The sequence below is a fragment of the Lutibacter flavus genome, assembly GCF_900188355.1.
Lineage (GTDB): Bacteria > Bacteroidota > Bacteroidia > Flavobacteriales > Flavobacteriaceae > Lutibacter > Lutibacter flavus.
In genome coordinates this window covers 173015-230685 of sequence record NZ_FZNX01000006.1, presented here as the reverse complement: position 1 = coordinate 230685, position 57671 = coordinate 173015, and the positions used below count along the sequence as shown (strand labels likewise).

The 57671-nt window shown below is 30.2% G+C and carries 58 protein-coding genes; 31 read left to right on the top strand and 27 right to left on the bottom strand.

Features of this window, described 5'->3' with window-relative positions; translation table 11 throughout:
* Positions 1–30: 30 nt before the first annotated feature.
* From purE to CHB63_RS16150, 3 genes are read right to left on the bottom strand one after another with little or no spacing between them, the layout of a single operon-like run.
* Positions 31–522 (bottom strand): 5-(carboxyamino)imidazole ribonucleotide mutase, encoded by a 492-nt coding sequence (gene purE / locus CHB63_RS16160; protein ID WP_089379518.1) that lies wholly within the window; start codon positions 520–522, stop codon positions 31–33.
* 7 nt (positions 523–529) lie between these two features.
* Complete coding sequence (locus CHB63_RS16155; RefSeq protein WP_089379517.1) at positions 530–1675, bottom strand: 5-(carboxyamino)imidazole ribonucleotide synthase; 1146 nt, start codon at positions 1673–1675, stop codon at positions 530–532.
* A 47-nt stretch (positions 1676–1722) separates the two neighbouring features.
* Positions 1723–2142, bottom strand: coding sequence for a hypothetical protein (locus CHB63_RS16150; RefSeq protein WP_089379516.1), 420 nt, complete (start codon positions 2140–2142; stop codon positions 1723–1725).
* Between the two features lie 118 nt (positions 2143–2260).
* Between CHB63_RS16150 and greA the strand changes: the two genes are divergently transcribed.
* Both greA and CHB63_RS16140 read left to right on the top strand, forming a co-directional pair.
* Positions 2261–2737, top strand: coding sequence for a transcription elongation factor GreA (gene greA / locus CHB63_RS16145; protein ID WP_089379515.1), 477 nt, complete (start codon positions 2261–2263; stop codon positions 2735–2737).
* 165 nt (positions 2738–2902) lie between these two features.
* A complete protein-coding gene (locus tag CHB63_RS16140) occupies positions 2903–3292 on the top strand; it encodes an HIT family protein (RefSeq protein WP_089379514.1) in 390 nt (129 codons plus the stop codon).
* 1 nt (position 3293) lies between these two features.
* Here CHB63_RS16140 and CHB63_RS16135 read toward each other — a convergent pair whose 3' ends face one another.
* On the bottom strand, positions 3294–4442 hold the full coding sequence (locus CHB63_RS16135) for a sensor histidine kinase (protein WP_089379513.1): 1149 nt from the start codon (positions 4440–4442) through the stop codon (positions 3294–3296).
* A 227-nt stretch (positions 4443–4669) separates the two neighbouring features.
* On the opposite strand from CHB63_RS16135, the gene CHB63_RS16130 reads away from it, so the two are divergent.
* The 4 genes from CHB63_RS16130 to CHB63_RS16115 all read left to right on the top strand — a co-directional run bounded on the left by CHB63_RS16130 (position 4670) and on the right by CHB63_RS16115 (position 6376).
* Positions 4670–5041, top strand: coding sequence for a DUF3127 domain-containing protein (locus CHB63_RS16130; protein ID WP_089379512.1), 372 nt, complete (start codon positions 4670–4672; stop codon positions 5039–5041).
* A gap of 81 nt (positions 5042–5122) precedes the next feature.
* Complete coding sequence (gene aat / locus CHB63_RS16125) at positions 5123–5755, top strand: leucyl/phenylalanyl-tRNA--protein transferase (protein WP_089379511.1); 633 nt, start codon at positions 5123–5125, stop codon at positions 5753–5755.
* A 55-nt stretch (positions 5756–5810) separates the two neighbouring features.
* Positions 5811–6137, top strand: a complete 327-nt coding sequence (locus CHB63_RS16120; protein ID WP_089379510.1) for a nucleotide pyrophosphohydrolase — start codon at positions 5811–5813, stop codon at positions 6135–6137.
* Positions 6137–6376, top strand: coding sequence for a hypothetical protein (locus CHB63_RS16115; protein WP_089379509.1), 240 nt, complete (start codon positions 6137–6139; stop codon positions 6374–6376). Before CHB63_RS16120 ends, CHB63_RS16115 begins: the two co-directional genes overlap by 1 nt.
* A 78-nt stretch (positions 6377–6454) precedes the next feature.
* On the opposite strand, the gene CHB63_RS16110 is transcribed toward CHB63_RS16115, so the two are convergent.
* Positions 6455–9562: a WD40/YVTN/BNR-like repeat-containing protein gene (locus CHB63_RS16110; RefSeq protein ID WP_089379508.1), complete on the bottom strand. Its 3108-nt coding sequence runs from the start codon at positions 9560–9562 to the stop codon at positions 6455–6457.
* An 85-nt stretch (positions 9563–9647) separates the two neighbouring features.
* Between CHB63_RS16110 and CHB63_RS16105 the strand changes: the two genes are divergently transcribed.
* The 3 genes from CHB63_RS16105 to rlmN all read left to right on the top strand — a co-directional run bounded on the left by CHB63_RS16105 (position 9648) and on the right by rlmN (position 13112).
* Positions 9648–10862, top strand: coding sequence for a 3-phosphoshikimate 1-carboxyvinyltransferase (locus CHB63_RS16105; RefSeq protein WP_089379507.1), 1215 nt, complete (start codon positions 9648–9650; stop codon positions 10860–10862).
* Positions 10863–10950: 88 nt separating this feature from the next.
* Positions 10951–12000 carry a tRNA preQ1(34) S-adenosylmethionine ribosyltransferase-isomerase QueA gene (gene queA / locus CHB63_RS16100; RefSeq protein WP_089379506.1) on the top strand — a complete coding sequence of 350 codons (1050 nt, stop codon included), beginning with the start codon at positions 10951–10953 and terminating at the stop codon, positions 11998–12000.
* A 71-nt stretch (positions 12001–12071) separates the two neighbouring features.
* Complete coding sequence (rlmN, locus tag CHB63_RS16095; protein WP_089379505.1) at positions 12072–13112, top strand: 23S rRNA (adenine(2503)-C(2))-methyltransferase RlmN; 1041 nt, start codon at positions 12072–12074, stop codon at positions 13110–13112.
* A 58-nt stretch (positions 13113–13170) separates the two neighbouring features.
* On the opposite strand, the gene infB is transcribed toward rlmN, so the two are convergent.
* From infB to rimP, 3 genes are read right to left on the bottom strand one after another with little or no spacing between them, the layout of a single operon-like run.
* Positions 13171–16047 carry a translation initiation factor IF-2 gene (gene infB / locus CHB63_RS16090; RefSeq protein ID WP_089379504.1) on the bottom strand — a complete coding sequence of 959 codons (2877 nt, stop codon included), beginning with the start codon at positions 16045–16047 and terminating at the stop codon, positions 13171–13173.
* 45 nt (positions 16048–16092) lie between these two features.
* On the bottom strand, positions 16093–17352 hold the full coding sequence (gene nusA, locus CHB63_RS16085) for a transcription termination factor NusA (RefSeq protein WP_089379503.1): 1260 nt from the start codon (positions 17350–17352) through the stop codon (positions 16093–16095).
* A 12-nt stretch (positions 17353–17364) separates the two neighbouring features.
* Entirely contained in the window at positions 17365–17829 is a 465-nt protein-coding gene (gene rimP, locus CHB63_RS16080; RefSeq protein WP_089379502.1) for a ribosome assembly cofactor RimP, read from the bottom strand.
* A 165-nt stretch (positions 17830–17994) separates the two neighbouring features.
* Between rimP and CHB63_RS16075 the strand changes: the two genes are divergently transcribed.
* Positions 17995–18825, top strand: coding sequence for a universal stress protein (locus tag CHB63_RS16075; protein WP_089379501.1), 831 nt, complete (start codon positions 17995–17997; stop codon positions 18823–18825).
* 19 nt (positions 18826–18844) lie between these two features.
* On the opposite strand, the gene nadE is transcribed toward CHB63_RS16075, so the two are convergent.
* Positions 18845–19636, bottom strand: coding sequence for an NAD(+) synthase (gene nadE, locus CHB63_RS16070; protein WP_089379500.1), 792 nt, complete (start codon positions 19634–19636; stop codon positions 18845–18847).
* A 59-nt stretch (positions 19637–19695) separates the two neighbouring features.
* Between nadE and gldB the strand changes: the two genes are divergently transcribed.
* A complete protein-coding gene (gene gldB, locus CHB63_RS16065; protein WP_089379499.1) occupies positions 19696–20655 on the top strand; it encodes a gliding motility lipoprotein GldB in 960 nt (319 codons plus the stop codon).
* Positions 20655–20990, top strand: coding sequence for a gliding motility protein GldC (gene gldC, locus CHB63_RS16060; protein ID WP_089379498.1), 336 nt, complete (start codon positions 20655–20657; stop codon positions 20988–20990). The genes gldB and gldC overlap by 1 nt, the downstream gene beginning before the upstream one ends.
* Positions 20991–21027: 37 nt before the next feature.
* Here gldC and folK read toward each other — a convergent pair whose 3' ends face one another.
* Positions 21028–22152, bottom strand: a complete 1125-nt coding sequence (folK, locus tag CHB63_RS16055) for a 2-amino-4-hydroxy-6-hydroxymethyldihydropteridine diphosphokinase (protein WP_089379497.1) — start codon at positions 22150–22152, stop codon at positions 21028–21030.
* A gap of 95 nt (positions 22153–22247) precedes the next feature.
* On the opposite strand from folK, the gene sppA reads away from it, so the two are divergent.
* Complete coding sequence (sppA, locus tag CHB63_RS16050) at positions 22248–24002, top strand: signal peptide peptidase SppA (RefSeq protein WP_089379496.1); 1755 nt, start codon at positions 22248–22250, stop codon at positions 24000–24002.
* 333 nt (positions 24003–24335) lie between these two features.
* Here the strand turns inward: sppA and CHB63_RS16045 are convergent, their stop codons facing one another.
* Entirely contained in the window at positions 24336–25214 is an 879-nt protein-coding gene (locus CHB63_RS16045) for an AraC family transcriptional regulator (protein ID WP_089379495.1), read from the bottom strand.
* Between the two features lie 204 nt (positions 25215–25418).
* Between CHB63_RS16045 and CHB63_RS16040 the strand changes: the two genes are divergently transcribed.
* Both CHB63_RS16040 and CHB63_RS16035 read left to right on the top strand, forming a co-directional pair.
* A complete protein-coding gene (locus CHB63_RS16040) occupies positions 25419–25817 on the top strand; it encodes a hypothetical protein (RefSeq protein ID WP_089379494.1) in 399 nt (132 codons plus the stop codon).
* 325 nt (positions 25818–26142) lie between these two features.
* The gene (locus CHB63_RS16035; protein ID WP_089379493.1) at positions 26143–26733 is read left to right on the top strand and encodes a hypothetical protein; all 591 of its coding nucleotides are present in this window, start codon (positions 26143–26145) and stop codon (positions 26731–26733) included.
* Positions 26734–26791: 58 nt separating this feature from the next.
* On the opposite strand, the gene CHB63_RS16030 is transcribed toward CHB63_RS16035, so the two are convergent.
* From CHB63_RS16030 to CHB63_RS15995, 8 genes are all read right to left on the bottom strand, one after another.
* Positions 26792–27274 carry a dihydrofolate reductase gene (locus CHB63_RS16030; protein ID WP_089379492.1) on the bottom strand — a complete coding sequence of 161 codons (483 nt, stop codon included), beginning with the start codon at positions 27272–27274 and terminating at the stop codon, positions 26792–26794.
* On the bottom strand, positions 27271–27678 hold the full coding sequence (locus CHB63_RS16025; RefSeq protein ID WP_089379491.1) for a 2TM domain-containing protein: 408 nt from the start codon (positions 27676–27678) through the stop codon (positions 27271–27273). Before CHB63_RS16025 ends, CHB63_RS16030 begins: the two co-directional genes overlap by 4 nt.
* A 9-nt stretch (positions 27679–27687) precedes the next feature.
* Complete coding sequence (locus CHB63_RS16020) at positions 27688–27894, bottom strand: hypothetical protein (RefSeq protein ID WP_089379490.1); 207 nt, start codon at positions 27892–27894, stop codon at positions 27688–27690.
* A gap of 88 nt (positions 27895–27982) precedes the next feature.
* Positions 27983–28807, bottom strand: coding sequence for a thymidylate synthase (locus tag CHB63_RS16015; protein ID WP_089379489.1), 825 nt, complete (start codon positions 28805–28807; stop codon positions 27983–27985).
* A gap of 28 nt (positions 28808–28835) precedes the next feature.
* Positions 28836–30230: a NupC/NupG family nucleoside CNT transporter gene (locus CHB63_RS16010; protein ID WP_089379488.1), complete on the bottom strand. Its 1395-nt coding sequence runs from the start codon at positions 30228–30230 to the stop codon at positions 28836–28838.
* 14 nt (positions 30231–30244) lie between these two features.
* Complete coding sequence (locus tag CHB63_RS16005; RefSeq protein WP_089379487.1) at positions 30245–30856, bottom strand: bifunctional nuclease family protein; 612 nt, start codon at positions 30854–30856, stop codon at positions 30245–30247.
* A gap of 90 nt (positions 30857–30946) precedes the next feature.
* Positions 30947–31909: an electron transfer flavoprotein subunit alpha/FixB family protein gene (locus tag CHB63_RS16000; RefSeq protein WP_089379486.1), complete on the bottom strand. Its 963-nt coding sequence runs from the start codon at positions 31907–31909 to the stop codon at positions 30947–30949.
* 32 nt (positions 31910–31941) lie between these two features.
* Entirely contained in the window at positions 31942–32682 is a 741-nt protein-coding gene (locus CHB63_RS15995) for an electron transfer flavoprotein subunit beta/FixA family protein (protein ID WP_089379485.1), read from the bottom strand.
* Positions 32683–32857: 175 nt separating this feature from the next.
* Here CHB63_RS15995 and CHB63_RS15990 point away from each other — a divergent pair, with 175 nt between their 5' ends.
* From CHB63_RS15990 to CHB63_RS15975, 4 genes are all read left to right on the top strand, one after another.
* On the top strand, positions 32858–33838 hold the full coding sequence (locus CHB63_RS15990) for a pyruvate dehydrogenase complex E1 component subunit beta (RefSeq protein ID WP_089379484.1): 981 nt from the start codon (positions 32858–32860) through the stop codon (positions 33836–33838).
* Between the two features lie 59 nt (positions 33839–33897).
* On the top strand, positions 33898–36393 hold the full coding sequence (locus tag CHB63_RS15985; RefSeq protein ID WP_089379483.1) for a DUF5686 and carboxypeptidase-like regulatory domain-containing protein: 2496 nt from the start codon (positions 33898–33900) through the stop codon (positions 36391–36393).
* 68 nt (positions 36394–36461) lie between these two features.
* Positions 36462–36995, top strand: coding sequence for an inorganic diphosphatase (locus tag CHB63_RS15980; protein ID WP_089379482.1), 534 nt, complete (start codon positions 36462–36464; stop codon positions 36993–36995).
* A gap of 121 nt (positions 36996–37116) precedes the next feature.
* Positions 37117–39534, top strand: coding sequence for a sodium-translocating pyrophosphatase (locus CHB63_RS15975; RefSeq protein WP_089379481.1), 2418 nt, complete (start codon positions 37117–37119; stop codon positions 39532–39534).
* Positions 39535–39620: 86 nt separating this feature from the next.
* On the opposite strand, the gene CHB63_RS15970 is transcribed toward CHB63_RS15975, so the two are convergent.
* Entirely contained in the window at positions 39621–40025 is a 405-nt protein-coding gene (locus tag CHB63_RS15970) for a DUF6146 family protein (protein ID WP_089379480.1), read from the bottom strand.
* A 95-nt stretch (positions 40026–40120) separates the two neighbouring features.
* Here CHB63_RS15970 and CHB63_RS15965 point away from each other — a divergent pair, with 95 nt between their 5' ends.
* Positions 40121–40684, top strand: coding sequence for a DNA-3-methyladenine glycosylase I (locus tag CHB63_RS15965; protein WP_089379479.1), 564 nt, complete (start codon positions 40121–40123; stop codon positions 40682–40684).
* Positions 40685–40722: 38 nt separating this feature from the next.
* Here CHB63_RS15965 and CHB63_RS15960 read toward each other — a convergent pair whose 3' ends face one another.
* Positions 40723–41733, bottom strand: coding sequence for an SRPBCC family protein (locus tag CHB63_RS15960; protein ID WP_089379478.1), 1011 nt, complete (start codon positions 41731–41733; stop codon positions 40723–40725).
* A 287-nt stretch (positions 41734–42020) separates the two neighbouring features.
* On the opposite strand from CHB63_RS15960, the gene CHB63_RS15950 reads away from it, so the two are divergent.
* The 3 genes from CHB63_RS15950 (at position 42021) to CHB63_RS15940 (ending at position 45349) form a co-directional block, all read left to right on the top strand.
* Positions 42021–42737 carry an SDR family NAD(P)-dependent oxidoreductase gene (locus CHB63_RS15950; protein ID WP_089379476.1) on the top strand — a complete coding sequence of 239 codons (717 nt, stop codon included), beginning with the start codon at positions 42021–42023 and terminating at the stop codon, positions 42735–42737.
* A gap of 33 nt (positions 42738–42770) precedes the next feature.
* Positions 42771–43163 carry a pyrophosphohydrolase domain-containing protein gene (locus CHB63_RS15945; protein ID WP_089379475.1) on the top strand — a complete coding sequence of 131 codons (393 nt, stop codon included), beginning with the start codon at positions 42771–42773 and terminating at the stop codon, positions 43161–43163.
* Positions 43164–43252: 89 nt separating this feature from the next.
* Positions 43253–45349, top strand: coding sequence for a M13 family metallopeptidase (locus CHB63_RS15940; RefSeq protein WP_176420419.1), 2097 nt, complete (start codon positions 43253–43255; stop codon positions 45347–45349).
* Between the two features lie 66 nt (positions 45350–45415).
* On the opposite strand, the gene nadB is transcribed toward CHB63_RS15940, so the two are convergent.
* The 3 genes from nadB to CHB63_RS15925 all read right to left on the bottom strand — a co-directional run bounded on the left by nadB (position 45416) and on the right by CHB63_RS15925 (position 49179).
* Positions 45416–46999 (bottom strand): L-aspartate oxidase, encoded by a 1584-nt coding sequence (gene nadB / locus CHB63_RS15935; RefSeq protein WP_245857052.1) that lies wholly within the window; start codon positions 46997–46999, stop codon positions 45416–45418.
* Between the two features lie 10 nt (positions 47000–47009).
* Positions 47010–48005, bottom strand: coding sequence for a quinolinate synthase NadA (gene nadA, locus CHB63_RS15930; protein WP_176420417.1), 996 nt, complete (start codon positions 48003–48005; stop codon positions 47010–47012).
* A 121-nt stretch (positions 48006–48126) separates the two neighbouring features.
* The gene (locus tag CHB63_RS15925; RefSeq protein ID WP_089379474.1) at positions 48127–49179 is read right to left on the bottom strand and encodes a branched-chain amino acid aminotransferase; all 1053 of its coding nucleotides are present in this window, start codon (positions 49177–49179) and stop codon (positions 48127–48129) included.
* Positions 49180–49304: 125 nt separating this feature from the next.
* Between CHB63_RS15925 and CHB63_RS15920 the strand changes: the two genes are divergently transcribed.
* Genes CHB63_RS15920 through mnmD form a run of 3 tightly spaced genes read left to right on the top strand, consistent with a single transcriptional unit; the run spans position 49305 to position 50911 of the window.
* On the top strand, positions 49305–49811 hold the full coding sequence (locus CHB63_RS15920) for a DUF4920 domain-containing protein (RefSeq protein WP_089379473.1): 507 nt from the start codon (positions 49305–49307) through the stop codon (positions 49809–49811).
* Entirely contained in the window at positions 49811–50242 is a 432-nt protein-coding gene (locus CHB63_RS15915) for a hypothetical protein (protein ID WP_089379472.1), read from the top strand. The genes CHB63_RS15920 and CHB63_RS15915 overlap by 1 nt, the downstream gene beginning before the upstream one ends.
* 3 nt (positions 50243–50245) lie before the next feature.
* The gene (gene mnmD / locus CHB63_RS15910; protein WP_089379471.1) at positions 50246–50911 is read left to right on the top strand and encodes a tRNA (5-methylaminomethyl-2-thiouridine)(34)-methyltransferase MnmD; all 666 of its coding nucleotides are present in this window, start codon (positions 50246–50248) and stop codon (positions 50909–50911) included.
* Between the two features lie 345 nt (positions 50912–51256).
* Here mnmD and CHB63_RS15905 read toward each other — a convergent pair whose 3' ends face one another.
* Positions 51257–52381, bottom strand: coding sequence for a glycosyltransferase family 2 protein (locus CHB63_RS15905; RefSeq protein ID WP_089379470.1), 1125 nt, complete (start codon positions 52379–52381; stop codon positions 51257–51259).
* Entirely contained in the window at positions 52378–53277 is a 900-nt protein-coding gene (locus CHB63_RS15900) for a lysylphosphatidylglycerol synthase domain-containing protein (RefSeq protein ID WP_245857049.1), read from the bottom strand. Before CHB63_RS15900 ends, CHB63_RS15905 begins: the two co-directional genes overlap by 4 nt.
* Positions 53278–53340: 63 nt before the next feature.
* Here CHB63_RS15900 and ruvC point away from each other — a divergent pair, with 63 nt between their 5' ends.
* Positions 53341–53895, top strand: coding sequence for a crossover junction endodeoxyribonuclease RuvC (gene ruvC, locus CHB63_RS15895; RefSeq protein ID WP_089379468.1), 555 nt, complete (start codon positions 53341–53343; stop codon positions 53893–53895).
* A gap of 1 nt (position 53896) precedes the next feature.
* On the opposite strand, the gene CHB63_RS15890 is transcribed toward ruvC, so the two are convergent.
* A complete protein-coding gene (locus CHB63_RS15890; RefSeq protein WP_089379467.1) occupies positions 53897–54184 on the bottom strand; it encodes a putative quinol monooxygenase in 288 nt (95 codons plus the stop codon).
* 114 nt (positions 54185–54298) lie between these two features.
* On the opposite strand from CHB63_RS15890, the gene hemW reads away from it, so the two are divergent.
* The 4 genes from hemW to CHB63_RS15870 all read left to right on the top strand — a co-directional run bounded on the left by hemW (position 54299) and on the right by CHB63_RS15870 (position 57644).
* Positions 54299–55438 carry a radical SAM family heme chaperone HemW gene (gene hemW, locus CHB63_RS15885; protein ID WP_089379466.1) on the top strand — a complete coding sequence of 380 codons (1140 nt, stop codon included), beginning with the start codon at positions 54299–54301 and terminating at the stop codon, positions 55436–55438.
* A 34-nt stretch (positions 55439–55472) separates the two neighbouring features.
* Positions 55473–56084: a DUF4230 domain-containing protein gene (locus tag CHB63_RS15880; protein WP_089379465.1), complete on the top strand. Its 612-nt coding sequence runs from the start codon at positions 55473–55475 to the stop codon at positions 56082–56084.
* A 270-nt stretch (positions 56085–56354) separates the two neighbouring features.
* On the top strand, positions 56355–57158 hold the full coding sequence (locus CHB63_RS15875) for an aldo/keto reductase (protein WP_449560138.1): 804 nt from the start codon (positions 56355–56357) through the stop codon (positions 57156–57158).
* 123 nt (positions 57159–57281) lie between these two features.
* The gene (locus CHB63_RS15870) at positions 57282–57644 is read left to right on the top strand and encodes an MmcQ/YjbR family DNA-binding protein (RefSeq protein ID WP_089379463.1); all 363 of its coding nucleotides are present in this window, start codon (positions 57282–57284) and stop codon (positions 57642–57644) included.
* Positions 57645–57671 lie beyond the last annotated feature (27 nt).

Sequence of the window (57671 nt, the reverse complement as noted above, 5' to 3'; positions counted from 1 at the left end):
GAAATTATTGTTCCAAAAATTAGTGTTTTTTTATAATTGGTTTTTAAGCTTTTCTGCGGCTTTATTAACTTTAATTTTTAAACCTTCTTTGTATAGAATAATTTTGTCAAGAACACATTTGTCGGAGCTTCCAATAATTTGAGCAGCTAATATTCCAGCATTTTTCGCACCATCAAGAGCTACAGTTGCAACTGGTACACCGCCAGGCATTTGAAGAATAGATAAAACAGAATCCCAACCATCAATTGAATTTCTCGATTTTACTGGAACACCAATAACTGGTAGTGGACTCATAGAAGCCACCATTCCTGGTAAATGCGCTGCGCCTCCTGCACCAGCAATTATCACTGATAATCCGCGTAGATGTGCATTTTTAGCATAGTCGAACAATTTTTCAGGAGTTCTATGTGCTGATACAATGTCAACTTCAGTTTCAATATCAAAACTTTTTAAAATATCTATTGCTTGTTGCATAATTGGAAGATCAGAATCGCTTCCCATTATTATTCCTACTTTGCTCATAATTCTATTATTTACTTATTACTCTTATTGTGTTTTTTACTTTTTCAGCAATTTTTCTCGCTTCATCTAAATTGTTATTTACAACAGTAACGTGTCCCATTTTTCTAAAAGGATGCGTTTGTTTTTTACCGTAAATATGTGGTGTTACACCATCCATTTTTAAAATTTCTTCCATATTTTCATAAACAACATCGCCTGAAAAACCTTCTTCACCTACTAAATTTACCATAATTCCAGCAACTTTGCTAGCTGTATTTCCTAAAGGAAGGTTTAAAATGCTTCTTAAATGTTGTTCAAACTGACTTGTGTATGACGCTTCAATACTATAATGACCGCTATTATGTGTTCTTGGAGCAACTTCATTTACTAAAATATCATCGTTTTCAGTTTGAAATAGTTCAACAGCCAACAAGCCAATATGTTTAAAAGACTCAGCCACGTTTAAAGCTATATCCTTAGCTTTTTTTGCAACATCATCAGAGATTCTTGCCGGACAAATAACATACTCAACTTGATTAGCTTCTGGATGAAATTCCATTTCAACAACAGGATACGTTTTTATTTCTCCATTTTTATTACGAGCAACAATTACTGCCAATTCATTTTTAAAAGGGATTAATTCTTCAATAATACAATCTGTATTTGTTAAAGAATTCAAATCATTTTCATTTTTAACAATTTTCACTCCTGTGCCATCATATCCAAATTGGGCTGATTTCCAAACAAATGGGAATGATAATGCTTCTTTTTTTAATGCTGCTAACGAAGAAAAACGTTTATGTGGAGATGTTGGAATGCCATTTTTAACAAAAAAATCTTTTTGTCTTCCTTTATGCTGTATTATTTGTAAAACACTTGGTTGTGGGTAAATCTCTAGACCTTCTTTTTCTAATTTTAAAAGGGCTTCAATATTAACATGTTCAATTTCAATAGTAAGTACATCTACTTTTTTACCAAAATTATACACAGTATCAAAATCCATTAGACTTCCTTGGTGAAATTCATTACAAATTTGTGCGCAAGGAGCATCTTTAGCACCATCTAAAATACTTGTATAAATATCATATTTTTGAGTTTCGCTTAATAGCATTTTGCCTAATTGACCACCGCCTAAAACGCCTAACTTAAATTTTGAGGAGAAATAATTTATCACTTTTAAATCTTTCGCACAAAAATAGTAATCTGTTTTTAATTAAGAAGTTAAAAATTGGTAATATTTAAAGCTGAACTATTTATCTTAATAACTTTGTACTCTCTTGCAAAATGAGAATTGCCAGTTGTTTGTGGTGAACCATCATAAATACTGTATTCACTACTGTCACAAGTACATTTTAATTTTAAACTACCATCAAATGTCATAGGTGATGAGCAATCATAATTTGGACAAGCTCTTTCAAAAGCTTTATAAGGAGGGTTCCCAATACCAGTATTTTGAATAATAATCCCTTGAATTCCACCATTTGTATAAGACCAACCACTTGGTGTTTGTAAGTTAATATACTGTGGTAAATCTAAATTTATTGTAATGTTAAAATTAACATCAGGTAAAATATCATTTGTTTCATTTTTTTCACAAGAAAAAAAAGAAATTATAAGTGACAATAAAAGTATTTTACGCATAGTTATAATAGCAAGTTTATTGATTAACGGTTGCAATTTACAAATATTTTGTACATTTGTATAAATCTCATTCTGGTTTCAGCTGTGAGATTTTTTGTCTTTAATAAAATGGTAAGTTATGAGTAAAATTTCGTATTATTCTGAGGAAGGAATGAAAAAGCTAAAGGATGAATTAGATCGTTTAGAACATGTAGAGCGCCCAAGAGTTAGTAATGATATTGCGGAAGCTAGGGATAAAGGTGATTTAAGTGAAAATGCAGAATACCATGCTGCAAAGGAGGAGCAATCTATGCTAGAGTTAAAAATTGCAAAGCTTAAAGAAGTAGTTTCCAATGCTAGAATTATTGATGAATCATTATTAGATACATCAAAAATATTGATTCATTCTAAAGTGAAATTAAAAAATACGGCCAATAATATGGAGTTTGTATACACTTTAGTTGCAGATTCTGAAACAAATATTAAAGAAGGAAAATTAGCGGTTAATTCACCTATTGGAAAAGGATTGCTGGGTAAACAAGTTGGTGACATTGCTGAAATACAAGTTCCAAATGGGATTATGAAATTTGAAATTCTAGAAATTTCAAGAGCATAAAATTAAATATAACATTTTGAGAAGCCCTTTTTAGTTTGTTAATTGAAATGCAAGTAAATAAATTAATTTGGAAGTTTAAAATTCCTAAGCATTCCATTTGACCAATAATATAAAATAAGATTTCCAAATAAAAAGGGTTTCTTAATTTTGATTAAAATCTAAATTATGAGTTCTATATTTACTAAGATAATAAATGGTGAAATTCCATCTTATAAAGTAGCAGAAAATGATGAATTTTATGCCTTTTTAGACATTAACCCAAATGCAAAAGGACACACTTTAGTTGTTCCTAAAAAAGAGGTAAATAAATTATTTGATTTAGAGGAAGATGCTTATAATTCATTAATGAGTTATTCCCGAAAGATTGCAATTGCTTTGGAAGAGGCAGTACCATGCAAAAGAATTGGAATGGCAGTAATTGGTTTAGAAGTACCACATGTTCATGTTCATTTGATTCCATTACAAGAAATGGAAGATATTCAATTTAATAAAAAAGTTAAATTAGAGCCACAAGAATTTATTAAAATAGCAAAAGCAATTTCCAATAATTTATAGGTTATTTTCTTAAGGCTATTAAAAAAGTAGTTCCTTTTCCTAATTCAGATTTTGAAACCGAAATTTTACCATTATGGTAATCTTCAATTATACGTTTAGCTAAAGATAAACCTAATCCCCAGCCTCTTTTTTTTGTTGTAAAACCTGGAGAGAAGATTTTTTGTTGTATATTTTTTGGAATTCCCTTACCAGTATCAGAAATTTTAATTTTCACGTGTTTATCATCTTCAATAATAGATAGGGCAATTTTTCCTTTGCCTTCCATTGCATCTATAGCATTTTTAACTAAATTTTCAATTACCCAACTAAAAAGTTGAAGGTTAATGTTTGAATAAATTTCAGGGTTAGCTGTTTTAAAATTAAAGGCAACTTGTTTTGAGCTTCTTGATTTTAAATAATTGAATGAATTACTGGTTGCTTCAACAATGTTATGTTTTTTTAGAACTGGTATTGAACCTATTTTAGAAAACCGTTCTGCTATTGTATTTAAACGTTGTACATCATTTTCTATTTCCTGAACGGTAGTCTCATCAGTATTTTCGAGTCTTAAAATTTCAATCCACCCTAATAAAGAGGATAAAGGAGTTCCAATTTGATGTGCAGTTTCTCGGGCCATACCAGTCCAAAGTTTGTTTTGATCTGCTACTTTATTAGATTTAAAAAATAAATAAATTACACTTGCAAATAGAATTAAAATTAAAATTAAAGCAACTGGATAATACTTTAATTTTGTTAGTAAATCTGAGTCTCTATAATAAATAAATTGTTGAGTGTTTCCTCTAGTGTGGCTCACAATTAGTGGAGCATTTTGACTTTTCATAATAGTCAATTGCTTTGTTAAATAATCAGGTTTTATTGTTTTGAGTTCATCTAAATTTGCCCATTCTGTAATACTATCTTTTTCATTGGTTATAATCATTGGGATATTATTATTTTTCCCAATAATTTTATCTTCTAAAGAAAAATCGGCGTTTAAATCTAAGGTGCTAAAACGTTCATATGCACCTGCTAATATTTCCATTTTAGCTCTTTCCTCGCTTTTAAACTTTTGAAAAAAATCATAAGTATTCCACAAAATAAGCGCAACAATAAAAAATGATGCTATTATTACAGCCCAACGAATTATTTGTGAATTTTTATGTGAAGCCATTATTCAAATATAAAATATATGTTGCTATAACTAAAAATTTTAGAGTATATTATTTTTATGTGAAATAATAAAATAGAATAAGTAAATTGATGTTAATAAGTTTAAGAAATTAGATTAAGAATATGTTGGGTTTGATGTGCTAAAAAAATTACATTTGTGAAATCTAATCTAGAGAAAAACGAAATAATGAGTGCTATTTTAGGGCTATTAATGAAATAATTAGAAATATGGAAGTTACAGGGAAAATTAAAAAAATTGATGAAACTAAAACTTTTGGTGCAAGTGGTTTTAGAAAAAGAGAAATGGTTGTTACTACAAACGAACAATATCCACAAATGTTGATGATAGAGTTTGTTCAAGATAAATGTGATTTATTAGACAATTATAAAGAAGGGCAAGATGTGAAAGTTTCTATTAATTTAAGAGGTAGAGAATGGATTAATCCTGAAGGTAAAGCAGTTTATTTTAATTCTATACAAGGATGGAGAATTGAAGCTGGACAAGCAGAAGGTTCTGAAATTCCTCCAATGGCTCCACTAGACAATCTTGAAACTACTTCAAAGGTTGATGATAGTGAACCAGATGACTTGCCATTTTAAGTAAGTTTTTAAACAATATTAAAAGGAGAAAAGTGAAAACTTTTCTCCTTTTTGTTTATTTATATTTGTAAAAAAGAATCTATGTTTCTCCTTTCAAAAGAAATAGTTTTTCCACCAGTTCATTTAGCCAATAAAGATGGTTTGTTAGCTGTTGGCGGAGATTTGTCTGTAGAAAGATTATTTTTAGCTTACAAGAGTGGAATTTTTCCTTGGTACAATCAAGGTGAGCCAATTATTTGGTATAGTCCGGATCCTAGAATGGTTTTGTTTCCTGAAGATTTAAAAATTTCAAAAAGCATGAAACAGGTGATTCGAAAAAATGAATTTAATGTAACATTCAATCAGAATTTTGAGGAAGTAATTTCAAATTGTAAAACAATTGAAAGAGAGGGGCAAGGAGGTACTTGGATTACAAATGAAATGCAACAAGCTTATATTAAATTGCACAAAGCGGGTATTGCTAAATCTGTAGAAGTTTGGAAAAATAATAAATTAGTTGGAGGTTTATACGGAATAGATTTAGGAACTGTTTTTTGTGGTGAAAGTATGTTTAGTAAAGTTAGTAATACCTCAAAATTAGCATTTATTTATCTGGTTCAAAAATTGGAAAAAGAAAATTATAAGTTAATTGATTGTCAGGTTTATAACGAACATTTAGCTAGTTTGGGAGCTGATGAAATTTCTAGGGAAGAATTTCTAGGGTTTTTAAAATAGCATAAAACAATCATTAGAAGTTCATTATATTTGAGCTGAAATTAAAAATGAAAATATGGATTTGAAAAATAGTCAATTAGCGGTTGATAATTGGATAAAGGAACACGGAGTTCGTTATTTTAATGAATTAACTAATATGGCGCAATTAACGGAAGAAGTTGGGGAGGTAGCACGAATAATTGCAAGAAGATATGGTGAGCAAAGCGAAAAAGAAAGTGATAAAAACAAAGATTTAGGAGAAGAACTAGCTGATGTGGTTTTTGTGGTTTTATGTTTAGCAAACCAAACTGGAATTGATTTACAAGCGGCTTTTGATAAAAAAATGGATGTAAAAACCAAACGTGATCACGATCGCCATCACAATAATAAAAAGTTAAAATAATGAGTTCATATAAAGACCAATCATTTATAAAGTTAGCTCTACGTTTTGGTATTATTTTTTTAGTTGTTGTTTCAATTATAAAAATTGTAATGTCAATTTTTACTAACGGAGGGGTTTCTGGAATGCGAGATGAATATTTTTCTAAAGATACCTGGCAGCAATTTGCAAAAATTCAACTAATGATTTCTGCTATATACGGAGTTTTTATGGCAGGTTATTATAAGTTTATAAAAAAGTAACATCATTTCGAGGAACGAAGAAATCTTTCTAGAGAGAAACATACCCTCATTAATTTCGAAATGACGTTACTTATTCTATTAATTCAAATTAATCAAATCAATATTACTTTGCTTAACTTTTTTATTCAATAACTTAACATCATATTCAAAAATTGAATAAACCTTTTCCAATTCATTGTCAATAAGCTTTATTACTTCATTTTTAAATTCAATAGATTGATCTGTTGGTTTAAAATCTCCAATTGAACTCAATGAGTTTAAATGTGCTAATTTGTTGTTTAATTTAATTGGAAAATTCAAAGGATCCTGATTACTCTTACTTTTTGTTTGATACAATTCATTTTCATGTTTGGTTAAATCCTTTACAATTTTATCAGCCAAATCAATAATTTCCTTGTTTTTTTCTTTATCGGTTATAGATGATTTTAACTGTTTAACCTGATTCTTAATTTTTGTTATATTTTTAAGTGTTTTATGAGTTTCAGTCAATTTCTCTTGAATTTCAATAATAAAATCAAATTGAGATTTTAGTTCTTCTTCGGAAGCTGAACTTCTAGGATCTTTTAATAAAGTGAAAGTTTGTTCGGAATTTAAGATTCCATTAATACTTAATTTAACTGTGTAATCGCCAGGTAAGGCTTTTGGACCTCTTAACGATGCCCACCATAAAATCATACCTTTTACTTTTTCAGCATCTGGGTATTGCATGTTCCAGTTAAATTGATTGGCTCCTTTTTCAACAGTTAATTTTTCTTCTTTTTGATCGGCATCTGGTATTGATGAAAAAGTTTTAATGTGTTTTCCAGAGGTTTCATAAAACGACAGACTTATGGTATCGTTTTCTTCAACATTTTTAACAAAATAATTTATTAAGACCCCACCTGGATGATTTTGACCAGCAGTTTTAGATTTTCTACTACTAGCGCTCATTCTATAGCTATCCATTGGTTTGTAAATAAAATTATCCTTAGCAATTAAAGATTTATTTATTTGATGAAGCGGTGTTAAATCGTCAATTAGCCAAAATGATCTTCCTTGCGTTGCAGCAATTAAATTATCGTTTTTTATAGTTAAATCGGTAATTGGTACAATTGGTAAATTCAATTGAAAAGGATTCCAGTTAGAACCATCGTCAAAACTAATATACATTCCATTTTCTGTTCCTGCATATAACAATCCTGTTCTTTTTGGATCAGAACGTAGTGCTCTTGTAAAATGTTCTGGAGCAATTCCATTTGTGATTAATGTCCAAGATTTACCATAATCTTTTGTTTTGTAAATATATGGAGAGTAATCTCCAGATTTATATTTGGTTCCTACAATATATGCTCCTCCAGCTGTAAACGGATCAATTTCAATACAATTAATCATCATCCATTCAGGCATCTTTTTTGGAGTAACATTTGTCCAGTTTTCCCCACCATCTTTTGTTAGGTATACCAAACCATCATCTGATCCTGTCCAAATTAAATCCTCTTCAAAAGGAGATTCCACGGCTGCAAAAATAGTTCCGTAATATTCAACACCAGTATTATCTTTAGTAATTGGACCACCTGATGGGCCTAATGTTTTTGGATCATTCCTTGTTAAATCAGGGCTTATAACTTCAAAAGATTGACCTTCATTATAAGTTGCATGAAGATGATTTGAAGCAGTGTATAATTTCTTTTTATTGTGTGGAGAAAAGAAGATTGGATAATTCCACTGAAAACGATATTTCATATCTTCGGCACCGTGTCCCATTGGATCATCTGGCCAAACATTTATAGCTCTTCGCTCTCCTGTTTTATGATTTACACGAGTTAATAAACCACCATAACTACCTCCATAAACAATATCATTATTTAATGGATCTACAGCAATATGCGCACTTTCTCCACCAGCTGTGCTTTCCCAATCACTTTCGCTTATGGATCTTCCATTTGTACGATGAGAAATTCTAATCGTGGAATTATCTTGTTGCGCTCCATAAATTCTATATGGAAAATGATTATCGGTTACAACTCTATAAAATTGTGAAGTAGGCTGATTCATCATTGTACTCCAATTTTCACCTGCATCAAAACTTATTTGAGCCCCACCATCATCTGCAATTATCATGCGTTGATTGTCTTCCGGTGCAATCCATAAATCGTGATGATCACCATGAGGAGCATTAAAAGTTTTAAATGTTTTTCCACCATCTTTAGATTGATGGTATTGAACATTCATAACATACACCATATTTTCATCTTGTGTATCGGCATAAATACGAGTATAGTACCAGGCGCGTTGGCGTAATTTTCGTTCGCTATTAATTAGTTTCCAAGTTTTTCCTGCATCGGTTGATTTGTAAATACCTCCATCTTTGTTTTCGATTAGCGCATAAACAATATCGGAATTTACTGGTGAAACTGAAATACCACTAATTCCCCAAAGTCCTTTTGGTAAACCATCATTTGTTGAAATATTTGTCCAAGTTTCTCCTTCATCTGTACTTTTCCAAATTGCAGAACCTTCACCACCACTTGATAAACTGTATGGAGTTCTTCTTACATTCCAGGTTGAAGCATATAAAATACGTGAATTATTTGGGTCAATTATTAAATCAACAGCACCTGCATCAGCATTTGAAAATAACACTTTTTTCCATGAATTCCCTCCATCTTTAGATTTGTATACACCTCTTTCATCACTAGATTTGTACAAATCTCCTAAGACTGCAGCAAATACAATGTCAGGATTTTTAGGATGAATTCTTACTCTTGGAATATGGCGAGAATTTTTTAATCCTATATTTTGCCAGGTTTTACCACCATTTACAGATTTCCACATACCATCTCCAGATGAGACATTTCCTCTAACTGTAACTTCGCCATTACCAACATAAATTACATTATTATCGTATTCGCTCACTGCAACTGCACCAACGGAACCGCCAAAAAATCCATCGGAAATATTACTCCAAGTATTTCCTGCGTCTGTTGTTTTCCAAACACCACCACCAGTTGCTCCAAAATAATAAAGATTGGCTTTGTTTGGAACTCCAGTAACGGCAGCACTTCTACCACCTCTAAACGGACCAATATTTCTCCATTGTAAAGAGTTATAATATTGCTCGCTAAATTTGGATACTATTTTTTGTGCATTAACTTTGTGAGCTGAAATAAAAAAAAGACAGCTTACTAACAGTAAATATTTTTTCATGATTATTGGAAGAATTGAATTATAATAAATTGAATAGTAAAGCTATTAAAAATATTTTTGTTTAAAGCTATTAATAAAGCAAAGTATGGAGTCGTTGAAAATCAATAAAATTAATAAAACTGTAGGTGGAACTATTCAAATAACGGGTTCTAAAAGTGAGTCTAATAGATTATTGGTTTTACAACAATTTTACCCGAATTTAAAAATAGAAAATGTTTCAAATTCAGATGATTCAAAACTAATGCAAAAGGCTTTGGCTAGTTCTCTAAACGAAATTAATATAGGACATGCGGGTACCGCTATGCGATTTTTAACTTCCTATTTTTCGGTTAAGGAGAATTCTGTTATTGTATTAACAGGTTCGCACAGAATGAAAAACAGACCAATTAAAATTTTGGTTGATGCATTACGTGATTTGGGTTCAGAGATAGAATATTTGGAAAAAGAAGGGTACCCACCACTGAAAATAACAGGCAAAAAATTAGATAAAGATTTTGTTGAAATTGAAGGGAATGTAAGTTCTCAATATATATCATCATTGCTTTTAATTGCGCCAACTCTTTATAATGGATTGCGATTAAAGTTTAAAGGAGAAGTTACTTCGGTTCCTTATATAAAAATGACATTAACTTTATTAGCCGAATTAGGAGTTGAGCTTTCTTGGGATGATGATAGTATTTTAATTCAGCCAAAACCAATAATTAATAATAAAACTGTAGTTGTTGAATCGGATTGGAGCTCTGCTTCCTATTATTATAGTTTAGTTTCTTTAAGTCCAAATTCTGAAGTAAAGTTGTCTTCCTATAAACAAAACAGTTTACAAGGTGATTCTGTATTGGCGAAGATTTATGAAAATTTAGGCGTTGAAACTACCTTTGGAGTTAACTCAATAACATTGAAAAATACAGGGAATTTAAATCCTTCAAAACTGATGAATTTAAATTTAATTGGGGCTCCTGATATTGCCCAAACAGTTGTTGTTACTTGTTTTGGATTAGGAATCGAATGTTATTTAACAGGCCTTCATACCCTGAAAATAAAAGAAACAGATAGATTAGTAGCTCTAAAAAATGAAATTGAAAAATTGGGAGGCGTTGTATTAATTACCAACGAAACACTAAATTTAAAATCAACTACTAAAATTAATGAGAATATAAGTATTGCAACCTATGATGATCACAGAATGGCAATGGCCTTTGCACCACTAGCAATAAAGGTTTCTATATATATTGAAGAACCAAATGTGGTGTCAAAATCGTATCCTGATTTTTGGGAAGATTTCGAACAAATTACTAGTTAAAAATCTAAAAAACAAACTTTTATTGAAAATCACTTGACAACGCCTATGCCGATGTTGTATATTTGCGCTCATTCAATAAAATTACTACATGAAATTATCACATTTTAAATTTGAATTACCAGAAGAATTATATGCAGAATATCCTGCAGAACATAGAGATGAGTCTCGTTTAATGGTGTTAAATAGAAAGGAAAAAACAATTGAACATAAACAATTTAAAGACATAATTAATTATTTTGATGAAGGTGATTTAATGTTATTAAATAACACTAAAGTTTTTCCAGCTCGTATGTATGGCGAAAAAGAAAAAACTGGAGCTCGGATTGAAGTTTTTCTATTGAGAGAATTAAATGCAGAAAGTAGGCTTTGGGATGTTTTAGTAGATCCTGCAAGAAAAATTAGAATTGGGAATAAATTATTTTTTGGTGAAGATGAAAGCTTGGTTGCAGAAGTAATTGATAATACAACATCTAGAGGTAGAACTTTACGTTTTTTATACGATGGCTCTTATGAAGAATTTAGAGTAAAATTAGAGCAATTAGGAGAAACTCCTTTACCAAAATATATAAAAAGAGAGGTAGAAGAATCAGATGAGGAGCGTTATCAAACAATTTATGCAAAACATGAAGGTGCTGTAGCGGCCCCAACTGCTGGTTTGCATTTTTCTAAGCATTTAATGAAACGTTTAGAAATAAAAGGTGTTGATTTTGCTGAAGTAACTTTGCACGTTGGTTTAGGCACTTTTAGTCCTGTTGAAGTTGAAGATTTATCTAAGCATAAAATGGATTCGGAACAAGCTAAAATTAGTCAAGAAACTGCTGATAAAGTAAATAAAGCAATTGATTCTAAAAGAAGAGTTTGCGCAGTAGGAACAACTGCTATGAGAGCAATTGAAAGTGCTGTTTCTTCAAATAGCAGATTAAATTCATATGACGGTTGGACAAATAAATTTATTTTTCCACCATACGAATTTAGTATTGCAAATTGTATGATTACAAACTTTCATACGCCAAAATCTACTTTAATGATGATGGCTGCTGCTTTTGCAGGGTATGATTTTTTAATGGAAGCTTATGAAGTTGCTGTTAAAGAAAAATACAAGTTTTATTCTTACGGAGATGCAATGTTAATAATATAAATTATTCTATATATTTTATAGAATTGTGATTCCCGCTTTTGCGGGAATCTTTTTATAAACTAGTTTTTAAAATGGATAAGAAAAAAGACATTCGAGCATTAAGTAAAGATGAAATAAGAGATTTTTTCGTTGAAAATGGAGATCAATCATTTCGTGGAAATCAAGTTTATGAATGGCTTTGGAGTAAAAATGCTCATACTTTTGATGATATGACAAATATTTCAAAAGAAACTCGTAAAATGTTACAAGATAATTTTGTAATAAACCATATAGAAGTTGATAATATACAACGCAGTTCAGATGGAACTGTGAAAAATGCTGTTCGTTTACATGATGGATTAATAGTTGAGTCAGTTTTAATTCCAACAGAGTCTAGAACAACTGCTTGTGTTTCAAGTCAAGTAGGATGTAGTTTAGATTGTCAGTTTTGCGCGACAGCGCGTTTGAAGAAAATGCGAAATTTAAATCCTGATGAAATTTATGATCAGGTAGCCGCAATAAATAAGGAGAGTTTATTATACTACAATCATAAGTTATCTAACATTGTTTTTATGGGAATGGGTGAGCCACTTATGAACTATAACAATGTTCTAAAGGCAATTGAAAAAATCACTTCTGAAGAAGGCTTAGGAATGTCACCTAAAAGAATTACAGTTTCAACTTCAGGAATTCCCAAAATGATTAAAAAGTTAGCGGATGATGAGGTAAAGTTTAATTTAGCTGTATCCTTACATTCGGCAATTGATGAAGTTAGATCTCGAATAATGCCTTTCAGCAAAGCTTTTCCTTTGAAGGATTTAAAGGAGTCTTTAGAGTATTGGTATGCTAAAACAGGAAGTAGGGTTTCTTATGAATACGTTGTTTGGGAAGGAATTAATGATGATAGAGAGGCTATAAATGCGTTGGTGAAATTTTGTAAACATATTCCTTGTAAAGTAAACTTAATTGAATACAACCCAATTGATGATGGCGAATTTCAGCAAGCTAAATCACAGGCGATTGATGATTATATCAGTATTTTAGAAATGAATGATATTATTGTTAATGTTAGACGGAGCAGAGGAAAAGATATAGATGCTGCTTGTGGGCAGTTGGCAAATAAAAAAAGCTAGATTATTTAATCTAGCTTTTTTTTGTTTTATATTTTCCAATATAAATTAGAAAATTAAATTATCGTTTAAGTTTCTTTTTAACTTCAACTTCTTGGTAAGCTTCTATAACATCACCAATTTCAATATCGTTAAAGTTTTTAATTTGAATACCACAATCAAAACCTTTAGTAACTTCTTTAGCGTCGTCTTTAAAGCGTTTTAATGCTGTTAATTCTCCTGAATGGATTACAACACTATCTCTAATAATTCTAATTTTAGAAGATCTAAGTATTTTACCGCTTACTACCATACAACCTGCAATGTTTCCAACTTTAGAGATTTTATAAACCTCTCTAATTTCTACGTTACCAATAACTTCTTCTCTAATTTCAGCAGATAACATACCTTCCATGGCGTCACGCAAATCGTTAATGGCATCGTAAATAATAGAGTAAGTTCTTACATCAATTTCTTCATTGTCAGCTAATATCCTTGCATTTCCAGAAGGTCGTACATTGAATCCAACAATAATTGCATCGGAAGCAGAAGCTAATAACACATCAGACTCTGTAATTGCACCAACACCTTTGTGAATAATATTCACTTGAATTTCTTCAGTTGATAATTTTTGGAAAGAATCAGTTAATGCTTCAACTGAACCATCAACATCACCTTTTAAAATAATATTCAACTCTTTAAAGTCTCCTAATGCTATTCTACGTCCAATTTCATCGAGTGTGATATGACGTTGAGTTCTAACAGATTGCTCACGTTGTAATTGAGAACGCTTGGTAGCAATTTGTTTTGCTTCTTTTTCATCTTCAAAAACGTGGAATCTATCACCTGCTTGAGGTGCTCCATCTAAACCAAGAATTGAAACTGGTGTAGAAGGACCTGCTTTTTTCATTTTATTACCTCTTTCATCAAACATAGCTTTTACTTTACCACTATGTTTACCTGCTAACATATAATCTCCAATTTTTAAGGTTCCTTCCTGAACTAAAATTGTTGAAACATATCCACGTCCTTTATCTAATAATGCTTCTACAACAGTACCTACAGAATTTTTGTTTGGGTTTGCTTTTAAATCTAACATTTCAGCTTCAAGCAATACTTTTTCAAGTAATTCTTCTACACCTTCTCCAGTTTTTGCTGAAATATTGTGAGATTGAATTTTTCCACCCCAATCTTCAACTAATAAGTTCATTGCAGAAAGTTGTTCTTTAATTTTATCTGGATTAGCGTGTGGTTTATCTATTTTGTTTATTGCGAAAACAATTGGCACTCCTGCAGCTTGTGCGTGACTAATTGCTTCTTTAGTTTGCGGCATAACATCATCATCGGCAGCTACAACAATAATTACAATATCTGCAACTTGTCCACCACGTGCACGCATTGCTGTAAAAGCTTCGTGACCAGGAGTATCTAAAAATGCTATTTTTTGACCGCTTTTTAACTCTACACCATAAGCACCAATGTGTTGTGTAATTCCCCCAGACTCACCAGCAATTACATTTTCTTCACGAATATAATCTAATAACGAGGTTTTACCGTGATCTACATGTCCCATTACTGTAACAACAGGAGCTCTTAACTCTAACTCTTCCTCAGTATCTTTATGTTCTTCAATAGATTCTTCAACTTCAGCACCTATAAAATCTACTGTATAATCAAATTCTTCAGCAACTATGGTTAATGTCTCAGCATCTAAGCGTTGGTTCATTGTAACCATCATTCCTAAAGACATACAAGTTGAAATAATGTCAGTTACAGGAATATTCATCATTGTAGCAATTTCACTTACAGTTACAAACTCTGTAACTTTAAGTACTTTACTTTCAATTGCTTCTAATTCAGCATCAATATCTGTTTGTTGACGATGTTGATCTCTTTTATCTCTTCTGTATTTTGCTCCTTTACCTTTTTTAGACTTACCTTGAAGTTTTTCTAAAGTTTCTCTAACTTGTTTTTGAACATCAGCTTCAGATGGTTCTTCTTTTACAATAGGTTTTCTTCCTCCACGTTGAGGTCCTCTTTTTGCAGGTCCTCCTCTATGTTGAGCTGGTCTAACTACTCTTTTTTCTCCAGGAGTTGTAGCTTTTTTAATTCTACGACGTTTCTTTTTATTGGCCTCAGCAGCAGAATCTTTTTTAGCACCCGCAGCTGGTTCAACTTTTTTAGGTTTAGGCTTTTTCTCAAACTGTTTTAAGTCGATTGTTTTACCTGTAATTTTTGGACCAGATAATTTTTTATATTGTGTTTCAATTGTTTGTGGAACAGCAGTTTCGGTTGATTCAGTAGTTTGCTCAACTGGTTTCTCAACTTCTTTTTTAGGTGCTTCTTTTTTTACAATTGGTTTTTTAATTTTTTGTGGTTCAGCTGGTTTCGCTTCTTTTCCCGAAACTTTAGGTTCTTCTTTTTTAGCAATTGGCTTCTCAATTTTAGGAGTATCTTTAACTTTAATCTCTTCAACTACTTCAATTTTTGGCTCAACTTTTTTAACCTTTTCTTCTACCACAGGTTTTACTTCTTCTTTTTTAACCTCTTCTACAACTTCAATTGGTTTTGTTTCTTCGACCTTTGCAGGAGCAACAACCTCTTCCTTTTTAGGTTCAATTTCAATTTTACCAATTGTTTTAACTTCTAGTTTTTCGGCTTTGGCTTTAACAACAACTTGTTTGGCTTCTTCTTCTAAGCGCTGCTTTTCTTCAAGAGCAACTCTTAGAGCTTCTTTTTCTTTTCTTTTCTCTTCACCTACTTCTTTAGAAGCTGCTTTTTTACTTTTGTCCGTTTGAAAACCATCCAACAATACTTGGTACTCCTCATTAGATATTTTTGTAGTTGGTCTTGCCTCAATATCATGTCCGTGACTTGTTAAGTGCTCAACCGCCCTATCTAACGAGATATTTAATTCTCGTAATACTTTGTTTAATCTCAATGTTTTGTTGTCAGCCATATAATTTATTTTTAGCCCAATTGTTGTTGTTGAATAATTTAAAGATTAATCTTCAAACTCGTCTTTTAATATTTTTTGAACTTCTAAAATAGTTTCCTCTTCTAAATCAGTTCTTTTTACAAGTTCAGCTACATCTTTTTCAAGTACACTTCGTGCTGTATCTAAACCTATATTTTGAAATTCTTTTATAACCCAAGCTTCTATTTCGTCAGAAAACTCTGTTAATTCAACATCATCTTCAGCCTCAATTCCTTCACGCTGAACATCTAATTCGAAACCAGTTAATTGTGAAGCTAAACGAATGTTAACTCCATTTTTACCAATTGCTTTAGAAACTTCCTCAGGTAATAAAAAAACATCAACTCTACCTTTTTTACCATCTTCTCTTCCTTCTTCTTCATGAATTTTCATTGAAACCACTTTTGCAGGGCTCAATGCTCTGGCAATAAAAAGTTGTGTGTTTTTTGTGTAATTAATTACATCAATATTTTCGTTTCCTAATTCACGAACAATTCCGTGAATACGAGATCCTTTCATACCAACACAAGCACCAACTGGATCAATTCTATCATCATAAGAATCAACAGCAACTTTAGCTTTTTCTCCCGGTATTCTGGCAACACCTTCAATAGTAATTAAACCGTCAAATACTTCTGGAATTTCTTGTTCAAATAATTTTTCTAAGAATTGAGGTGATGTTCTTGAAAGAATTATAACTGGTTTGTTACCACGTAACTCCACGCTTTTTATGATACCACGAACCGATTCACCTTTTCTAAAATAGTCAGAACGAATTTGCTCACTTTTTGGTAAAACAATTTCATTTCCATCATCATCTAATAATATAATGGCATTATGACGAATATGATGAACTTCAGCACTGTAAATATCACCTTCTAATTCTTTAAAGTGTTTAAAAGTATTAGTGCTATCGTGTTCATGAATTTTTGAAATTAAATTTTGGCGTAATGCTAAAATTGCTCTTCTACCTAAATCGATTAATTTAACTTCTTCAGAAACATCTTCCCCAATTTCAAAATCAGGTTCGATTTTTCGAGCTTCAGAAAGTTCAATTTCTTCATTATCATCTTCTGACATTCCATCAGCAACAACAATTCTATTCCTCCAAATTTCTAAATCTCCTTTATCTGGATTTATAATTATATCAAAATTATCATCAGATCCAAATTTTCTTTTTAAAGCAGCTCTAAATACCTCTTCAAGTATTGACATTAGCGTAACTCTATCTATGTCTTTATCTCCTTTAAATTCTGAAAATGAATCAATTAAAGCTATATTTTCCATGCATTCATTTAATTAAAATAATATTTTCACTTTTGCTTCTAAAATATCTGCAAATTGTATAGTTGCTTTTTTAGCAACTGTAATTTTACCTTTACCTATCGGTTTTGGTTCACGAGTATTCCATTCCAAATTAATACTTTCTTCATCCACACTCTTAAGATCTCCTAAAAAACTAGAATTATCCTTAAGTTTAACTTGTAATTTGCGATTTATGTTTTTAATATATTGTCGCTTTACTTTTAAAGGATTTGCTATATCTGGGGAAGTAACCTCTAAAGAAAAATCTTCTTCTTCTCTATCTAAGCTATGTTCAACACCTCTACTAATTCTTATACATTCCTTTAATGGAATTCCATTATCGCCATCTACCTCAACATAAATTTTATTATCAGGTAGAAAATTTAGCTCAATTAAGAATAACTCTGGGTTCTCTTCAATTGCTTGATTTACTAAATCTTTAATCTTTGCTTTATCCATTATTAGTTTATAAAAAGAGGGGACTTTACGTCCCCTCCTTTCCTCTTCCTTTATTAATTTGGTGCAAATATACTAACATTTTTTGAAATGATAAAAAATCGTACTTCTTTTTAATTTAAAATTCTTAACTTTACAATACGTTTCCCATTAAAATAACTAAATTTTATGAAAAGTATATTAGTTCCAGTTGATTTTTCTATTCAGGCTCAATATGCGGCAAATGTTGCATCAATAATTGCGAGGCAAACAAATTCGAAAATATATTTATTACATATGCTTGAATTACCTTCTGGAGTTATTGATCCTTCAAGCTATGGCACAACAAGTAATGCACCTACATCATTATTATTTTTGAAAAGAGCTCATGAAAAATTTCAAGAATTTAAAGAACTACCTTTTTTTGACGGTATAGAAGTTGAAGATTCTGTTCAATTTCATAAGGCGTATGATGGAATTATTGGTGAAAGCACCAAACAAGATGTTGATTTAATTGTAATGGGTTCGCAAGGCGCATCTGGTTTAGAGGAGATTTTAGTTGGGTCAAATACAGAAAAAGTAGTTAGAAATTCCGAAATACCTGTTCTGGTTGTTAAAAAAGATATTGATAATTTTAAAATTGAGAATATTGTTTTTGCCTCTAATTTTAAACATGATAATAGAGATTCATTTCAAAAAATATTAAATTTTACTGTGTTATTTAACGCTAAATTACATTTACTAAAAATTAATACAATTCATAATTTTGAAACAACTAAAGATTCGAGTGATGCTATTAGAAGTTTTATAAATGGATTTGATTTAGGCGATTATACGTTAAATATTTACAATGATGTTTCAATAGAGGCTGGAATTCTTAATTTTTCAAAATTAATTGATGCAGATATTATAGTACTTAATACACATGGGAGAAGAGGTCTTGCACATTTATTTAATGGTAGCATAGGAGAAGACTTAGCAAATCATGCAAAGCTTCCAGTAATTACATTTAAATTGTAATAAAAGATATAGAAAAAGATTAATATTTTAATTTTTTTGGTATTTCACAAACAGGAATTGGATCCATTTTGTGTTTATTTGCATTGTGTAGTTTTGTATAAATTTCTATTACTTTTCGTTTTCTTCCTTCATAATCGTTTGCAGACTTTCCTTTTGAGATACTATTCATAGCCCACTCTAATTCAGGGTATGAAGCTCCAATTTGATCTTCATCGGTTCTATCATCACCCCATAAACCATCAGTTGGTGCAGCTTTTATTATTTCATGATTCACACCTAAATACTTGGCGATTTCATATACTTCAGATTTCATTAAATCTGCAATTGGGCTTAAATCTACACCGCCATCACCATATTTAGTATAAAAACCAACACCAAAATCTTCAACTTTATTTCCTGTTCCAGCAACTAAATAGCCATTTAATGCTGCAAAATAATAAAGAGTAGTCATTCTTAATCTGGCTCTTGTGTTTGCTAAAGACATAAAACGATCTTCTTCATTTTCAACTTTTGGGAAAGCAGCAACTAAACTATCAAAAACAGGTGTTAACTCAATTGTTTGAGATTCAACTTTCGAAAAATTTTGTTTTAACCAATCAATGTGATTAGAAGCTCTGGTTATTTGATTTTTAGCCTGATGTATTGGCATTTCAAGACATAATAAAGGTAAACCAGTTTTTGCACAAAGTGTTGAAGTTACTGCAGAATCTATTCCCCCAGAAATTCCAATTACGAAACCATTTATTTTTGCATTTGTAGCATAATCTTTTAACCAAGAAACAATGTGTTCAACAACTTTTTCAGTATTCATAATTAAACTAATTTAGTATTTTTATCGTTTAAAAAATAGAAGTGTAAATATATAAATTAATGGATAAATTTTTAATTATTGTAATTGTTTTATTTTCAATGGTTTCGTGCAAAAAGGATACTGTTCTTGATGTTGATGTTTCAAATATTAAGGTTGATGTTTCAATAAATAGGTTTGAACAAAAATTTTTCAAAGCAACTGATAGTTCGCTATTAAATCTTAAAAATGAATATCCTTATTTATTTCCAGTTCAAAATCCTAATAGTGTTTGGTTGAATAGAATTAATAATAAAGACGAAATTGCTTTAAATAAAGCTGCTCAACTTGTTTTTAAAACAATGGATAGCGAAAAAAAAGAAATTGAAAGTTTGTTTAAACACATAAAATATTACCAATCAAATTTTAATCCTCCTAAAATTATTACGCTAATTACAAATTTAGATTATGAGAATAAGGTTGTTTATGCAGATAGTTTATTATTTGTATCCCTAGATATGTATTTGGGAAAAGACAACGAGTTTTATAAAGAATTTCCATCATATATATCTCAAAATTTTGATAAGTCACAATTGGTGGTTGATATTGCTAAAGAAATTGGAAGTAATTATTTTTATCCAAATAAAAAAAGGCAGTTTATAGATTTGTTAATTAATGAAGGAAAAAAAATGTATTTACTAGATTGTTTTTTGCCAAGATTTTCTGATGCAAACAAAATGGGTTATTTAACGGAAGAAATAGAATGGGCAAAAATGAATGAAACAGAAATCTGGAAATATTTCATAGAAAAAAAATTATTGTATAGTTCAGATCCAAAATTATCTTCACGCTTTATTGAAAATGCTCCATTTTCTAAATTTTTTATTGATATAGATAAAGAATCTCCAGGCAGAATTGGTGTTTGGTTAGGATGGCAAATTGTGAGATCTTATATGAAAAATAATAATGTAACTTTGCAACAACTTTTGAAAACAGATGGAGAAGAAATATTTAAAAAATCAAAATACAAACCAAAAAAATAATGGCAGTAGCTCATAAATCAAAAATTGAATTTACAGTAGGTTTAGACGAAAATAAAGTTCCTGAAAAATTAAATTGGACAGCTGAAGAAGGTGGGATATCAAATCAAGAAGCAAAAGCTTTAATGATTTCAGTTTGGGATTCTAAAACTAAAGATACCTTGAGAATGGATTTATGGACAAAAGATATGCCTATTGACGAAATGAAACAATTTTTTCATCAGACTCTGGTTTCAATGGCCGGTACTTTTGAAAATGCTACTAACGATGCTAAAATGACCGCAACAATGCGTGATTTTTGCGATTATTTTGCTGAAAAGTTAGAGCTAAAAAAGTAGATTCTTTCATTCCTGCGAACGCGGGATGGTCACCGATTTATTTGGCTAAAATGTTCTTAATTACCTCTTTATAATCTTCAGGATTATTTACAAAATCTTTATCCGAAACATCAATAATTAGAGTGTTTAAATTTTCTTCGGTTTTAATAAAGCCAGAATAACCTTTGTGTATTTTATCTAGATAAGCAGGCTCAATTTTTTGCTCATACTTTCTTCCTCGTTTTTTAATATTTTCAATTAATCTTGGGGTGTTTTGATATAGATAAATATATAAGTCGGGTTTAGAAATTTCTTTATACATAATGTCAAACATCTTTCTATATAAAAAGTATTCTTCTTTTTGTAATGTTACCTGAGCAAAAATTAATGATTTAAATATATAGTAATCAGAAACAATGAAGTTTTTAAATAGGTCAAATTGTGCTAAATCGTCAGAAAGTTGTTGGTATCTATCAGCTAAAAAGCTCATTTCTAAAGGGAAAGCATATCGTTCATTGTCTTCATAAAATTTCGGTAAAAAGGGATTATCCGCAAAACGCTCCAATATTATTTTGGCATTAAAGTCTTCTGCAATCATTTTGGAAAGTGTGGTTTTTCCTGCGCCAATATTTCCTTCAATGGCAATATAATTATATTTTTCAGAAATAGAAATAGGCCTTTTTAGACTATATTCTGTTTTTTCTATATTACTATCATCATTACAGTTTTCAAGACAAACTTGTATGCGTTGTTTCTCAATTGGATGCAGTAAATTAGGTGTGATTTCAGCAAAAGGAACCATTACAAATTTTCTGTTTAGCATGTCTTTATGAGGAACTATTAGTTCTTTCGAAAAAATTATCTCATTATCAAATAATAAAATATCGATGTCTATGGGTCTTGCTTTATATCCTTTTTCAGAATTTTTTTCTCTTCCTAAAATTTGTTCAATTTCTTGTATGGTTTTTAATAAGTTTTCTGGGTTTAAACCAGTTGAACTTTCAAGGCAAATATTGAAAAAATCATCGCTATTAAAACCCCAAGATGCAGTTTTATAAACAGATGAAATTTTTGATATAATTCCAACCTTTTCAGCAATTAAATCAACTGCTTGCTGTAATATTTCAAGTTTATCGCCTTGATTACTTCCTAATGATAAATATGTAGTTCTTAAAATTTGCATAAAGTGACTACAAAGAAAAGAAAAGTATTATTTAAAAATATATCTTTGTCGCTCAACTTATAAACATTTAAGTTTTTATTTAAATTACAGTTTACATGAAATTTTTAAGAAATTTATTAGCTTCAATTTTTGGGACATTAATTGCGTTAGGTATTATTTTTATGCTATTTGTTTTTATAGCTTCTATAGTTACAGAAAGTGAGAAGGTTGGCGTGAGAAAATATTCGGTTTTAGAGATTAGGTTAGATTCTAACATTAAAGACTTTGCGCCAAAAAGTGATGATCCTTTTGAGAATTTACTTGGTTTTAGTGACAATAAAATTGGCTTAAATGAGATTATTAATGCAATTGAGAATGCCAAAACAGATCCTAATATTGAAGGAATAAGTATCAATGTTCTTGGTATACGTGGGGGTATTGCTCAAACACAAGCCATTAGAAATAAATTAGAAGAATTTAAAGAATCAGGAAAATTTATAAAAGCTTATGCTGATTTTTATGACCAAAAATCTTATTATTTAAGTTCAGTTGCGGACTCGATTTTTATAAACCCCTTTGGTAGAGTTGATTTTAAAGGACTTTCTTCAGAAGTATTATATTATAAAGATATTGAAGATAAAACTGGTGTAAAAATGGAAGTGATTCGCCATGGAAAATATAAAAGTGCTGTTGAGCCATATTTATATAATGAAATGAGTGATAATAATAGGGAGCAAATTACAGCTTTTTTAAAGTCTTTATGGAATGAAATGCTTGTTGACATGTCAAAAAGCAGAAATAAATCAATTGATGAATTAAATAATATTGCGGATAATTTATCTGCTAGAAATGCAAATTTGGCTGTTGAAAATAATATAGTTGATGGTAAATTATATAAAGATGAATATGATAACAAATTAAAAATTGCTTTAGGTTTTTCAACCGATGAATTATTACATACAATAACTCTGGAAGATTATATTTCCACAGGTAAAGGTCGTTTAAAGGCTTCGGCCTCAAATAATATAGCAGTTATTTATGCGCAAGGAGCTATATTATATGGAAAAGGCGATGAAAATTATATTGGTCAGGATTTAATTATTAACGCTTTAAGAAAAGCGAGTAAATCAAATAATGTTAAAGCTATTGTGTTAAGGGTTAATTCTCCAGGTGGTAGTGCCCTAACTAGCGAATTAATTTGGAGGGAGCTAGAGCTTACTCGTAAAAAACTACCAATTGTTGTTTCAATGGGTAATGTAGCAGCTTCTGGGGGGTATTATATAGCATGTAATGCGAATAGAATTTTTGCAGAACCAACTACAATTACTGGGTCAATTGGTGTTTTTGGAACCATTCCAAATATTAGTAAATTAGCTGGTAAAATTGGTGTAAATGCAGAGCAGGTTAGTACAAATAAAGGTGCAAATTATAGTGTATTTGAACCTATGACTGATGAATTTAGAGCTGTAACAACAGAAGGTGTAGAGCAGGTTTACAATACATTTTTAGAAAGAGTAGCTAAAGGCAGGGGAATGTTAGTTGAAAATGTTGATAGTATTGCTCAGGGAAGAGTTTGGTCTGGTGTTGAAGCTTTAAAAAATGGATTAGTGGATGAACTTGGAAGTTTAGGCGATGCTGTTTCTTATGCAGCAGAATTGGCTGATATAACTGATTATAAAGTTAGAAATTATCCAAGTTACAAAAAGGACTTAGAAGATAGGTTTAATAGCTTCTCACTTGTAAAATCAAAAGAAAAGATATTTAAAGAAGAATTAGGTGAAGCTAATTATAAAATCTACAAAACAATTAGTGAGATATCAAAATTAGAAGGAATTCAGGCTAGACTTCCATTTATTATGGATATTAAATAAAAATTGAAAAACACTAATTTTCCACATTTACAAATTACCCGTTAACGATGTAATATTAACCTACAACGATATAGTTAGCGGATACTTGTTAAAATAGAATATATAATAGAGAATAGTGTTGTAGTGTAAAATTCAAATCTGCCATATATTTGTTATGTAATAATTAGAGTATTTCAAAGATGAATACATATTAATACTATTATATTTGGTTAACTTGTTAAGTGAGGTCTAGTTTGAGTTTAGACCTCATTTTCTTTTTATAAGGTTTTGTAATTTAGAAAAGCATTTATTTTTAGCTTGAATTATTATAAAAAAGATGAAAAGGAGTCTGAATTATTTTTGAACAACAAGCTGCTTCATTTCATTTCTATATTTTAAAGGACTTCTTCCTGTAAACTTTTTAAATAGCTTATTAAAATGTGAAAAATTATTGAAGCCACTTTCAAAACAAATTTCTGTAATGCTCGTTTGATTTTCTGAAAGTAGTTTTGTTGCATGAACAATTCTAAACTCGTTCACAAATTGTGTAAATGTTTTACTTGTAGATTTTTTAAAGTACCTGCAAAATGCTGGAACAGTCATACTTACTTTTTCTGCAATTTCATCTAGAGGAATAGATCTGTTAAAATTGTTACTTACAAAACTAAAAATAATATCTATTTTTTTATTGTCTTGTGGTTCAATTTCAAAGGCAAAACCATCAACATTTAAAAGAGAATAATTTTTTGTTTCTGCAAGGTCTTTTAAAATTTCTAAAAAATGAATTAACCTATTCATTCCTTCATAATTTACTAAAGATTCAATTTTAGGACCAATTTCTTTTTTCGCATCAACATTAAATAGTATTCCTTTTTTAGCTTTAGCAAATAAACCTTTTACTAAATGCATTTCGGGAATATTAATAAAATTTTCACCTAAAAAATCTTCTTTAAATTGCACAACAATTTCAGATCCATTTGTAGTAAATCTATCTGCAAAACCACTATGAGGCAAGTTAGAACCAATAAGAATTAATTGACTGTTGTTAAAATAAGACAAATGACTTCCAATGTGTCTTTTCCCTTTTGCTTTATTTACATATATTAATTCTAATTCAGGGTGGAAATGCCAAAAAGGTAAGTCGCTCTCAACCTTATTGTTATGTTTCTTTACGCGTATAGAACTCCCAAATTCGGGGTTTAATTTTTTAAATGTGGGCTTAATATTTTTCATAGTAAAAACCTTGTGCACAAATTTAATTATAATAAGTTAAATTAACTATGTACAATTCACATTTTTATATGGTTAATTACCGCAACATCTAATTGATGCTATTTTTACGGTGAAAATAACATATAAATTAGAGAATTATGAAGTAGGTAAAGGAAACTTTTGAAGCTATATTTGCCATACAAAAAGTGATGCAAAAATAAACATATGGAAAATCTTATTAAAATTAATTCGAGGTTTGGCTTCGGTTATCGAACAAAGACGGGAATAAAAGTCAGAGAAAACTCCATTGTTAAAGTGAATTCGAACGAATCTAAGAAATTGAATTTAACCTTAAATGATGTTGAAGAAAATTATGAGGTATTTATTAAGGATAGCTATGGAGCTGTTTTATATAGAGAGTATTTTCATAAATCGGAAATTTCAAATGATTTTGATTTAAAATTATTATGTGAAGGGACTTATTATGTAGAAATTGCTAATCTGTCAATTATTAATATGATTCCTTTTGTTGTAAACTCTAATTCGGCTTTAATTAGTGAAACTGTTTATTTTAAATTTATAAAAAATACTGAGTTTGGAACTATGTCTTTAAAAACGGCCTGATAAACTCTATAAAAATATTTAATCACTAATAATTAATTTAAGGAAGTTTAATTTAGTGATTTCCCATAAAATTTATATCCGGATATCTTAATAAATCAATTTATTAAGATATCTGGATTTTTTTAATCAATTAATTACGCTTTCTATTCAAGACTGTATTTATCAAATTACGTTTAATTCACTACTTTATGTTCTAAATTAACTTAATAATTTATTAACATTAATATAACGGTTAAAAAAGGATATAAATATGAAAATTGTGAGGTGGAAAGTAGTAGTGATTCAACATACATTTGTGGTATACTAATTTAAAAAATTAAAGATTATGAAAAATTTTGTTAAAAGTAGTTTGCTTGTTGTAGCAATGCTTATGATTACAGTAGGTGTGGCAAAAAACATTGACCCTAACATTAAGGTTAGATTAATTGAGTCAAAGTTAGTTCAATTGACAATGAACGGTGGTCTTAGAATGGTAGAGGTTTCTGTAAAAGACAAAAACGGTGAAATCATTTACCATGAAAGATCAGAAAATTTAAATCTTTCTAAAAAGTATGATTTAAAGAATCTACCAATGGGTGATTATTATATGGAAATTGAAAGTCTAACTAAAATTAAAGTTGTTCCGTTTAAAGTTTTATCTAATTCAATTGATTTAATAGAAGCTGATGAGATTTCATATTACAAACCAATTGTAAGAAAAGAAGGGACAGGTGTATTAATTTCAAAGTTAGCTTTGAACAACGAAAATCTTGAAATATTTCTGTACGATGCAAGTGGAAATATATTATATACCGAAAAATTAGAGGGAAATGCTGTTTTAAAAAGAAAACTTAATTTAATGAATCTTAATTCTGGAGATTATAATTTAGTTTTAAGAAGTAACGGAAAAACATTTTATGAAACTATTATGTTATAACAATAGTAGTAGTAAAATTAAATTTAGTTAAAAAGAGGTTTCATTTTGAAACCTCTTTTTATTTTCTACTATATGTTACAAAACTATAATTGTATTTGTTTTTCTCATCCATTTTAAAATCTTTTCTAGTGTCTTCTTTCCAAATATCAGCATCGATTATAGGGAAAAAGGCATCTGCGTCAAATGAATGATGCACATAAGTTAAATCTAGTTTGTCAGCAATTTTAATTGCTTGATTGTAAATTTCTGCACCTCCTAAAATATAAGGATTTTCGTCAGTTTTTGCGGCCTCTAAAGCCTCTTCTAGTGAATTAACGACAATGCAGTTTTCAACTGTATAATTTGGATTTCTTGTAATAATTATTGTAGTTCTATTAGGTAAAGGTTTCCCAAGTGATTCAAAAGTTTTTCTTCCCATAATAATATGGTGATTTAAAGTAACTTGTTTAAATCGCTTTAGGTCAGCTGGTAAATGCCAAATTAATTGATTGTCTTTTCCTAAGGCATTGTTTTCTGCAATTGCAGCTATAATAGTTATCATTTGTTTTCTAAATTGCTCGGAGGGTTTTCTTTTTTTTTTAATTCGGATGCATACTGCTCACTTTTAGCTTTTAGTTTGGTTTTCAGAGCTATATCTTTTTCTAATTTAGCAATTTTAAGTTCTTGTTTTAATACTAATTTTTCTGTTTGCTTTTTTTCCCATTCTTTCCCCATAAATTTGTGAGTAACAAAAACATTTACAAAATGTAATACCCAAAAGAATAGCCATATAATTATAGCCCAAACAAACCAGTCTTCTATAAAAGTTTCTCCAAATTTTAAAACTTTATTAACTACAATTAAAAAAACAGACCCAATTATAAAAATAACAAAATGACGATATAATCGTTTTTTTTGTTTTGTGCGATTGCGCGCATTTTCGTAAAGTTCATATTGTTCATCCATAAAAAAAGCTTACATGCTTTTAACCCATTCTTTTATATATTCTGTAAAATTACTAGTTTCATTTTCTTGTTGAAATTTATCATTTGCCAAGACTAAAAAACTTAAAATATTTTTATCTGAACCATTGAAAAGAGCATCAATAGATTTTAATAAATCGTCATCATCTATTTCAATGATTCTTTCTATTATTTTATTTTTTAATTGTAGTGAATTCATTTTGCTTTTTCTTTTAGTGACCTTAAAATTAATAATTGTTTTTCAAAAACAGTATTAAAGAATTATTAATTTTTTTAACAATTTTTTTTTAAACAGCAACAGCTCCTTTAATATGCGGATGCGGATTGTAATTTACTAATGTAAAATCTTCAAAAGTAAAATCAAAAATATTTTTAATGCTTGGGTTAATTTCCATTTGAGGTAATGCTTTTGGTTCTCTAGATAATTGTAATTTAATTTGTTCTGAGTGGTTGCTATAGATGTGTGCATCTCCAAAAGTATGGATAAAATCTCCATATTCTAAGTCACATACTTGGGCCATCATCATAGTTAATAGAGCATAAGAAGCAATATTAAAGGGCACTCCTAAAAAAATATCTGCACTTCTTTGGTATAATTGACAAGATAATTTCCCTTCGGTTACATAAAATTGAAAAAATGCATGACAAGGAGGTAAAGCAGCTTTCCCATTTGCTACATTTTCTGAAAAAGAAACTGAAGTATCAGGTAAAACACTTGGATTCCAGGCCGTAACTATCATTCTTCTACTATCTGGATTTGTTTTAATGGTATTAATAACTTCTGTAATTTGATCTATTCCTTCGCTATTCCAATTTCTCCATTGATGTCCGTAAACAGGTCCTAAATCACCATTTTCATTAGCCCAGGCATCCCAAATTTTAACTCCATTATTTTTTAAATATTCAATATTGGTGTCACCTTTTAAAAACCAAAGCAATTCATAGATAATAGATTTTAAATGAAGTTTTTTAGTTGTAACCATTGGAAAACCTTTATTTAAATCAAATCGTATTTGATACCCAAATACACTTTTTGTACCGGTTCCAGTTCTATCTTCTTTAAGAATTCCGTTTTCTTTTACGTGTCTAATTAAATCTAAATATTGTTTCATTCTATCGTAAATCTATTAAAGTTAAGGCTTAACCAATTATCATTCCTGCTATAGTTGCAGAAAGTAGTGATGCTATAGAACCCCCAATTAAAGCTTTTAAACCAAATTCTGATAATGTTTTTCGTTGGCCAGGAGCTAAAGAACCAATTCCGCCTATTTGAATACCTATTGAAGCAAAATTTGCAAATCCACAAAGCATATAAGTTGCCATTATCACCGATTTATTATAAGTGAAATGTGTCAAATTTGTTACGTCTTTTAGTTCAGCAAGTTGAATGTAACCTACAAATTCACTCGCAGCTAATTTCACACCTAACAGTTGTCCCATTAACATAATATCCTCTTTTGCAACACCAATTAACCACATTAATGGCGCAAATATGGTCCCTAAAATAGATTCTAAGGTAAATTTTTGATATGGAGTATTTGCAGCCATCCAATCATTTAAATTGGTGATATCACCTACCCAACCTAACATTCCATTAAGCATCGCTATTATAGCAACAAATACTAATAGCATTGCTGCCACATTTGCGGCTAATTTTAAACCTTCTGTTGTGCCATTTGCAATAGCATCTAATATATTTGAGCCAATTTTATCTTGTGAAACTTTTACGTCAGTATTTATAGATTCTGTTTGAGGGTATAGCATTTTTGAAATTACAATAGCTCCAGGCGCCGCCATAACAGAGGCAGCTAATAGATGTTTTGCGTAATGTAATCTAAGTACAGGGTCATTTCCTCCTAGGAATCCTATATAAGCAGCTAAAACTCCTCCGGCAACTGTTGCCATTCCTCCAATCATTACTAATAAAATTTCAGAACGATTCATGCGTTCTAAATATGCTTTAATCATTAAGGGGGCTTCTGTCTGGCCTAAAAAAATATTTCCAGCAACTGATAAGCTTTCAGCTCCAGAAATTTTTAATAATTTGGTTAACATCATGGCCATTCCTTTTACAATTATTTGAATAATTCCTAAATAAAATAATAAGGAAGTCAGTGCAGAAAAGAAAATAATAGTTGGTAAAATTTGAAATACAAATATGAATCCATAGGATTCAATATTCATTAATCCTCCAAATAGAAATTCACTACCTGCTGCTGTATAATCTAAAATATTTGTGAAAATCCCTCCAACAAATTCAAAAATTGCCTGAATAAAAGGAATCTTTAAAACACCAACAGCTATTAATAATTGGGCGGTTAATCCGGCTCCAACGGTTTTCCAATTAATTGCCTTTCGATTGCTGCTAAATAAGTATGCTATTAATAGTAAAGAAACCATTCCTAAAACTCCTTTCCATAAAGAAGTAACCGAAAACCCTTGATTATCTATAATTGAACTTGAAATTGCTTCCTGAGCATTACCTGAGATTATACAAAAAAAGAATAGGGCAGATAAACTTAATTTTTTTATCATATTTTAATAAATAGTTATGAAGTACGTTTGTTTATTTCGTCTCTAATTTTAGCAGCTAATTCATAATCTTCATTTTGAACTGCTTTAGCTAATTTTTCATTTAACTGTTTTAAAGTGTCTTTTGAAAAAGTAGATTTTTTAGAGGGTTGAGGAGTTTCAATTAATTTTTCAATTCCTAAATCATCTTCATCGCCAGGGCCTAATTCATCTTTCATTTTTAAATAGATACCAGCTTTATCTAAAATGTTTTCATAAGTGAATATTGGAGCATTAAAGCGAGTTGCTAATGCAATAGCATCAGAAGTTCTAGTATCAATAATTTCTTCAATATTATCTCGTTCACAAATTAGACTGGAATAAAACACACCATCAACCAATTTATGGATAATAACTTGTTTAATTATTATGTGAAACCGATCAGCAAAAGTTTTAAAAAGATCATGTGTAAGCGGTCTGGGAGGTTTTATTTCCTTTTCTAAAGCAATTGCAATTGATTGTGCTTCAAACGCCCCAATAACTATTGGTAATGTTCTGTTCCCATCCACTTCACTCAAAACCAAAGCATAGGCACCACTTTGAGTTTGACTATAGGATATTCCTTTAATATTTAGACGAACTAAACTCATATGTTAAAATTAGCAAAAAAGGCTGTCTAATCAAAGGACTTTTTGGTCCAATAATTAGACAGCCTTGTTAAGAGGCACAATTTAATAAAATTATGCGTTATTTGCTTTAAATTCTTTCAACTTTTCTATTAATTTTGGAACAACCTCAAATGCATCACCTACAATTCCGTAATCAGCAGCTTTAAAAAATGGAGCTTCAGCATCTGTATTAATTACAACTTTAACTTTTGAAGAGTTAATTCCTGCTAAATGTTGTATTGCTCCTGAAATTCCAATAGCAATATAAAGATTTGATGCTACAGGTTTTCCTGTTTGCCCAACGTGTTCACTATGAGGTCTCCAGCCTAAATCTGAAACCGGTTTTGAACAAGCCGTTGCAGCTCCTAAAATGGATGCTAATTCTTCAATCATTCCCCAGTTTTCAGGGCCTTTTAACCCTCTACCTCCTGAAACAACTATATCAGCATCAGCAATGGTTACAGTTCCTGTTGTGTGCTCAATTGATGTAGAAGTTAAATTACTTTCTATTAAAGATGGTGAAAAATCTTCTATACTTCCTGTCACTTCATTTTCTATAATTCCGTATGAATTTTTAGCCAACCCAATTACTTTTATGGCTGTTGAAATTTCACAATTATTAAAAGCTTTGCTTGAAAAAGCTTTTCTCTTTACAATAAATGGGGAAGTTGAACTTGGCAATGCAATAACATTACTTGCATAACCTGCATTTAAATTAGCAGCAGCTATTGGAGCAAGATATAACCCACTAGTATTTGAATCAATTATTACAACTTGAGCATTTTCTTTTTCAACAGCTTGTTTAATAACGTTTGCATATACTTTTGCATTAAAAGTATCTAAACTATTATTTGAAACATTTAGAACTTTTTCTGCACCATATTTATATAACACTTCATTTTCTGAAGAATTTATAGCTAATACAACAACGTTTGTTCCTAATTGTTCAGCAACTTTTTTTCCATAAGAAGTTACTTCAAAAGCAGACTTCTTAAATTTTCCTTCCGATGTTTCGGTAAATACTAAAACTGACATATTTTATTTTGATGTTAGGTATTAGACATAAATTAAATTACTTTGGCTTCATTATGCAATAAACTAACAAGTTCATCTACATTATCAACTATTTTACAAGCAGATTTTGCTGCAGGTTTTTCAAAAGATGTTGAGGAAGTGGCTAATTCACTAGTTGTTGGTTCCACAACAGAAAGTGGTTTTTTACGAGCCATCATAATACCTCTCATATTAGGAATACGTAAATCTTTTTCTTCAACCAGTCCTTTTTGCCCTGCAATAATTAAAGGTAAATTTCCTGATAAATTTTCTTTTCCACCATCAATTTCTCTCGAAATAGCAGCTATTTCTCCTTCAATTTCAAGACCAACACAAGCATTAACAAAATTAAAATCTAATAAAGTTGCTAACATTCCAGGCACCATCCCTCCATTATAATCAATAGATTCTTTACCCGCTAAAATCAAATTATAGTTACCGTTTTTTACAACTTCTGCTAATTCTTTAGCTACAGCAAATCCATCAGTTGCTTCTGCATTTACTCTTATTGCGTCATCTGCACCAATAGCTAAAGCTTTACGTAAAGTTGGTTCGGTTGAAACGTTCCCAACATTTACAACTGTAACAGTTGCGCCTTGTTTTTCTTTAAACCACATTGCACGTGTTAAAGCAAATTCATCGTATGGATTAATTACAAATTGCACGCCGTTACTATCAAATTTTGTATTATTTTCTGTGAAATTAATTTTTGAAGTAGTATCTGGAACGTGACTAATACAAACTAATATTTTCATTTTATTAATTATTTGGATATTTTATATAAAATTAATGACTTATTTATTTATTTTTTACGAATGTACTACTTTTTTTTAAAAGTACTATGCGCGCATAGTAAAATTTTATAAATCAATATTTTTTTGAAAGTAAAAATAGAATTGCTTATTTTTGCAATTCGTTAAAAAATATATAATGAAGACAATACAATTTAGAGAAGCCATTTGTGAAGCAATGAGCGAAGAAATGCGTAAAGATGACACCATATTCTTAATTGGAGAAGAAGTAGCCGAATATAATGGTGCTTATAAAGCTTCAAAAGGAATGTTAGATGAATTTGGTGCAAAGCGTGTGATAGATTCTCCAATTGCAGAATTAGGTTTCACAGGAATTGCTGTTGGATCAGCAATGAATGGAAATAGACCAATTGTTGAGTTTATGACTTTTAATTTTGCACTAGTAGGTATTGATCAAATAATAAATAATGCTGCAAAAATTAGACAAATGTCTGGTGGGCAGTTAAATTGTCCTATTGTATTTAGAGGGCCAACAGGTTCAGCAGGACAATTAGGCGCTACACATTCACAAGCTTTTGAAAACTGGTTTGCAAATACTCCAGGATTAAAAGTTGTAATTCCTTCAAACCCTTACGATGCAAAAGGATTATTAAAAGCTGCTATTAGAGATGATGATCCAGTTATTTTTATGGAGTCTGAACAAATGTATGGTGATAAAATGGAAGTGCCAGAGGGAGAGTATATTATTCCTTTGGGTGTGGCAGATATTAAAAGAGAAGGAACAGATGTAACAATTGTTTCTTTTGGAAAAATTATTAAGGAAGCATACAAAGCAGCTGATGTTTTAGAAAAAGAAGGGATTTCTTGTGAGATTTTAGATATGCGTACAATTAGACCAATGGATTTTGAAGCTATTTTTACTTCAGTTAAAAAAACAAATAGGTTGGTGGTATTGGAGGAATCTTGGCCATTTGCTAGTATTTCATCTGAAATCACATTCCAAGTTCAAGAGAATGTATTCGATTATTTAGATGCACCAATTAGAAGAATTACAACTGCAGATGCTCCAGCAGCTTATTCTCCTGTATTAATGGAAGAGTGGTTGCCAAACTTTAACGATGTTGTTAAAGCGGTAAAAGATGTAATGTATAAAAAATAAAGGCATAATATTTGCGTTATAGGTTCCTTTCAAGTTAAACTTGGAAGGAATTTTTTATTATGAAAAGAAAATTTAAAGTTACTTATATATTTTTCTTACTTGCGTTTTCAGTAAGTTTTGCACAGGTTAAAATTAGTGGAGTTGTACTAGATGTTCAAAATAAAACTATTCCATTTGCAAATATTGTTTTTGCAGGTTCTACTGAAGGAACGGTTTCTGATGAAAATGGAAAATTCTATTTAGAGTCAGATAAAACGTATTCAGAAATTGAAGTTTCATTTTTGGGTTTTGAAACCAAAACTATTACAATAAAAAGTCGAGATTTTAATTTAGCAATTATACTACAAGAATCCGCAGATCAGCTGGACGAGGTTTTTATTTATTCAGGCAAAGTAAAGAAAAAAGGAAATCCGGCAATTGATATTTTAAGGAAAGTTTGGGAGAAAAAGCGTCAAAATGGAATTTACCTTTTCGATCAATATCAATATGAAAAGTACGAAAAGCTAGAGTTTGATATGAATAATGTGGATAGTTCTTTTATGAAAAAGAAACTATTTAAAGGAATGGAATTTATATTTAATAGTATTGATACTTCTAGAATTACAGGAAAATCTTTTTTGCCAATTTTTATTAATGAGTCAGTTTATAATTCTTATGGAAAAAATAAAGACGGTCAAAAACTTCGTGAAGATTTAGTTGCCAATAAAAATTCTGGCTTTAATTCAAATCAAAATGTGATTGCTTTTATTAAAGATTTGTATGTAGAGTATAATATTTATGATAGCTATATCAAGATTTTCGATAAAAGCTTTGTGAGTCCAATTTCAAAAGCATCGGGAATTTCAACTTATAATTATGTGTTAACAGATAGCGCCTATATTAATAATAAATGGTGCTATAATATTTTATACTATCCACGTAGAAAAAGTGAATTAACGTTTAAAGGAGATTTTTGGGTAAATGATTCTACGTTTGCAATTAAAGAAATTAATATGCAAGCAACCCGAAGTGCCAATATAAACTGGGTTAAAGATATTTATATTGAACAAGAGTTCGATGTGTTGAACGATTCAGTATTTTTATTGAAGCGAGATTATATGTTGTCTGATTTTAGTTTAAATAAAAAAAATAAATCAAAAGGTGTATATGGTAGAAGAACTACGATGTATAAAGATTATAAATTTGATGAAAAGAAAGAACCCAGTTTTTACAATGAGAAGATAAATGTTTACGATGAGGAAATTTATAATAAAAAAGAAGATTTTTGGGGAGAAAACCGACAAGAAAAATTAAATGAAAATGAACTTGGAATCTATAAAATGTTAGATACATTAACTACGGTCCCAAAGTTTAAGCAAATTTACAATGCAATATCTATTTTAGGTTCGGGGTATATTGAGTTTAATAATTTTGATTTTGGTTCAATTTTTTCAACTATTGGTAAAAATGATGTTGAAGGGTTACGTTTACGTGTTGGAGGTAGAACTTATTTAGGTGGGAATGAACCTTGGCGATTGCAAGGATATACAGCCTATGGATTTGAAGATAATCAGTTTAAATATGGATTATCTGGTAAATGGATGATAAATCCCAAAAGCAGGTTTATTATTGGAGCTGGAAATAGGAGAGATGTTGAGCAAATAGGAGTGAGTTTAACTTCAACAAATGATGTTTTGGGGCGAAGTTTTGCTTCCTCATCCTTTTTTGCTAGCGGTGATAATAGCAAATTAACTTCTATAAATTTATCCAATGTTTTTATGTCGGTTGAGCCCAGGGAGAATTTACAATTTAAAATTGGAGCTTCATTTAGAACCTTAAAATCGGCTTCGCCAGAAACTTTTAATTTAGACTATTGGATTGATAAAGAAAATGAATTAAAGTCTTCTGAAGTAATTCAATCTGAAATTGATTTTTCCATTAGGTATACACCAAATAGAAAAACAATTGGCTATGGAGTTGAACGGAATGAGGTTACAGACACCTATTCAACATTGTTTTTAAATTATTCACAAGGTATAAAAGGGGTTTTTAACAGTGATTTTGATTATCAAAAAATCCAGTTATATTATCGTCAGCCTATATTAATTGGAGGTTTTGGAAGAATGTTTACAACATTTGAAGTAGGGAAAACATTTGGTGAAGTTCCATTAGGATTGTTAAATGTAGTTCCCGGAAACCAATCTTATTTTACTATTGAAAACTCGTATGCACTATTAAATTACTATGAATTTGTTACAGATACATACGCATCACTTCATATAGAACATAATTTTAATGGAAGATTTTTATCCAGAATCCCATTGTTAAGAAAACTAAACTTGAGAGAATTAGTAGGTATTAAAGGGGTTTGGGGTGAAATTTCAGATAAAAACTTAGCTTTAAATGCTTCAAACATAAATTATGTTGCACCAACAAAAGGATATTATGAATATAGTGTTGGTATTGGTAATATTTTTAAAGTATTCAGAATCGATTTTAGTTGGAGAGGAAATTACAAAGATGTTCCAGACGCAAATAAATTTGCTATAAAAGGAGCGTTTGGGTTTCATTTTTAAAAATCATTTTAAAATAGCGCACCTAACTGTACGTTTTTTGTACTTTTGCATAAAATTAAAATATAAATATGACTGCTAAATCTAAAAAAGTTTTAACATTTGATGTGTTAATTGAAATACCAAAAGGAAGTAGAAATAAGTATGAATATGATTTTACTTTACATAAAATTAGATTCGATAGAATGTTGTTTTCTTCAATGATGTACCCTGGAGATTATGGATTTATTCCAGAGTCTTTGGCACTTGATATGGATCCATTAGATGTATTAGTTTTAGGAAGTGAACCTACTTTTCCAATGGTTGTTATGGAAGTAAGACCAATTGGGGTTTTTCATATGACAGATGAAAAAGGACCAGATGAAAAAATAATATGTGTACCTGTTTCAGATCCAATATGGAATAATAGAAAAGATATTTCAGATTTAAACCCGCATAGATTGAAAGAAATTGAACACTTTTTTCAAGTTTATAAAGATTTAGAAGAGAAAAAAGTTGATGTAGGTGGATGGGGAAATGCTGAAGAAGCTGTTAAAATTTACCACGAATGTGTAGCGAGATATGAGAATAGCGAACATAAGAAAAAAAGAACATTTACAATTTAAAAAGTAATTATTCTTAATTAGAAAACCACCATTAATATTTGTTAATGGTGGTTTTTTTTATCACCCATATTTTACTAAATTTATCGCAACTAAAAAATTAATTAAACCTAACAATTATCAAATGGAATTAATAGTAAAATTTTTACCCTTATTTGGGGTGTTAGCACTTGTATTTGTATTTATTAAAAATGCATGGGTATCAAAACAAGATGGGGGTGATGACAAAATGGCGAGAATTGCTAAAAGTATTTCGGACGGAGCCATGTCTTTCCTTAAAGCTGAATACAAAATACTTGCAATTTTTGTAGTAGCAGTAGCAATCTTATTATATTTTAAAGGAACAAATGAAGTTGGTTCAAATGGAATGGTAGCAATATCATTTATAGTTGGAGCTATTTGTTCTGCTTTAGCTGGTTTTATAGGAATGAAAGTGGCTACAAAAGCAAATGTTAGAACTACACAGGCTGCTAAAACATCCTTAGGAAAAGCATTAGAAGTTGCTTTTGCTGGTGGTGCTGTAATGGGGTTGGGTGTTGTTGGTCTTGGAGTATTAGGATTAAGTGGATTATTTATGATTTATCAAAACCTTTGGCCTGGTTCTGAAAACATTCCAATGGTATTAAATGTTCTTTCTGGATTTTCTTTAGGAGCATCTTCAATTGCATTATTTGCACGTGTTGGTGGAGGTATTTATACAAAAGCTGCCGATGTTGGAGCAGATTTAGTAGGTAAAGTTGAAGCAGGTATTCCAGAAGATCATCCTTTAAATCCCGCAACTATCGCAGATAATGTTGGAGACAACGTTGGTGATGTTGCCGGTATGGGGGCCGATTTATTTGAATCTTATGTTGGTTCAATTATTGGGACAATGGTATTAGGAGCTTTTATTTTTACACCTGAATATGGTGGTTTGGGAGCAGTTTATTTACCGTTAGTTTTAGCTGCTGTTGGGATTGTAATGTCAATTATTGGAACATTTTTTGTAAAAGTAAAGGACGGTGGGTCACCACATAAAGCTCTGAATTTGGGTGAATTTGGATCTGGATTTTTAATGATAATTGCATCCTATTTTATAATCACAGCAATGATCCCAGAAACTGTTGATGGTTTACCATCAGGTGCAATGGGTGTGTTTTATGCAACTCTTGCGGGTTTAGTTGCAGGTTTTTGTGTTGGAAAAGTAACAGAATATTATACAGGAACAGGGTCTAAACCAGTTTTATCTATTGTAAAACAATCAGAAACTGGTTCAGCAACAAATATTATTGCAGGTTTAGGTGTTGGTATGATGTCAACCGCTATTCCAATCTTATTAATTGCTGCTGCAATAATGATTTCTCATCATTTTGCTGGTTTATACGGTATTGCAATTGCTGCTGTTGGTATGTTAGCAAATACAGGAATTCAATTAGCTGTTGATGCTTATGGACCAATTTCTGATAATGCAGGTGGTATTGCTGAAATGGCAGAATTACCAAAAGAAGTACGTGAGCGCACTGATAAATTAGATGCCGTTGGAAATACAACTGCAGCTATTGGTAAAGGTTTTGCAATTGCTTCTGCTGCGTTAACTGCATTGGCTTTATTTGCAGCTTTTATGAAAACTGCAAATGTTACAACCATTGATGTTTCAAAGCCAGATATAATGGCAGGTTTATTAATTGGAGGTATGTTGCCATTTGTATTCTCAGCCTTGTCTATGAATGCTGTAGGTCGTGCTGCAATGGCAATGATTGAAGAAGTTCGTCGTCAGTTTAGAGATATTCCTCAATTGAAAGCTGCATTAGGAGTAATGCGTAAATATGATTCGGATATGTCAAAAGCTTCAGATGAGGATAGAAAAATATTTGATGCAGCTGATGGATATGCAGAATATGATAAATGTGTTGAAATTTCTACGAAAGCTTCAATTAAAGAAATGGTGTTTCCTGGGTTATTAGCCTTAGCTGTGCCAGTTATTGTTGGTTTTGGAGGTAAATTATTTGGAATTGGTGGGCCTCAAATGTTGGGAGGATTATTAGCGGGCGTTACAACTTGTGGAGTTTTAATGGCTATTTTTCAATCAAATGCAGGTGGAGCTTGGGATAATGCTAAAAAAATGATAGAAGAACAAGGTAAAAAAGGAACAGAGGCTCATAAAGCAGCTGTTGTTGGAGATACTGTTGGAGATCCTTTTAAAGATACTTCTGGACCTTCTTTAAATATTTTATTAAAATTAATGTCAGTTGTGGCATTGGTAATTGCACCAAGTATAGCTCTAGATGAAGTTGATGTAGCTGAATATGCAAAAGAAAATGTTTCAACTCAACTTGTTGCCGAAATGGAAATTTCAAAAGATGTAAAGGTTGAAATGACCGTAAATGATGATGGAACTGTTTCTGCTGCTGTTATTACTACTACAGTTGAAAATGGACAAACAGTTATTGAGGAAAAAGTATTATCGGGAACTGAGGAAGAAGTAGAAGCTCAGTTAAAAGCTTTAGAAGATGTTGAAGCTAAAGTTAAGAGAGTAAAAGAGGTAGTTATTAAAAAAGAATAAGAAACATCATTTTTAGTAAAAATAAAAAAGGCTCTCCAATGGTGAGTCTTTTTTATTTATCCTCTTGTTAATTAATACATTTTTTTTTAAAAGAACTTTTGACGGTATTTATATTCTACAAATTTAAAGTAGTTATAAAGTTTGTAATTTACATCCAAACCATAATCAATATTAGAATCGTAATCAATAACGTTTTCATAAATAGAACTGTTATATCTTAAAGGATTTCTAGCTCTAATATTCCACTCAGTAACATAAAATTTATTTTTTATTTCGTAATAATCTTGAGAATAATAATTAGCTGGTTTGGCTATTGTAAGTAAATATGTATTAAATCCAGGGTCAATTATAATAATTTCGTATTCTAATTCGTCATTAGCTATTCTTACGGCTCCTTCGGGAAGTTGTTTCTCTGTATTGGTAGTTTTTGTTGTTGAACTGCATCCAACAATAAATAACCCAATTGCTAAATAATAAAGTATTTTTTTCATAATTAGGTGTTTTTTAGGTTATTAAAGGCACAAAAATCATTCCGATTTTAACTTTGAAAATAATTATTTTATCTTGTCAGTTAAATGGAAATACGATGAATAAAATACGCTGTAATTGGTGTGGAAATGATCCACTTTATATGGAGTATCATGATACAGAATGGGGTGTGCCCGTTTATGATGATGCAAAACTTTTTGAGTTTCTTATTTTAGAAACTTTCCAGGCAGGTTTAAGTTGGATTACAATTCTAAGAAAACGAGAAAATTTTAGAGTTGCTTTTGATAATTTCAATTATAAAAAAATAGCAACATATAATGAAGATAAGTTTGATGAACTTATACAAAATGCCGGAATTATTAGAAACAAGCTTAAAATAAAAGCTACCATTTCAAATGCAATTGCTTTTATGGAAGTTCAAAAAGAGTTTGGTTCTTTTTCCAATTATATATGGAAATTTACAAATGGAAAACCTATTAAAAATAAACCAAAATCTTTAGAGGATGTTCCAGCAACTACAGAACTTTCAGATATTATTTCAAAAGACTTAAAAAAACGTGGTTTTAAATTTGTGGGTTCAACAGTTATTTATGCCCATATGCAAGCGACAGGAATAGTTAACGATCACATAACGGATTGCTTTAGGTATCATGAAGTATAAAAAAAGAGCGAATTTAAATTCGCTCTTTTTTAAATTGTTTATTTTATTGGAATGTAAATTTCTGTTATCCAATTAGCTGGATTTGGATCATCACCTGGACGAACTGTATAAACTTCAAAAGGTTCGCCACCTTCTAATTCAGTAAATCCTTGTTTAACTAAATCTTTATAAGCAGCTTCCCAGGCTTTATAAGAGTATGAATAACTTCCTTTGTAAATAGTTTTAAATGTTTTTTGAGGCTTTAAAAAACCGGTTAATACATCATCAGTAGTAATTACTCTTTCTTTTACAGGCACACAAGTTGAAAACATGGTAGTATTATTTGCTTCATCCCAGTTATGAGTTAACAAAAATGGTTTGCCAGAAGCTTCAATTGAATTGTCTTCCATATATTTAATAACTGCAGGGAACATTTCTCCCATTTTCTTATCAACTACATCAATTTTACAAGAAGTTGTTTGGTATAAATAAAATCCACCTCCATAATCAATTTCACCAACTATAGTAAAGGAATGTTTGTCCATTTCTTTAATAAGGTGTTGCTCTAAAAGTTCAAGGCCTCTATCGTGCATTGGAACCATATTTTTTTCAATCCCACCTTGTGTTAACCAATAAATTTTTTCTCCAAATGAGCTCTTTCCTCTCATTCCCCAGGTAACAGCATTACCAGTGTCAGTTCTTGTTATATCCCAATAAACTTCAGGTGTACTTCCAGTCCCAAAATCTATTTGTTGTATTATTTCTTTATTTGGAATTAAGGAAACTGTTTTCATAGAACCAAGTCCATCTTTTCCTGTCCAAGTATAAGATGCGCCTACTCCCGACGTAACTTCTGGGTAAGAAGCCACAATTGTTGAGTCCATTTCCATCCAAGGACCCCAATGTTCCCAATTTTTAAAATCATTAATATTATTAAAAATTACTTCAGCCGGAGCTTTTATAATTCTTGTTCGTTTTATATCGTATTTAGATTCTAATGTTGCAATATAAATAGCAGATCCAATTACTAAGATTAAAAGTAAAAGAAGAATATATTTTAAAATTTTCATAAGAAATTAGATTTAGTTTAAATGCAAAGCTAATTTACTAAATAAATGTATAGTAATTTAATGTAAAGAAAACGTGATTAAAGTAAATATTGCAATTATTAAAAATAAGGCTATTAATAAAATAAAAGTGTTCTTATAATACTTTTTATGAACCTTAATGTCTTTTCTATAACTCCAAATCATTAAAATTGTAAATGCAATTATAAAAAAAACGGCAAAAATTAATTGTCCTTTGCTAAACATATTAAATGTGTATATTTAACATCAAAAGTACGTAATTTTTTAATATGAAAAATGCATTAATTATTGGAGCAACCTCAGGAATTGGTAAAGAACTTGCCAAACTTTTAGTGGAAGATGGATACCATGTGATTATAACTGGCAGACGAGAAAATTTGCTGAATGAATTAAAAGAAACGAGTCCAAATAATTACACCTTAAAAGTACAAGACGTTACTAATTTAGAGTCATGTAAAAACCTATTTAACGACCTAAAAAATGAAGTTGAAACAGTAGATTTAATTGTTTATAGTTCTGGTGTTGGTGAGGCTAATTATAAATTAGATTGGGAGATAGAATCACCAATTTTAAATACAAATATTCTAGCTGCTTCCAAAATATACGGTTTAGCTTTTAATTATTTTAGAGAACAAGGTTTTGGTCATTTAGTTGGAATTTCATCTATTGCTTCAATTAGAGGAAATAGACATGCACCTGCATATTTTGCATCAAAAGCATTTCAGGCAAATTATTTAGAATCCCTTTGGATGAAAGGGAAAAGGAGTAAAGCCACCATTTATGTTACAGATATTCAGCCAGGGTTTGTGGATACAGCAATGGCTTTAGGAAAAACATTTTGGATGGCTCCGTTAGATAAGGCAACCATACAAATTTATTCAGCTATAAAAAAGAAAAAGAGAAAAGCTTACATTACTAAACGTTGGCGAATAGTAGCACTAGTTTTAAAAATAGTTCCAACTAAATTATTGTATAAATTCTCTTAATACCATAGAAACTAATTAGAAATTAAAATTTAAATGAAGCAAAAAATAAAAGCAGTTCAAGATTTTCATGAAGCCTTTGGATTAGGGGTCAATCATGAACCAATTGCAAAATTAACAAAGGAAAAAATAAAACTACGTTTTGATTTAATGGCTGAAGAAAACGAAGAATATTTAGAAGCAGCAAAAGACAATGATTTAGTTGAAGTGGCAGATGCTTTAGGAGATATGCTTTATATTTTATGTGGAACTATTTTGGAACATGGCATGCAACATAAAATTGAAGAGGTTTTTAATGAAATTCAGCGAAGTAATATGAGTAAATTAGGAGCTGATGGCAAACCGATTTATCGTGAAGATGGCAAGGTTATGAAGGGTCCAAATTATTTTAAACCAAATATTTCTGTAATTCTAAAAAGTAAATCTTAACATAATTTTAAGCTAAAAAATCAATAAAATAATGTTATTTTATTGTCAATTATGTTAAAATAATCCAGAATTAATTCAATCGCACAATTATGACAAATTTTTTAAAAAGATTAATGCCTTATTTTTTAATAGGAGCATTTCTATTTATTATTTCTTGTAAAGGAGAAAAACAAGTAGAAGTAGAGAAAATACCTGGAATTATCGTAGAAAACATGGATAATACTGTACGCCCAAACGATGATTTCTTTAGATACGTAAATGGTAATTGGTTTGATAAAACCGAAATTCCAGCAGATAGGACTTCTTGGGGTGGTTTTAATGAGTTAAGAAAAAAAACTGATGCAGATGTGCTTACCATTTTAGGTGAAGCTATTGCAGAAGATACTTTCCCTAAACTTAAAGATGCTCAGGGAAATTTAACTTTAGAATCTGATCAAAAGAAAGCAGTAAATTTTTATGAGACCATAATGGATACTGTAGCCAGAGATCAACAAGGCCTTGATCCAATAAAGCCATTTTTAGCTAAAATTGATGAAATATCTAATTTATCAGATTTGCAAAATTTCTTAACTGAGATGTCACCATACGGACAAGGTGGTTTTTTTGGTTTTGCGGTGTTTAATGATCTAAAAGATAGTAAAATGAATGCAGGTTACGTTACACCTGCAGGTTTAGGATTGTCGCGAGATTATTACGTTGATCAAGATGAAGATACTAAAGGGAAACGAGTAAAGTACATAGCTCATATTGCTAGAATGCTTCAATATTTTGGAGATACAGAGGAAATGGCTAAGTTAAATGCTGAAAAAGTTTTTAAATATGAGTATAATTTAGCTGAACCTAGACTTACAAAAGAAGAGTCTAGAGATACAAGAAAATTGTACAATCCTAAAACTATGGAAGAATTAACAGCTTTAACTCCATCGGTAAATTGGGAGACATATTTTAAAGGTTTGGGAATTGAAAATTTGGATAGAGTTATTGTTATGCAGCCAAAATATATGGAGGCAGTTGAGAAAATTTTAACTTCAAGTTCAATGGATGATATCAAATTATATTTACGTTGGACTGCAATAGACAGAGCAGCAAGTTTATTAAACAATGAATTGGAAGTTGCAAACTGGGAGTTTTATAGTAAAGAATTACAAGGAGTAAAACAACAAAGACCAAGAGATGAAAGAGCTTTAGCCAATTTAAATGGTTCAATTGGTGAAGCGTTGGGTAAATTATATGTAGATAAAAAATTCCCGCCCGAAGCAAAAGCTAAGGCGGAAGGGATGATAAAAAATGTAATGCTAGGTTTTGAAAAGCGAATTAATGATTTGGAATGGATGAGTGATGAAACCAAGCTAAAAGCAATAGAAAAACTAACTAAAATGACGGTTAAAATAGCTTATCCGGATAAATGGAAAGACTATTCTTCAATGGATGTTAAAGGTTTAAAAGATGGAGGGTCTTATTTTCAAAATTCAGTAAATATTTCAAAATGGAACTTTGAAGAAAATATTAATAAATTAGGAAAACCAGTTGATAGAACAGAGTGGGGTATGGCACCTCAAATTGTAAACGCCTATTTTAATCCTGTTAATAATGAAATAGTTTTTCCAGCTGCAATATTGCAACCACCTTTCTATAATTACCAAGCAGATGAGGCTGTTAATTATGGTGGAATTGGTGCAGTAATTGGTCACGAAATTTCACATTGTTTTGATGATTCCGGTTCGAGATTTGATGCTGATGGTAATTTAAATAATTGGTGGACAGATGAAGATTTAGAACAGTTTACTGCTTTAGGGAAAAAATTAACGGATCAGTACAGTGAAGTTATTGCAATAGATGATGTAAAATTAAATGGTGAATTTACACTTGGAGAAAATATTGGTGATTTGGGAGGTATAAATGCTGCTTATGATGGATTGCAAATATTTTTTGAGCAAAATGGAAGACCTGAAAATATAGATGGTTTTACAGCTGAACAACGTTTTTATATGTCTTGGGGAACAATTTGGAGAACTAAAACCAGAGATGAAGCTTTAAAAAATCAAATAAAAACGGATCCTCATGCTCCAGGAATGTATAGGGCTTTTATGCCACTTCAAAATGTAGATGCATTTTATACAGCATTTAATATTGTTGAAGGTGATAAAATGTATTTAAAACCAGAAGACCGAGTTAAAATCTGGTAAAAAAATATTATTATAATAAAAAAAGGAGCCTTAAAAGCTCCTTTTTTTATTTGTTATATAAATGGTTTACACTAAATCAGCACTATAAAATCCTCCTCTATTTTCTTTTCTATTTTTAGAAAACTGTGTAATTAAATAGGCTGTTGTTATTAAATTTCTTAATTCACATAAATCAGTAGAAAGCTCAGAATGATCGTATAAACGTTTGTTGTCTTCGTACAAAACTCTTAATCTTCTTTCGGCGCGCAACAGCCTTTCATTTGACCGAACAATACCAACATAATTACTCATAATAGTTTTTACTTCATTTCTATCATGAGTAATTAAAATTTTCTCCATATTTTTCACAACACCACTATCATTCCAAACAGGAACATTTATAGGTTCTTTAATTTTATGAAAGCGTTTTTTAAGATTTTCATATGCATTATTGGAAAATACAAGACCTTCTAATAATGAGTTTGATGCTAGTCTGTTAGCTCCGTGCAATCCAGATCGTGTAACTTCACCAGATGCATATAAGTTTTTTAAGGAAGTTTTTCCTTTTTTATTAATATTTACGCCTCCACAAATATAGTGCTGAGCAGGAGAAACAGGTATGTAATCTTTTCTAACATCAATACCTAAGCTCATACATTTTTCAGTAATATTAGGAAAATGCTTTTTAAAAGCTTTATAATCTAGATGTGTACAATCTAAATACACATGTGGTGTACCACTTTTTTTAAGTTCATTATCAATTGCTCTGGCAACAATATCACGAGAGGCTAATTCTTCCCGATCATCGTATTTCTTCATAAATCGCTCGCCATAATAATCTCTTAAAATAGCACCTTCACCTCTAACTGCTTCTGAAATTAAAAAAGCAGGATATTCTCCCGGATTGAATAATGCTGTCGGATGAAATTGAATAAATTCCATATCAGAAATTTCTGCTTTTGCTCTATAAGCCATTGCTATTCCATCTCCAGTTGCAATTACAGGATTTGTTGTGGTGCTATAAACTTGCCCGTTTCCACCAGTAGCTAACATAGTAACTTTTGCAGAAAATGTTTTAACAATGCTTTTCTTTTCATCTAAAACATAAGCACCATAGCAAGTTATTTTTTCTTGTCTTTTGGTTTGTTGTTTTTTTACTTGATGCTCAGTTATAAGATCAATAGCATAATGGTAGGTTAAAAAAGTAATATTCTCAGCTTTTTCAACTTTTTCAATTAGTGCTCGTTCTATTTCAGCACCAGTAATGTCTTTATGATGTAAAATTCTATCCTGAGAATGTCCTCCTTCTCTTCCTAAGGAATAATTTCCATTAGTAGTTTTGTCAAATTTTGTACCCCAGTCAATTAATTCCTGTAAGCGTTCTGGAGCTTCTTCAACAACCATTTTAACTATTTTTTCATCACAAATTCCATCTCCAGCAAGTAATGTGTCTTCTATATGTTGTTCAAATGAATCTACTGTTTTATCCCAAACTGTGGAAATTCCACCTTGAGCATATTTTGTATTACACTCATTTTTTTCGTTTTTGGTAATAATAGTTATTGTGGCATCTTTAAAATTTTGTGCAGTTTTTAATGCAAAAGATAGCCCCGCAATTCCTGAACCAATTACTAAAAAATCTGATTTATGTATTTTTTTTGAAGCATTCATTTGAATGAATTTATTTAGAAAGTTCTAGCATTCGTTCTATTGAAACTAGAGCTTTTTTACTTAGTTCTGGATCAACTTCAACGTGTGGTAATTCGTGTTTTAAACATAAATACAATTTTTTCATAGTATTCATTTTCATATAAAAACACTCGCTACAGTTGCAACTATCATCTTCAACAGGAGCTGGAATTAAAATTTTGTCTGGAGAATCTTGTCTCATTTTATGTAAAATACCAACTTCAGTTGCAACAATAAACGTTTTGGCTTTACTTGTTTTTACATAATTTAGTAGTCCAGATGTTGATCCAACATATTTAGCAACTTTTAACAAATGTGCTTCAGACTCTGGGTGAGCAATAATTTCTGAACCAGGATTTTCAGCATATAATTTTAATATTTTATCAATAGAAAAGGCCTCGTGAACCATACAAGCACCATCCCAAAGCAACATATCTCTACCAGTTTTTTTAATTAGCCAAGCACCTAAATTTCTATCAGGAGCAAAAATGATTGGTCTATCTTTTGGAATAGAATTTATAATTTTTTCAGCATTTGAGGAAGTACAAACAATATCTGTAAGGGCTTTTATTTCTGCTGAAGTATTAACATAAGAAACTACAATATGATTTGGATTTTCTTTTTTAAATGCTTCAAAATCAGCTGGAGGACAAGAATCTGCCAATGAACAGCCTGCTTTTAAATCTGGAAGTAAAACCTTCTTTTTCGGATTTAATATTTTAGCGGTTTCGGCCATAAAATGCACACCTGCAAAAACTATTATATCAGCATCTGTAGTTGCTGCTTTTTGCGCTAAAGCCAAGCTATCACCAACAAAATCAGCAATATCTTGTATTGCATCTTCCTGGTAATAATGTGCTAAAATAATTGCATTTTTTTTCTTTCTAAGTTTTTTTATTTCTTTAACAAAGTCAACACTTTTAGGTGTTTCAATATCTAAAAATCCTTTTTCTTTTATATTTCGTTTAGCTAATTGTAATGTCGTCATAATTTTTCTTTCTTGGTTAAGACCAATAAATATGCCAAACAATCGGATTAGTATCCGATTGTTTTGGTTGTTGCAATGTATAAAAAGTTATAATTTTAGGCAAGTATTACCTTGATTTGAATTATTGTACTTTAACTCTCCAGCCAAATTTATCTTCAGCTAAGTTACGTTGAATATCAGTAATGCTCTTTTTAATAAAAGAAGCATAGCTATTTTCAACTTTTGGGAGTTCAAATTTTTCGTCTTTATGCGCAAAGCCTAAAATTGGGCTAATAACTGCTGCCGTTCCTGCTCCAAACATTTCTAAAAGTTCTCCTTTTTTAGCTGCTTCAACAATTTCGTCAACCCTAATAGGTCTAACTTCTACTTTTATTCCTTTATCTTCTGCGAATTGAATGATGCTTTTGCGAGTAACGCCGTCCAAAATTCGTTCACTGGTTGGAGCAGTTAATAAAGTGTCATTAACTCTAAAAAACACATTCATAGTTCCTGCTTCTTCTAAAAACTCGTGGGAAGAAGCATCTGTCCATAAAACTTGCTGATATCCTTGTTGTGCAGCTAATTTTGCAGGATAAAAAGATGCAGCATAATTTCCTGCAGCTTTTGCAAAACCAACACCTCCATTTGCAGATCTACTATATTTATCCGCAATTACAACCCTAACTTCACCAGCATAATAAGCTTGCACAGGTGAGCAAATAATCATAAATTTATAGTTAGTAGATGATGATGCCGAAACACAATTTTCAGTAGCAATTATAAAAGGACGAATGTACAACGCATTGCCTTCACCTTTTTGAACCCATTCACTATCCAATTTTAACAATTCAATCAATCCTTCAAAAAAGTATTCTTTAGGAAAGGCGGGCATATCTAACCTTTCTGCCGATATGTTAATACGTTCTTGATTTTGATCTGGCCTAAACAACCAAATATCATTATTATCGTCTTTATAAGCTTTCATACCTTCAAAAACAGCCTGTCCATAATGGAAAACTTTTGCTGAAGGATCAAAAGAAAGTGCTTGGTAAGGTCTTATTTTAGGTGTTTGCCATGCTCCATTTTCAAAATCACATTCAAACATATGATCTGTAAAAATCTGACCGAATTTTAAATTGCTAAAATCAACGTTCGAGATTTTTGATTTTGCTATTTTTTCTATATGTAAAGCCATTGTTACTTTAAGTTTATTTTAAACAAAATTACTTATTTTTTTTAATTTATAATTTTAAATCTTTTTAAAGTTAATTCCTTATTTTTAATATATTTGCCTAAAATGTTGAATTTAAACAATTTGAAATGATAAAGAATGCAGTATTAGTAGTTTTAGCCTTATTTTTTTTAGCTTCATGTAAAAATGAAAAGGTTAAAAATGTAGAAAAAGAGGTTGAAAAACAAGAGGTTAGTTACCTTTCATTTGGTGATGAAATTGAAGATGATAATGTAATATCAAAAGAGGAAATGGCTGAAAAATATAAAGGGCTAAAAGAAGGAGATACTATTAATGTAAAATTTGCTTCAAAAATAAATACAGTTTGTAAAAGCAAAGGTTGCTGGATGAATTTAGATTTAGGAGAAGAGCAAGAGTCTTTTGTTAAATTTAAAGATTATGGTTTTTTTATGCCTCTTAATTCAGATGGAAGAGCAGTAATTGTTAACGGTAAAGCATTTGTTAAAACTACTTCAGTTGAAGAATTACGTCATTTTGCCGAAGATGGAGGTAAATCTGAAGAGGAAATTGCTAAAATAATAGAACCAAAATATACATTGTCGTTTGAGGCAGATGGTGTTTTAATGATAAAATAATGAAGAAGTTTATTGTTTTAATATTATTTGGTCTACCCATTTTATCTTGTAATTCTGTAAAAAAGGAAGAAGTGAAAAAGGCTAATGAAGAGTTAGTGATGTATCAATTTTCTGAAATGGCATTGCTTATGGAAGAAATGTATAAAACTAATGAAGTTCTTAAAAATAAGATTATTAATAATGAGGATGTTGGTGAATTTTCTGATAAGTTTTTAAATATTCATTCAGCTATTTTAACGGATCCAAAAGATAGAAATGACAGTTTCGAAATTTTTTCGAAAGCATTTATAGAAAATCAGCAAGCAATTTTTTCAGCTTCACAGAATGAAGTGAAAGATCAATTTAACATTATGGTTAATACTTGTGTTGCTTGCCATAAAACTACGTGTCTTGGTCCAATTCCAAGAATAGAAAAGTTACTTATAAAGTAAGTCGTGAAACGAGAAATAATTATTACTTCAGACGGTTCTTCTACCATACATTTACCAGAGTGGAACGAGCAATATCATTCAAAACATGGTGCGATTCAAGAAGCAATTCATGTGTTTATTAAAAGTGGATTATCTCTTTTTTCAAACCAAAAAATTAATATTCTTGAAATTGGTTTTGGAACGGGATTGAATAGTTTTATTACTTATTTAGAAGCTCCAAAAATGAATATAGAAGTAAATTATGTTGGAGTAGAAGCGTATCCTGTAGTTTCTGAAGAAATTGAGAAACTAAACTATGTTGATGAATTAAATGCAACAAAGTTTAAGAATGTTTTTAATGAAATGCATCTACAAGATTGGGAAGCTGAAAATATAATTTCATCTAAATTTTCACTAACAAAAAGAAAGCAATTTTTTTATGAAATTATTGATGTTGAAGCTTTTGATTTAATTTATTTTGATGCATTTGGAGCCAGAGTTCAGCCAGAATTGTGGACAGAGGAAATATTTAAAAAAATGTTTGAAGCATTAAATAACGGAGGAGTTTTGGTAACTTATAGCGCGAAAGGAAGTGTTAGACGCGCAATGCAATCTGTTGGGTTTTTAGTTGAAAAATTACCTGGGCCTCCTGGAAAAAGAGAAATGTTAAGAGCAAAAAAAGTAAAATAAATTATGGAAAACCGATTTAAAAAACGGAAAAAACCAAATAATAAACGAGCATTTATATTGTTAATAGTACTTCTAATTATTATTTTCTTTTGGTATAATATAGAAAGTTTTATTACTGGGTTTTTTAATTAGAAAGCCGAGTTCGATTTAAGAATAAAAACAAACTGCGGATAATCATAAATTTAAAAAGACGTCATTGCGAATTTTACTTTTTTAAGTAAAATGTGTCAATCTGACTATTAATAAACAGATTACCACAGTCGTAACTCCTTCGCAATGAGATAACCGACTGATATACAGAAATTATTAGGTTTTCTTATATTGAACTCACTATAGAACTTAACATTATTTTTTAAAAGTTCTCCCTTTCCATTGATAGGTTTTAAATAGCGTAGAAAAGGAGATGAAAGCAATATAAAAAGGATAAAAAACACATGTTATTAAATAATATCTTAATGACAAATTACTCTTTAAAAAGCGTGTAGATTTAATTATTAAAATTAAATCTACAATTGTTTTAAGCACTAAAAGAATTAAAAAAACACTCCAATAAGAAGGTTGGAAAATCAATAAAATTCCCAAAAGAATTAGCATTAAGTTTTCTAAAAATACTGTTGCCGCAACTATTTTGGAAAAAGAACTTGTATAAGCTGTAGTTTTTGATGCCCAGCGTATTTGCTGGTTAAAAAATAGTTTCCACGTTTTTTCAGAAGAAGTTTTTACGGTAGCTTCATTAGATTTTAAGTAAGCTACTTTTTCAGGAAGCAATTGTAACATTTTTTCTAATAAAAAAATATCGTCACCACTTGCAATGGCTGAGTTTCCTTCAAAACCATTTAATTCAAAAAAAGTATTTTTATGGTAACACAAATTTGCGCCATTACACATGAATGGTTTTTTAATTCCAAAACCTCCAATAGTACTTCCTATTAAACTTATGAAATTTAAATTTTGAAAGTGAAATAATAAACCTTTCTTAGTTTTAAATTTTACCGGAGCACTAATAAATAATGGTTTTTTTTCTTCTATAAATTGATTGAAAATAAATAACCAATTTTTTGGAACTTCACAATCAGCATCAGTAGTAATAATCCAATCGCGATTGGCAATTTTTATTGCTGAATTTATTGCATCTTTTTTTGGTGAATTTGTTGTTCTTTCATTTTCAATCTGAATTAATTTCAGCGTTGGATTATGCAATTTATAATGTTCAATAATTGAATTATAATCGTCTTTGGAAGCATCATTAACTAAAAGAATTTCAAATAAATTTTTTGGATAATTTATTAAAGAAAGCGATTTTAATAAATTTGGTATATTATGTGCTTCATTTCTAAATGGAATTATAATTGAGAAGGTGTTTTTTGGAGCTATATTTTTGTTTTTTATTGTTTCAATTTTATCAAAACCAATTATAAAAAAAATAATTAAAGCGGCGTAAAAAAAAGTTATAATGAAAGCGATAATCATTCTATTTCAATCAATTTAAAATTTAACACAAATATACTTCCAAATAGGGCAGGAATTGCAAAGTTTAAAAGCCACATTATAGTTGTAATCGTTATAATTGTCAATTCATTTATTCCAATTAAGCCAAATAACCAAACAGCAATGGAGCCTTTAATAACCCAATCAAAAATTGGTAAACTGGGTATTATTGAAGCCAATAAATACATACAGAAAAGTAAATTCATGACTGTAAAATAATCTGTTTCAATTCCAAATAATAGCAATAAATAATAGAACTGATGCGAAAAAAATAAGTATCGTAAAAGAGATAAAATCAACGTTTTATAGAAGATTGTTTTCGGTAGTTTTATAAAGTAAGTTCTTATTTTATGAAGCTGAAATTTGTCTCTTAATAAATAAATTAAAAAACCAACCACTATTATAATTAGGATGTTTTTTGAGTTAACAGATGGAATGGGGAAGTTGAAATTCATTATTAAATAAGCCATTCCAATTATTCCAAAAAATAGCGTAACACCTAACTGACTCATATTTCCAATTAGATTTAATAACATTATTTTTTTTCGTTTTTCTTTTTCAAAAAACAGCGCTTTTGCACCATATTCTCCAATTCTATTTGGCGTTATTAGTGATGCTGTTAATGATGCGAAGCATTGTTCAAAAGCATCAAAAAACGTTATTTTTTTTTCGGGTGAAACTAATGTTTTCCATTTAAATATTTCTAACAACCAATTGGCATCTGTAAACAAAAGCAGTAAGATAAGTTTCCAAATATTAGTTGTCCATATAACCGAAAATTGCTCTCTAAACTTTGAGAATGTTAGCAAGTTATTATTAATTAATTTTTGATAAATAAAATAAATTGCGCCAAATACAATTGCTAACTTAAATAGCAATAAAAGTTGGGGTTTATATTTGTGCAAGATATTGTACATTTGGTTTTACAAATAAACAACTAATTGAGTTTAGAAAAAATCATATTGGGAATTGATCCTGGAACCACCATTATGGGTTTTGGATTGATAAAAGTAGTAAATAAAAAAATGGAGTTAATTCAGTTGAATGAGTTAATGCTAAAAAAATATGACGATCACTACGTAAAATTAAAGCTAATTTTTGAACGCACTATTGATTTAATAGAAACGTATCATCCAGATGAAATTGCTATTGAAGCACCTTTTTTTGGTAAAAATGTACAGTCAATGTTAAAGTTAGGACGTGCTCAGGGTGTTGCAATGGCGGCAGGATTATCTCGTGAAGTGCCAATTACAGAATATTCTCCTAAGAAAATTAAAATGGCAATTACAGGCAATGGTAATGCCAGTAAAGAGCAAGTTGCAAAAATGTTACAGAGTTTGTTAAAAATAAAAGAATTACCTAAAAATTTAGATGCAACAGACGGTTTAGCGGCAGCTGTTTGTCATTTTTATAATAGCGGTAAAATAACTTCAGGTAAAAATTATACAGGCTGGAGCGCTTTTGTAAAACAAAACGGAAATAGAGTAAAGGAGTAAATTAAATTATCACATCACACTCATACGTTTCGTATTTTTTGTCAATTACTAAATTTCTATGCTCTCTAAAAAGGTGGTATTCTTTAGAGTTTTCCATTTTAACTCTATCTTCTTTGGAGTTCCAATATTCAACTAAAAAAAACCTGTTTTCTTCATTTCTATCTTTAAAAATATGAAAATGATCTAAGCCTGCAGGTTTAGCTTCTGTTAATTCTTCAAATTTTTGAAGTTCAACAAATGTAATTCCTTCACCTTCTTTAACTTTAAATGATACTATATATGTGTACATGATTGACGCTTTTTATCAAAAATACAATAGTGTTTTCACAAAAAAGGTAACTTAAATCACCTTTTGCAGTTTTTTATTAAGTTGTACTTTTGAAAAATCTAAAAATAAATTGAATTGGCAGGAATATATATTCACATACCATTTTGTAAACAAGCTTGTTATTATTGTGATTTTCATTTTTCAACATCTTTAAAAAGAAAAGAAGAACTATTAAATTCAATTAAAAAAGAATTATTGTTGAGGAAAAATTTTGTAGAAAATGAAACTATTGAAACAATCTATTTTGGAGGAGGTACGCCATCACTTTTAACAATTGTAGAATTAGAATCAATTTTTGAGGTTATTTATAGCAACTTTTCAGTTATTGAAAAACCTGAAATTACCTTAGAAGCCAATCCGGATGATTTATCTGAAAGTAAAATAAAGGAATTGGCAGCTTCTCCAATAAACAGGCTCAGCATTGGCATCCAATCTTTTTTTGAAGATGATTTAAAATTTATGAATCGTGCGCATACTGCTGAAGAATCTAAAAATTGTTTATCTGTGGCGATGCGTTACTTTCATAATATTACAATTGATTTAATTTATGGAGTGCCTAATATGACAAACGAAAAGTGGTTGAAAAATTTGCAAATTGCTTTTGAATTTGGAGTTCCGCATATTTCGAGTTATGCACTAACCGTAGAGGAAAAAACAGCATTACATTCCTTAATTAAAAAAGGAAAAGTTCCGCCAGTTGATGAAAATTTGGCGTTAACCCATTTTAATACGTTGGTTGAAGAAACTCAAAAAAGAGGATTTATTCAATATGAAATTTCCAATTTTGGGAAGCCAAACTATTTTTCAAAGCACAATACTTCTTATTGGTTAGGCGAAAAATATTTAGGAATTGGACCTTCAGCGCATTCATTTAATGGTTTGGAACGTTCATGGAATGTTTCAAACAACGCAAAATATATAAAATCTTTAAATGAAAATACACTTCCCATAGAAACCGAAATTTTATCTATAAAAAACAGATTTAATGAATATATTATGACTGGTTTACGCACTATTTGGGGAGTTGATTTAAAAAGGATTGAACAGCAATTTGGTATTGATTATTTGCTGCATTTAGAAAAAAATGCCCAGCCTTTTGTTGAAAAAGAATTATTAAAATTTCAATTAAATGATAACGGTAATACAGTTTTAACAACTACAAAAAAAGGGAAGTTTTTAGCAGATGGAATAGCAAGTGATTTATTCATAATATAAAAACATTGCATATATTTGACCAACAACAAAAACTATGGATTTATTAGCAGGTATTTTATTAGGTGTTGCGCTAACTTATGTTGGTTTTACTTTATATTATAAAAAAAACAGCCAACATAAAACTGAAAAACAGTCAGTTGTGTTAATGGAAAAAATAAAAAGTGTTTGTAAGTTAATTTCGGTGGAAGGTGATTTTGCAGAAATTTATCATTATGAAAATACTAAAAACCACTTTTTAAATTTAATAACGAGTAAAAAGAAAGCAATTTTATTGATAAATGCAAAAGTTCATATTGGTTATGATTTATCTCAAATTAAACTGGAATCTGATAATAAAAAAAGGGAAATAATTTTAACTCATTTTCCTGAGCCAAAAATTTTGACGGTTGAAACGGATGTTAAATATTATGACAAAGTTGAGGGCTTTTTTAATAAATTTGATGCTGTGGATTTAACAGGTTTAAATAAAGAATCAAAATCCTTTATTGTTGAAAAAATACCGAAAAGTGGATTGATTGATTCTGCAAAAAAAGAAGCTTTAGATACTATTTTAATGATAGAGCAATTGTTAGAAACTTCTGGATGGAAGCTAAATTATTCACAACTAGTTTTGCCAGAAATTGAAACTAAAAATTTAAACGATTAATTTCATTCTTTTTAAAAGGCTTAGGATAGGCTTTTATAATCCTTTTCAATAGGAATCTGTGATATACGTTAAATATTAATGAATTAATTAATTATATTTGTATAAAGCCTATTAAAAGATAAATTAATGAAAACAAAAAATCATCAAAATGCAGTTGGACGTAGAGAGTTTTTAAAAACCAGCGCAAAAATTGCTACTTCGGCAGTCTTTTTATCGTTTGGAGGTTTTAGCTTAATGGGAGCTGTTTTTCCTTCTCAAAACGAAAACGCTATTCCAACAATTTTACTTAATAATGGAATAAAAATGCCAATGTTAGGTTTTGGTACCAACACTTTAAATGGAGCTACCTGTAAACGATGTGTGGCTGAAGCTATCTCAGTGGGCTATCGTTTGATTGATACCGCTAACATCTATGGAAATGAAGAATTTGTAGGAGCAGGAATAAAGCAAAGTGGTATAAATAGAGATGAACTTTTTATAACCTCAAAACTGTGGGTTGACGATTATGGTTATGAAAATGCAAAAAAAGGCTTTGAAACTTCTTTAAATAAATTGGGAGTAGAATATTTAGATCTTTATCTTCTTCACAGGCCTCGTGGAGATGTAAAAGGGGCTTGGAAGGCATTGGAAGAACTTCATTTAGAAGGTAAAATAAGAGCTATTGGAGTTAGTAATTTTGAGCCTAACCAATTTGATGAATTGATGACATATGCTAAAATTAAACCCGTTATAAATCAAATTGAAACCCACGTTTTTTGTCAACAGGATAATTCTTATGGGTTTTTAAAAAAATCGGAAGTTCAAATGGAGGCCTGGTCACCTTTTGCAGCAGGACGTAATAATATTTTTACCAACCAAACTCTTGCTGATATTGGTAAAAAGTACAGCAAAAGTGTGGCACAAGTATGCTTAAGATGGCACTTCCAAAGAGGGGTTATTGCTATTCCAAGATCTTCACAAAAGATACATATGATCGAAAATTTAAACATTTTTGACTTTGAACTGGATGAAACAGATATGAAAACTATTAGGCAACTGGATTTAAATACCACACAATTTCCTGAATGGGGATAAGAATTCTAAATTAAATTTAACTTAAATCAAGTTTATTTTTGAATGTCTTTCTTATGAAAATAAACTAATAAATTATATAAGATAGTATCTGTAAATTTTGATTAATTAGTAAGATATAAAATAATGAACATTGAAGAGTTTAGAGAATATTGCCTTTCAAAAAAACAGGTAACTGAATGTTTTCCTTTTGATGAAAAAACCTTGGTTTTTAAAGTTGCAGATAAAATGTTTGCCTTATCTGGTTTAGAAAACCATCCATCAACAGTAAATTTAAAATGTGATCCTGAAAAATCTATTCAATTAAGAGAAGAGTTTGAAGACGTAATTGAAGGATTTCATATGAGCAAAAAACATTGGAACACAATTTCAATTGAAGGGAATATTTCAAACCAATTTATAAAAGAATTGGTAGATCATTCATATGATTTGGTAGTAAAAGGAATGACCAAAAAAAGACAAAAAGAATTGGGGTTATTTGATCTATAAAATTAATATAGTTTTTTTGCTAACTGC

Bases quoted from the DNA above. Each gene is read 5' to 3' on its own strand.
- CHB63_RS15870 (WP_089379463.1), top strand. From the start codon at position 57,282: ATGAACATTGAAGAGTTTAGAGAATATTGCCTTTCAAAAAAACAGGTA.
- CHB63_RS16120 (WP_089379510.1), top strand. From the start codon at position 5,811: ATGGATTTGAAAAATAGTCAATTAGCGGTTGATAATTGGATAAAGGAA.
- purE (WP_089379518.1), bottom strand. From the start codon at position 522: ATGAGCAAAGTAGGAATAATAATGGGAAGCGATTCTGATCTTCCAATT.
- CHB63_RS16000 (WP_089379486.1), bottom strand. From the start codon at position 31,909: ATGTCAGTTTTAGTATTTACCGAAACATCGGAAGGAAAATTTAAGAAG.
- CHB63_RS15945 (WP_089379475.1), top strand. From the start codon at position 42,771: ATGAAGCAAAAAATAAAAGCAGTTCAAGATTTTCATGAAGCCTTTGGA.
- CHB63_RS15915 (WP_089379472.1), top strand. From the start codon at position 49,811: ATGAAGAAGTTTATTGTTTTAATATTATTTGGTCTACCCATTTTATCT.
- CHB63_RS15920 (WP_089379473.1), top strand. From the start codon at position 49,305: ATGATAAAGAATGCAGTATTAGTAGTTTTAGCCTTATTTTTTTTAGCT.
- CHB63_RS16040 (WP_089379494.1), top strand. From the start codon at position 25,419: ATGGAAAATCTTATTAAAATTAATTCGAGGTTTGGCTTCGGTTATCGA.
- queA (WP_089379506.1), top strand. From the start codon at position 10,951: ATGAAATTATCACATTTTAAATTTGAATTACCAGAAGAATTATATGCA.
- CHB63_RS16010 (WP_089379488.1), bottom strand. From the start codon at position 30,230: ATGATAAAAAAATTAAGTTTATCTGCCCTATTCTTTTTTTGTATAATC.
- CHB63_RS16015 (WP_089379489.1), bottom strand. From the start codon at position 28,807: ATGAAACAATATTTAGATTTAATTAGACACGTAAAAGAAAACGGAATT.
- CHB63_RS16150 (WP_089379516.1), bottom strand. From the start codon at position 2,142: ATGCGTAAAATACTTTTATTGTCACTTATAATTTCTTTTTTTTCTTGT.
- CHB63_RS16045 (WP_089379495.1), bottom strand. From the start codon at position 25,214: ATGAAAAATATTAAGCCCACATTTAAAAAATTAAACCCCGAATTTGGG.
- gldC (WP_089379498.1), top strand. From the start codon at position 20,655: ATGGCAGTAGCTCATAAATCAAAAATTGAATTTACAGTAGGTTTAGAC.
- CHB63_RS16110 (WP_089379508.1), bottom strand. From the start codon at position 9,562: ATGAAAAAATATTTACTGTTAGTAAGCTGTCTTTTTTTTATTTCAGCT.
- CHB63_RS16135 (WP_089379513.1), bottom strand. From the start codon at position 4,442: ATGGCTTCACATAAAAATTCACAAATAATTCGTTGGGCTGTAATAATA.
- nadA (WP_176420417.1), bottom strand. From the start codon at position 48,005: ATGACGACATTACAATTAGCTAAACGAAATATAAAAGAAAAAGGATTT.
- CHB63_RS16140 (WP_089379514.1), top strand. From the start codon at position 2,903: ATGAGTTCTATATTTACTAAGATAATAAATGGTGAAATTCCATCTTAT.
- CHB63_RS15880 (WP_089379465.1), top strand. From the start codon at position 55,473: ATGGATTTATTAGCAGGTATTTTATTAGGTGTTGCGCTAACTTATGTT.
- CHB63_RS16105 (WP_089379507.1), top strand. From the start codon at position 9,648: ATGGAGTCGTTGAAAATCAATAAAATTAATAAAACTGTAGGTGGAACT.
- CHB63_RS15980 (WP_089379482.1), top strand. From the start codon at position 36,462: ATGACTGCTAAATCTAAAAAAGTTTTAACATTTGATGTGTTAATTGAA.
- CHB63_RS15965 (WP_089379479.1), top strand. From the start codon at position 40,121: ATGAATAAAATACGCTGTAATTGGTGTGGAAATGATCCACTTTATATG.
- CHB63_RS15890 (WP_089379467.1), bottom strand. From the start codon at position 54,184: ATGTACACATATATAGTATCATTTAAAGTTAAAGAAGGTGAAGGAATT.
- nusA (WP_089379503.1), bottom strand. From the start codon at position 17,352: ATGGAAAATATAGCTTTAATTGATTCATTTTCAGAATTTAAAGGAGAT.
- CHB63_RS15940 (WP_176420419.1), top strand. From the start codon at position 43,253: ATGACAAATTTTTTAAAAAGATTAATGCCTTATTTTTTAATAGGAGCA.
- CHB63_RS16025 (WP_089379491.1), bottom strand. From the start codon at position 27,678: ATGGATGAACAATATGAACTTTACGAAAATGCGCGCAATCGCACAAAA.
- CHB63_RS15990 (WP_089379484.1), top strand. From the start codon at position 32,858: ATGAAGACAATACAATTTAGAGAAGCCATTTGTGAAGCAATGAGCGAA.
- gldB (WP_089379499.1), top strand. From the start codon at position 19,696: ATGGATAAATTTTTAATTATTGTAATTGTTTTATTTTCAATGGTTTCG.
- CHB63_RS15985 (WP_089379483.1), top strand. From the start codon at position 33,898: ATGAAAAGAAAATTTAAAGTTACTTATATATTTTTCTTACTTGCGTTT.
- CHB63_RS15975 (WP_089379481.1), top strand. From the start codon at position 37,117: ATGGAATTAATAGTAAAATTTTTACCCTTATTTGGGGTGTTAGCACTT.
- CHB63_RS15960 (WP_089379478.1), bottom strand. From the start codon at position 41,733: ATGAAAATTTTAAAATATATTCTTCTTTTACTTTTAATCTTAGTAATT.
- greA (WP_089379515.1), top strand. From the start codon at position 2,261: ATGAGTAAAATTTCGTATTATTCTGAGGAAGGAATGAAAAAGCTAAAG.
- CHB63_RS16075 (WP_089379501.1), top strand. From the start codon at position 17,995: ATGAAAAGTATATTAGTTCCAGTTGATTTTTCTATTCAGGCTCAATAT.
- CHB63_RS16030 (WP_089379492.1), bottom strand. From the start codon at position 27,274: ATGATAACTATTATAGCTGCAATTGCAGAAAACAATGCCTTAGGAAAA.
- nadB (WP_245857052.1), bottom strand. From the start codon at position 46,999: ATGAATGCTTCAAAAAAAATACATAAATCAGATTTTTTAGTAATTGGT.
- CHB63_RS15925 (WP_089379474.1), bottom strand. From the start codon at position 49,179: ATGGCTTTACATATAGAAAAAATAGCAAAATCAAAAATCTCGAACGTT.
- CHB63_RS16005 (WP_089379487.1), bottom strand. From the start codon at position 30,856: ATGAGTTTAGTTCGTCTAAATATTAAAGGAATATCCTATAGTCAAACT.
- CHB63_RS16115 (WP_089379509.1), top strand. From the start codon at position 6,137: ATGAGTTCATATAAAGACCAATCATTTATAAAGTTAGCTCTACGTTTT.
- aat (WP_089379511.1), top strand. From the start codon at position 5,123: ATGTTTCTCCTTTCAAAAGAAATAGTTTTTCCACCAGTTCATTTAGCC.
- CHB63_RS15995 (WP_089379485.1), bottom strand. From the start codon at position 32,682: ATGAAAATATTAGTTTGTATTAGTCACGTTCCAGATACTACTTCAAAA.
- rlmN (WP_089379505.1), top strand. From the start codon at position 12,072: ATGGATAAGAAAAAAGACATTCGAGCATTAAGTAAAGATGAAATAAGA.
- infB (WP_089379504.1), bottom strand. From the start codon at position 16,047: ATGGCTGACAACAAAACATTGAGATTAAACAAAGTATTACGAGAATTA.
- CHB63_RS16035 (WP_089379493.1), top strand. From the start codon at position 26,143: ATGAAAAATTTTGTTAAAAGTAGTTTGCTTGTTGTAGCAATGCTTATG.
- rimP (WP_089379502.1), bottom strand. From the start codon at position 17,829: ATGGATAAAGCAAAGATTAAAGATTTAGTAAATCAAGCAATTGAAGAG.
- CHB63_RS15905 (WP_089379470.1), bottom strand. From the start codon at position 52,381: ATGATTATCGCTTTCATTATAACTTTTTTTTACGCCGCTTTAATTATT.
- nadE (WP_089379500.1), bottom strand. From the start codon at position 19,636: ATGAATACTGAAAAAGTTGTTGAACACATTGTTTCTTGGTTAAAAGAT.
- folK (WP_089379497.1), bottom strand. From the start codon at position 22,152: ATGCAAATTTTAAGAACTACATATTTATCATTAGGAAGTAATCAAGGC.
- CHB63_RS15950 (WP_089379476.1), top strand. From the start codon at position 42,021: ATGAAAAATGCATTAATTATTGGAGCAACCTCAGGAATTGGTAAAGAA.
- CHB63_RS16020 (WP_089379490.1), bottom strand. From the start codon at position 27,894: ATGAATTCACTACAATTAAAAAATAAAATAATAGAAAGAATCATTGAA.
- CHB63_RS15970 (WP_089379480.1), bottom strand. From the start codon at position 40,025: ATGAAAAAAATACTTTATTATTTAGCAATTGGGTTATTTATTGTTGGA.
- sppA (WP_089379496.1), top strand. From the start codon at position 22,248: ATGAAATTTTTAAGAAATTTATTAGCTTCAATTTTTGGGACATTAATT.
- CHB63_RS16130 (WP_089379512.1), top strand. From the start codon at position 4,670: ATGGAAGTTACAGGGAAAATTAAAAAAATTGATGAAACTAAAACTTTT.